Source organism: Bradyrhizobium sp. GCM10028915 (assembly GCF_042666195.1).
Classification (GTDB): Bacteria; Pseudomonadota; Alphaproteobacteria; order Rhizobiales; family Xanthobacteraceae; genus Bradyrhizobium; species Bradyrhizobium canariense_D.
Window position 1 is genome coordinate 1,175 of the sequence record NZ_JBHTFN010000034.1, and the last position, 57,671, is coordinate 58,845.

Sequence of the window (57,671 nt, forward strand, 5' to 3'; positions counted from 1 at the left end):
GGACCATGCCTGCCGATTAAATCACTAACCGCTTCGATGTCGAAGGGCTGGAAAAGTCGCTGAGCGACTCGGCGACGCGCGTCTCCACCATCTGGATCAGCACCCTTCTATTCGGCTTTACCTTCTTGTCACCGCCAGCACCGCCACGAACAAGCAGCTCTTGCTGGCCGACCCGGTCAGGCTTCCGGCGCTCGGCAAGGAAGTGCCGCTCGTTTCCTTCTTCGTGCTGTCGCCGATCTTTTCTGTGCTGTTGCACTTCTACGTAGTGATATAGACCCTGCTCTTGGGCCGCACAGCCCCGCGCGTATGATGACGCGCTGAACCACACTGTGAAGAAAGCCCGAGCAAAACGCGATTTTTCGTGAGCACCTTGCGAACACGGTTTTCGCCCAGATCTTTGCCGGGGCACCGCGCGAGCGCGAAGGATGGGTCGGCCGGGTATTGCGCGGCTTCTCCTGGTTACACTTGTCGGATCGCCACTTCTGGTTCTTCTCACTTCGACGCAGAAGGCGATTTCTGCCACGCCAACGAGGGACTTTTGCGACACTGATGTGACGCCAGCCCCTTTTGACTGCGAACGCCCAACCAAGCTTTCGGCAAAATAGGTCAAGATCGTTGACGGGTTGGCAAGGGAGTGGACGCAGTCCTAGGACCACTAAGCCTGACGTGTTGAAATCCGCCATTCACCGATGGTAGTCTTCTACTTTTACTACTCGCGCTATTTGCGCTGACGCCATCCTGATAGTCATTTTTTTGTGCTGGGGAGGACATTTATGCGAGGCTCTCGCGCAATCCTTTACGCCGAACGACTTAGCAAACTCACTTCTCAGCTCTTAGAGTTGGCAGATCTTCGAGATCTGGTCGAAGAAGCTGAGCGAAGCGCCCGGGGTGTGCCTCCATTACGCTTGACACATCCTCCGTCGCGCCGCGTTCGACGTCCTGAACGGGGCGCTTTGTCTGTTCGCCTCCGTCGCCACGCGCCACTAAGCGGGAATACAGGAGATCTCAGCCCCCCTGACAACGACAACCAAGTCGATTGGACTTTGCTGGAGCCATTCCCCGACGGGTGGTGGGCTTCCTCCTAAAAACCTCTCCAAGCGCTGACTCGACGAAGAGATCGATCCAATGCTGGCGGCCCACCCACCCTGAGGAGCAGACAGCTAGCCACCCTTGCACCCCGCGGGTGCCGATGCTGGCCCGGCCGCACCTGTTAATTCTGGATCATCCTCGCCAAACTCCCTTTCGACAACCTGCAACGGCGAGAGTGAGACAGGGAAGACGGTCAGCACGATCTATGCGGGCTTGAGGTGAGCAACTGCAAAAGCGAATGTCACTCGTCGGCGAGAACACCGGCATCAAGCTGAGGTCATTCCGGAAAGATTGGTTTCAACACCTCTGGAATTGCGATGACGAAGAACGACATCGCCGTGTTCGACGCGATGCGCCCTGATCCAAACGGACGGAGACAATGGGCCGGCCGACTGGGGACGCGAGGCAATAAAACGGGATGGCCTGGAGCTCGACCCAGGCTCGCTCGTTTACTGTCCCCACGAGCGGATCAATGGCGCCGGCTATGTTGACCTCGAACTGGTCGCAAATACCCACTGATGTTCGCGGTCTAAAGTCGTGACGAACCAGAGCCGACGCGCAAGCGATCCGGACGAACCAGCGATTCGACGGCTGCTAACCCGAGCGGTAAAACGCAGCCGTACAAAGCCGCCTGCGCCACCTGTGCCGTTCGGCACGGAAACAGATCCGAACCGTGAATTTTCCCGGGACGAACCAGAGGCCGTTTGGTTCTTCGTCTTCTTGCCGATCTTCGTGCTGCTCTATGCGGATCGTCGAGAAAATGCACGCGAGATAGCACAGGGCTAACGTATCGCAGGTGCTGCCAGCCGCCGGAGATGCGGCGGAGAAGTGTCTCGCCGACCCGTTCAACGCGAGCACCGCATTGGGGTGATCTTCGCACTAACGAAAACAGAAGCGGCACGCATCCCTGTGGACGAGAAATCCCCTCCAACAGCGGGAAGTCTGCCGCTACTCCGGGCGGTTCGTGCCGCTGCGATTGGCGCGTCACGCATGGGCTTAGAGGCTAGACGAGGCGTCCGACGGTGATCGTCGCCGGCGGGTCCAACAGGTCGAAATCTCTAGCTCGGCCGTTTTGCCAGCTCCCGGGCAATCAGAGCGCGCTCCTGTGAGTAAGCCTTTTGGACTTCGATCAGTGTATCCAAAATGGAAAGCCACGTGTGAGCTCGCGTCCTTCGCGCTTGAGCCGAGCGATCAGCTCTTTTCTTGGTGGGCGATGTGTTGCTCGCCTTTGAGAACGCGGCCCTCGGCCACCGTCAAGAGCTCAGACGCAGCAGCGGCCTCACTCGACTGCGATCAGGCTCATAACAAGCGAGAGGCCGGGAACCGCACCAGACTGAAGAGCATCTCCCGGGCCAACGCACTCAATCTGTTGCAGTTCCAGTGTTCTGCCCCAGTCGTCGAGCGTGAAGACATGACAGCGCATGGCGCGAATAAACTCGGTGCCAAGCCACCGCGGGCAGTAAGCTGGCACGCGGGCGCGGTCCTGTTGGAGGGCCGCGACTCGCACGCTGGCTCGCTCCGTGGGAAGGGGGCTTCCGTAGACTGCCAACGTTAGAGCTGCGACCTATCGACGGTGCCGCACTGCTCGGAGGCTTGGCATTTCAGTATGTGAATCAGGTGACGGAATGGCTGGCCAAAAAAGCGGCCTCAGGAGGGTTGTCCTGAGGCCGAGGATTACCTTTGCCTCGGACCTATACGCGAAACAAAGCCAGACGCTTGTGGTGCAACCGTTCGGGGGTCACCGGTTCCTGCATCAGCCCCAGCGTGAACTGGCCGCTGATTTGGTTATCAGCCCTGTGGCATGATCATTGCCGAATTGAACAGGAGTGGGATTTCAGTGCCCAGTCTAAGACAAGAGTGCTGCCGGGGGAACTGGCATTTCGAGCCCGGCAGCCTCTTCCTGCTCAAGATAAGCGCCTGGTTAGTTTTGCTTCCCATGCATGCAGGGGGTCACGAACTCCCGCTTGCGCGACCTTGTCCCTTTCCTCTTCCGCCCGCACTCGAAAAACCGCGTCCGGTAGCGAGCTGCTGGCACCTTTCCAATTTTTGTCTTGCGGGTTGCAAGGCGCGCCCTGCTGAGCCTGTACAGCGCCTCCGATCAAAGCCAGAGCAATGGGAAGCAAATAAAATCGGTTTAATCATTCTGCGCACTCCCTATCTGCAGTGGATCAAATCGCTACAAGAAAATAGTGGCACCTGCCTTGGCATCGCTCTTAATCGATGCGGGCAGAGGGACCCTCGATCGCCCCTTGGTTTGTAGCATGGCAATGCTGGCGTAAGCCGGCGGGCTTTGGGGTGTATCTTTTAAAAGCGAACTAAACCTCCACACCGCCCGCCCATACTGATGACTATCCGGGATTTTTGCTAATCACGGATATCAGGCCGCCGGGCAAGGTATTGTTTGCCCGGCGCCTTTGTTTCGCTTATCGGCTGAGGGGAGCACCTGCCCGCGTGAACCAGCGGAGCTTCAGGCGACTTTTCCACACCCACGACGCGCAGTAGCTCGCGACTGTGTCGACCTACTAGGAATCGATAATTTGCGAGCTACTTAGGATGCCGCTTGATAGTGGCATGCGCACTCGCCGATACACTAAATGGGCCGGCCATTATCCTTCCCGCTCTCCTGCTGAATGGCTGGCTGACGGGCATGTGACCTGCAACATCCAATGCTTGAACGGCTGTTGCGATCGCAAGGTGGACGTGCGGCTCGACACACTCCCGCAGGATCAGCCCGTGGTCGTGCGTCGGCGTGCGCCTGGTCTGCTCGGCATGCGGCGCCGCAGGATCTGTGCATATCGTCCCAAACTGGCATGACAGTCGCGGGCAAGTCAGGCCAAGCATGGGGCTGAGGTTTTGATTCCAGCGATGAAGCACGTCACCGAACGCCCTTTTGCCGATCCGGAAGTCGCCGCGCGTCAGCTCGTTCAGCTAGCTTCAAGGAGTGATGCGGTACAGGACGGCAGAATCCATATACTATCCCTTCCTCTACACGCTCAAGGCAAGCGGCGCGGAGCTCGGCGCCGGCATCAGGCACGCGGTTGAAAAGGGCTGGCTGGAGCTGCACGAGAGCGGTACCTACGTGCGGCTACTGGCGCCCGGGCAGGACCTGCTGACGCTCCGTTAGGAACCGGCGCCCGCTACTTGGTTTGTTGTCTCGCTCGCTCGTCCGAGCTGGCGGACCGGCCCCGGCCTATAACCTCCAGCCCCCTGAAGCCGGGGCCGTGTCTCCGTCGTCCGGGTCTGGCCTACTTACGGCCGCAGCGGCCTATGACTGGAGGGCGGTGCCCTGAAGAACCATGTTGACCCCGGACGCTTGCAGGACTGCGATGACGTCGCTTTTCCAGAAAGCTCGATCATGGCCTTGGATGCCGAGGACGAGCGTAGAAGCTTTGCGGATTGGGAAAACAATGGCGGCCATGCTCAACAAGGCAATTACCGTCAGAGCTGCCGACGGCAGGGTATTGGCGAGGGCTGCAGCCGCCAAGATCGGAGCCTTCGCTGACCTAGACAGGAAGGCCGAACGCGCTACCGCGGCGTAAGCTGATGCGTTCGCACAACGGGCATCGTTGCGCCATTGTCGTATTGTTCACTTGCGATCCGCTCGATCGTCGAGCGATGCCTCTTGAAGGTTTCGATAACGTCGTTTGGGCTGGATCCGTCTTCCGCAGCTCGATCCCGCAGGGCGGCTATATCTACTCTGCAATCGATGCGGTTGTCGCCCGCGAACATCGCAAAGACAACGCTTCATTGTTCGCGGCATCGAACTCGCCAGATGGATCAGAGGTAAGGTATCTCGGGAGTCCGTCGCTCAGTCTTCAATAAATGGCGGCTCAGCCGGGATGAAGCCTAACCCTCATCGCAGCGCTAAGCCCTTCAGCCGAAAGAACGGCCCCAGGCCAAGGTGGCTCGACCCAGGGCTGAGGCCGCTCCCGGCTACTGACCCGATAGCCTCATGCGTCTGAAACGCATGCAGAATAAAATCGACTGGTAGGCATCGTTCCTATCTGCCGGGTTCTTGACGCTTCCCTGCCTGTTTGCCCTTTTTACGTGCATTCAGGAACCAGCGGACTTAACCTGCATGTGGAACGGTCCGATTCAGGGGATTGGCCCATGGGCGTGGAGCGAATGCACTCCCCGAGGTACTGGCTTATGCGTGCGGAGAAGGCCGGCAACTGCCAGTTTCCTGAAACCAGACACGCTGCGCAAGGTCGCGGAAAACTACGAAGAGTTGGCCCGGAGGGCCGAGCAAGTCGTGACCCTCGCTGAGCTGGACGAGCGCAACTTAGAAGCTCGCCGGGTGGCGCAGGAATACGCCGACGACGAGCGCGCCGTCACGACTCAGCTTCGTCACCGGATTAACTGACCGCTTTAGGACCTGTTTCGCCTGTGGTACGTTAGGCCCCATCGCCGGCCACAATTTTAGGGTGTCGGTTGAGTGAGAGACGCCACCGCGCTCCCGCCTCAAGCCGGAGCGCCTCTCGTGCAAGAACCATTCAGCCCGGAAACTCAGGAATTCTTGGACCGCGCGCAACGCGCCATAGAAGACGCAATCTCCCTCCGCGAGGTGGGGATCAGATGGCCGTAGCAAAGCAGCAAAGGCTCCTGCTCGACTTGCATTTGCCCAGCCAATTCCCCCCCGATACAGACGATAAGACCTCGTAAGCGGGCGGCCTCTTGATTGTCGGTCCCGGTTGAGTTGGCCAAAAGTGCGGCCGGAACGATCGCACGGGCGGACGATTGCTCCCCTTTGAGTAGGAGTTGCGTCATGCGTCATGCGCCCTCGATCGTGCCGCTGGATCGGCTGGACCGGGACATCTACCTGGTCCTGGAAGACGTCGGCGCTCCCGCCGGCTGCTCCTGGCGTGAGACGACGAGCAGGACACCGACGTCGAGACAATCATCCGGGACCTGTTGTCTGGCCAGTACGCCTATCCCCCCCGATAGTCGCTTTCGATGCCGCCGAGGGCTGGGCTCGCGATGCCACCAGCGAAATTGCCGATGAGCTGGCCGGGCGCGTCAGGGGCCGCGAGACGAGATCACGCCGGCCTTGCAGGCCTTCATCGAGGCAAACGCGACCCGCCCGTTCGGTATCCAATGGCGCTGCCCCTGCGTGGAGCCCCTTGAGCATGGTGCGCCTGAACCCCGCCGAGCAGATCGAGCAGAGCTACGACCTCGCCATGATGGCAATTGCGGACTACCTGACAAAAGAGCACGACACGGCGACCATCATCCACTGGCTGATCCAGATCTTTGACCGCGACAGCCTGCGGGACGCCATCACGGAGGTCCTGGTCGACGCACGGGTGCATCCGAGGGCAAGATAGGATGCTCCGAAGGTTGATCCATGAACTGCGCCCCTGCGAAGACACTGGCTGGGTATGCGAAGCCCACCAGGACCGCTCTTGGGATGGTCCACACGCCTGCGGCTGCGGCGCGGCCGGCGACCCTTGCCCCCGCTGCAATGCCTCCTCGGAACCCTACCGACCTCGACCACCAGCGGGCTTTCGGTTCAGCTTGGGCGTATTGGCGGATTTGGCCGGTTCTTCCGGAAGAGATAGGCGGCGAGTCTCCCAGGTCACTTACGCCGGCGAGGGTGTGGTGAGCGTCTAGCGTCGCTCGCTCTTCCGCGCAGCTAATTGCTGGTCCAACTCCTTTCAAGCGAACGATCAGATTTTCCACTGTGCAATCGGAATGCCGCAATGACCGCACGCCTCGCGCGGCGAGCTCTTCGCCTGCGCCCTCGACTGCGGCGCCTGCAATGAAGTGCTGCCGCGGCGAGACGGCTGCGGATCGCCGCGCGTTGATGTCGGATTGCAACATGAGAACGCCCGGAGTGAAACGTTGGATCGGCGGCTGCGCGGCCGACCGCGATCATGCGCTTCATACAGCCTCGATGCGACATTTCTCACAATCCACCGATAGGTGGATATCATGCATCGCCGCAAATCCATAACGTTGCGGCAACATTCATCTGCGCTCGGACGTGGGCCGTTGCGCGTCCGTTCGCTGACACCGGCCTTCCAATGACCAACAGATCACGCCCTCGCATCCTGCTGATCGGCACCGGCGACACTAAGTCGGACGAGCTCCTGTTCATGCAGCGCTGCATTGCGGGCGCCGGCGGCGAGACCGTCTTGATGGACGTCAGCGTGCTCGGCGATCCCCCTTACAAGGCAGCACACGACAAGCACGCGGTTGCCGCCGCCGCCGACACGACGATCGCCGCCGTGATCGCGAGCGGCGACGAGAATTCGTCGATGACCTTGATGGCCCGCGGCGCCGCCCGGCTGACGCGGCAACTCTGCGACGACGGCCGGATCGACGCCATGATCGCGATCGGCGGCACCATGGGCACCGACCTCGCGCTCGACGTCGCGCTCGCCCTGCCGCTCGGCTTTCCCAAGCTGATCGTGTCGACCATCGCCTTTTCTGATCTGATTCCCCCCGAGCGCATCGCCGCCGATCTGATGATGATACTGTGGGCCGGCGGCCTCTACGGCCTCAACGGCACCTGCACGGCGGTGCTGTCGCAGGCCTGCGGCGCGATCGTCGGTGCGGCCCGCGGCGCCATCAGGCTGCGGCCCGAGGGCCCGATCTTAGCGCTGACCTCGCTCGGTAAGAGCTGCCTCAGCTACATGGTCGAGCTGAAGCCGCAGCTCGAGGCTCGCGGCTACGAGGTCGTGGTGTTCCACACCACCGGCATGGGCGGCCGTGCGATGGAATCGATCGCAGCGCAAGGCGGATTTGCCGCGGTGCTCGACCTCAGCCTTCAGGAGGTCGCCAACCAGGTGATGCGCTCGGTGGTAAACTCCGGCTCGGACCGTCTGATGAATGCCGGCCGGAACGGCATTCCGCAAATCGTCGCGCCCGGCGCTATCGACATGGTGGACTTTCCCGCCTGGCTGCCGGTGCCGACGGAACTCGCCGATCGTCCGCTCCATGCGCATAACCGCCTGCTTGCGTCCGCGACCTCCGGTGCCGTCGATCGCCGACGGATCGCGCGCGCCATTGCCGCGAAGCTTGCGCAGGCGACGGCGCCAGTAGCTTTCGTCCTTCCGTTCGGCGGCATCCAGCGATGGGATCAGGACCGCGAGGCGCTGTACGATCCCGAAGGCCTCAGCGCCTTCGTCAGGGAAATGCGTGCTGCGATCCGCCCGCCCGTCGAGCTTCACGTGATCAAGGACCACATCAATCACCCGGGCTTCGTCGCGAAGATCCTGGCGATCTTCGACCGCTGGGTGGCAGACGGCATCGTTCCAGCCGGCAAGGTTCCGGCGGAGCAGACATGAGCATATCCACGCCAAGGGCAATGGTCCTGGATTCGGCGGGGTGATCTCAAACGCCTTGTTCGAAACGCATGATGCGACGGAAGCCGCGCGGCGTTGCCAAGGGAGCACTGACCTGGCGCTGGCCATGCGCGGAGGACGCCGATCCGCTCTGGTCGGCGATGCAGCGCCGAGAATTGTCCGAGCGCGCATTGGCTGACTCGCAGCCGGGAGGTCGGCCGCTCGTCGGCGAGGACTGGTGGGATATGCAGACCTTCGTCCGTCGCGCGCGCGGCGCCGATCCGATGCTCATCATCCGCCCCGAAGCCGGGCGCGCCATCCGGATCGCGCGAGGAGCCGGCCGCAAGATCGCCATTCTCTCCAACCAGGCTCGACCTCTTTTGAGGCGCGGAGTTTTCGGCGCAAGCGGCCGCTGCTCGGGCGTTCGAGGTAATCGTCGACGCCACGCACACCGGCATCCTGAAGCCCGACCCCAGGCCTATGGCGGCGTGTGCGATGCCCTCGAGCTCGCGCCGCAGGCCTTCGTATTCGTCGACGACCAGGAACGTAACATCAAGGGTGCGATCGCCTGCGGGCTCTCGACCGTCTGGTTCGATGTTCGACATCCCCAGAACTCTTACCGGCAGGCCCTCCACATGCTCGGCCTTGCCTTTCGACAGCGGAGCCATCCATGCGCGAAATCAATTTTCTCATCGAGAACAATGCCCGCCGGATCTGGCATCCGATGGCGCATCCCAAAGACATGCAGGACCATCCGCCGCGGATCATCATGAAGGGCGAGGGCGTCCACGTCACCGACATCGAAGGCAAGACCGTGCTGGACGCGGTCGGGGGGCTCTGGAATGTGACGCTCGGTTACAGCTGCGATCCGATTAAGAAGGCGATCGCCGATCAGCTCAAGGAGTTGCCCTATTATTCCGGCTTTCGCGGCGTCTCGACGGGACCCGCGATCGAGCTCGCCTATGAGCTCACCGAATGGTTCAAGCCGGAGGGCATGGTGCGCGCGTTCTTCACCTCGGGTGGATCCGATTCCGTCGAGACCGCGTTGCGGCTCGCACGGCAATATTGGAAGATCAAGGGCCAGCGCGACCGCACCAAATTCCTGGCACTGAAGAAGGGTTATCACGGCACGCATTTCGGCGGCGCATCCGTCAACGGCAATGCCAATTTCCGCCGCAACTACGAGCCGCTGCTGCCGGGCGTCTACCACATCCCCTCGCCTTGGACTTACCGCAATCCCTTCAACGAGACCGACCCTGCGAAGCTCGCGCAGCTCTGCGCCAATGCGCTCTTCGACGAGATCGAATTCCAGGGCGCCGACACCATCGCCGCCTTCATCATGGAGCCGGTGCTCGGTGCCGGCGGCGTTATCGTGCCGCATTTGAGTTTCATGGGACTGGTGCGCGAGATCTGCGACCGCTACGGTATCCTCCTGATCTCGGACGAGGTCGTCACCGGCTTCGGCCGCACCGGGGCATGGAGCGGCGCGCGGCTCTGGAACGTCAAGCCGGACATGATGACAACCGCCAAGGCCGTCACATCGGGCTATTTCCCGCTGGGCGCCACGATGATCGGCGATAAAATCGCCGAGGCGTTCGAGAGTGACGAGACGAGCTTCGGCTCGATCGGCCACGGCTACACGTATTCCGGCCATCCCGTCGGTTGCGCGGCCGCCATCGCCGCGCTTGCCGAAACAAAGCGGCTTAAGCTCGACGCCAGGGCCGAAGCCTCCGGCGCCACCCTCAACGAGGCGCTCGCGGCTCTCAAGCAAACGCACGAGATCGTTGGCGACGTGCGTGGCAAGGGCTTGATGGCGGCGCTTGAGCTGGTCGCCGACCGCGGCAGCAAGAAGGCGCTCGACAAGAAGCGCGTCGGAAAGATCGCCGATGCCATCTACGATGCCGGCGTGATGATGCGCGTCTCCGGCAGCACTATTATCCTCTCTCCGCCGTTGATTATTACGGCCGAGGACGCCAGGACGATCGCTCACGCGATCGACCACGGCCTTGCGACTGGTTGATGAAGGCAGGCGTGGCCGCTAATTCGGCCGCGCCATCAACGCCACCACCGCGGAGCGCGTCTCCACGCCGAGCTTTTGAAAGATGTGGATGAGGTGCGTCTTTACGGTCGCCTGGCCGATCTTAAGGCACTCGCCGATCTCGCGATTGGTGCGGCCGCAGCACAACAGCCGCACCACGTCCATCTCGCGGCTGGTCAGCCCGTAGCGCTGCCCGTCCTCGGACGCGGCGGCGCGGCCGACCAGGTTGAACTGGAGGTACTGGTGCATCTTCTCGGCGATGGTCACGGCGCCCTCCGGGATCCTGGTCTTCCTGTCCCATACGACGCTGATCCCGGCGACAATCTGGTCGTCGCACCGGAAGAAGAAATCGAGCATGTCGACGATGCCGCATTGGCCGATGAGCGAGCGGTAGAGTGCTGTCTCGCCTGCTTGCTGGCCGGCCATCGTCTTACTCAGGCGCGCCACCGCAAGGTGACCCGCATGACTCGGATGCTGCGGGTCGAAGGCACTCATGCCGTCGAGGTACTGTAGATGAAACGGCTCCGGAATGCGCGACAGGAGGAAGCGCCGGAGGTTGTAGCCCTCGTCGACTTCGTAAAATGCCGTCGCCGAGCCCTCCAGCATGGAACGGGCAAAATGCATCGCTTCGTTCGTTGCGGTGTCCGAGCGGCCCATGAGCATCAGCATGGCCAAGCCTCCTCGATTCCACTCCATTTGGGACATCTGGTAGTTCCTCGCGCAGGCGACGCCCGCAGAGGCACTGCTTTTACTTAGGCAATTTCCGGGCCACCGGTTTAAGTTGCCGCCGAGCCGAGGCCCGAGCCGGTCTGCGCCTCCACCGATTGGCCGATTGACTGGACAGCGGCACCGGCACATTCGCCGCATCCGGTTCGATCCTCGCACCAATTGCCAGCCTGGACGACCAATTGATTGCCGAACGCACAAGCCGCATCACATCGTGACGCCCTGCATTGAGACAAAACAAAATGAATTCGCATCGCGCGACGTTGCACAATGCGGGCAGCATCGATCTACTCGACCTAACCGATGCTCTAATTCGCACGCCACGCGCGCGAGATGGTCCGCTCCGCATTTCAACACACGTACGGCTCACCGCTTGTCCTATTCCGGACATTTTGTTCTCAAGCATACATCTATGGCGCGACAACCAGGATGAGAACGCGGATCTCGGCCGTCCAGACATCAGCGGCACGACGACATCACGGAAGATGATGCCGATCGAGAGCTCAGGGCCTTCCGACGGCTAAGCAGAGAGCCGTACCGTGTTGCGAGCTCACGGCAGGGCGCTTGTGATCAGCGTCCCGGGGGCCGCGGACTTTTGCGCTCGATCGTGTGGTTGGAACGGCCCGCAATGTGGGCGCATGTCTAGACCCAGCTCGAACTTAATCCGGCCAACGCTTGGCATGGACGTTGCTATTGAGAGCTACGACACCAAGCGAGTGGGCGCGGCCAGATGAGCAATATCTTCCTTGGGCCATATCCGAGAGGTGCAACACCGCGCCCGAGCGGATCAACTTCTCAGCCCGATCATCGAGTTTAACGTCAACGGCTTGCCGGTTTCGCACGCGTCTGGCCCCACCGTGTTGCTGTCCTGGACTACTCCCGCCGCTCGCTAAGCACTCATGGAGGTTGAAATGATCACCCAACCCGGCGCATCCGTACGCAGCCAAACAACAGACGTCGATGCAATGTTGGCCGAACTGCGTTTGAACAATGATCCGCACGATATCGAAGTCGGCGGCATGTCTTTGCACATCCTGCCCGGGGTTTTGTCACCACGCCTAAGTCACGCACCGGACGCACTGATCTCAAAATGGCACATCGAGCCCGGCGCGGCGGTACTCGATCTTGGGTGCGGATCCGGTGTGCTGGGCCTTGCAGCACTCCGTGCCGGGGCAAGACGTCTAGTCGCTCTCGACATAAATCCGCAGGCCGTTCTCTCGACGAAGATAAACATCGAGCGATTAGGCTATGGGGATCGAGCAGAAGCAATCGAGAGTGACACCTATGCTGCGCTACAACCTGGAGCACAATTTGATACCATTATCTTTGCCGCCCCCTATTGGAACCGCAAGGCCAATGACGATCTGGAGCGTTCGTGTTTCGATCAAGATCACAAGGTGATGGCCGCCGCGGTCGGAGGGGCGCACGTCTGGTTAAGTCCGAAGGGTGCGATGTATGTGATTTTTTCCGATCAGGGAGACGTTGGACATGTCATGAACCTCATCGAGGAGAGCAAACTGCGCGTCAGAGACATGCATATTTTCCGACCGACCATTCCAGGCGGGCACGTACGCATTGTTTGGAAGCTATCCGCACGATGAAAATATATTCGCCAAGAAGCGCGCGGGACCCACATCAGCAATTGCCGGTGCAGCAAATCAGGTCAATTTGCATGTTCCCGACCGAGGTGAAATCACTTGGCCGCGTGGAGCGAGTGCGCATCTCGATCGCGACCGTCGAGAGAGCCGGTGCCGTGCTCCAGACAATAGCCTCCCAGAACACACCGGTTGGCTTTACCCCGGAGTGCTAGGTGAGCATTAATCCCGCCCGGGCTCGAGCGGTTCGGCCGGACGCGTCTTGGGGAACGGGCACAATTCGCCGCCCTGACAGTGAGATCTGACGCTGTGGGGGAGATAGCGTTGCGGGCTCGAATTGCGGAGCAGCGGCCGAAGGAGATTCAGCTAAACACCAGGCAGTGCGATTGTCGTATTCTTCACCGCAAACGATAAGGCATATATCGACAAAATAATCGAAGCCCTTTCCGTTCTCGCCAAAATCCCGTACGCGCGCCGGCTTGAAGTCGCTCGCAACCGCAGAGTGACCGGCTAAACGAAATTGACGTGATCGTCTACGTTCGACAAGGAAAGGCCAGCTCGAAGCCTATAAAGCGCACGAGGTTTACCAGCAATCGATCCGGCAGGTAAGCGGCTGCGAGAGCTACGTCTCACGGCCGACTACAGCATGTCTGCAGATGCGGAGCCAGTATGTTCGGCAGGCCCTCGCCACGGGCGTGGTTAGCTGACAGGCATATAGGGGTTTTTTTGGTGATATAACGCTCGCCTTCGCCGGTCCGAATTATGAACACCCATATATCGCGGAGCGACAGAGTCATGCAGTAGTGGAACTGCAGTGGATTGAGCCCGTCACAGCCATGCGAGGCCTCTCGCAACGGAGGCACCTCACGTTCCTGGATAGCGCATGAGCGACCCGGTACTCGGGCAGCCTCTTATGTGATGTGCGATCACTTCTGCGCTTATATGATCGCGGACGGGAAAGCTATTTGCAACGGAGAGACCATTGTGGGTGATCCGAGGGTGGCATTTCGCGCTCTGCTAGTGACAGCGCTCTGGGACAGGGCGATCATGGCTCTTGCCCATCGCCAATCAAGCGACATACGGCGTGCAGTTCCATCCGGAGTCGATACTCGCATCACAAGGGGACGCACTATTCGCAAACTTCCTGCGGCTTGCAGAGCTTTCTTAAACGCGGCCGTATAGATCGGTTTCACAAATGCGCGGCTCGATAAGATACCGGTCAACGCGAAAAGAGCAGTACTGCGGAAATATGGGTCGAGTTCATTTGCGGCGGGCAGCACAGAGACCGCTAAGCCGCTTGAACCTATCAATACCTTTCAGGTGCTCGGATCAATAGAACTCTATCACGATTGATAATTTCCGGATGCCGCTATAGAATTCTCAGGAGAAGTGGCATCTGCTCGCCCGTCCTTCGGCGCTCTGCTTCTGCCGTGCCGATCTTGTAATTATTCGACGCGACGATCCCGTGGCACCGCCCATGATCAGAGTAGCGTGACCAGCTCATTCAGCCGCGGACCCTTAAATCGGGCGAGCGTCCGTAGAGTTCGCTCACGCGCGCCAGCGGTCTCGCTTCCCTCCGCTCTGGTTCAAAACGAGCGAAACGCCGTGGGCGGCACTTCGCGTAGAGCTTCTCCTGGCGCTCTCGCAGTCCATCTCTTGTACGTCCAGCGTCATGTCCAATCCTCGAGCGATAAGATCCGGGAAACGATGAATATCGGTGGGGGCGCGGAGGCCGAAAAGCAGACGGTCCTGCTCGCTTGCACGCTCGAATCTCGGTTCCAGAATTAACCTCGACCCAGGGCATCAATGTTAATTTGGGGTCTTGATTGCGGCGACGCATCGGAGCGTTACGTTCAGGCACCGGTCATTGCCCCGTCCGGGTTCACCCAATGCGAAGACGGCGCGCCATTCTATTCGGCGCGGCGGCTTCGTTGCCCGGCCACGCGCGTCCGTTTGATTTTGATGCGAGCGTCAAGAGATGGAGCGCTCGAACTCATCGATATGCGACGGCAAATCCCTGCTTCTGCGAAGCTAGCACCCTGACGTATCTTTTGGGCAGGCTAACAATCGCATATCTCAGTGACCCACCGAGCCCTGCTGACGGAGGCAGTTGCACGAGGCGTTCACGCGAAACAATGGCAAGTGTTGAGATCATCAGCAGAGGACCACTCGCGTGCGGTAAGGCTAACAAGTGGATCACATTGCAGAAGGCGATCGCCGGGTTGAGGCTTACCTGCAGCCGCGGAGCTGCCGATGCATCGCGTAAACGGCGCCTTCGCGGCTAGGGGCTGCCGCTGTCACAGGCGGCGGTCCCGCCCATGAGCGGACTAGTAAGCACGCCGTACTACTCGGGGCAGGACGGGCAGTCTCGGACAAAACCGGTTGGCAAGCGCGCGCACTGCGGCTTCGTCGGTCTCGAGCGCGATCTTCTGAGCGAGCATCACGTCGCCGGCTACGAGCGCTTGTTCAAGAACGAAACACCACCCGATCTTAGGCTACATGTTTCATCAAGCTCCAAAACTATGGTGCCCTGATGAATTCGATACCGTCGCCCGATGTGAGAGCCGGTGACTTCGAAATAACCATCGCATCAAATTGCGCACGCTGCTCTTGGAGATAACCAATTGCGCAGAAGGCGTCGCGCACGCGCGTCCGGCCGATTTTGCTCGATGAAGCTCCGATAAAGCGAACGCGGGGCGCGCAAACGCGCGCTACTTGCGACACCGCCGCGTCTAAGCAAAAACATTTGCCGCGCCGGCGAGTCTGGCTAGTCCCGACAAGGCGCGAACAGAGCAGCGTCTCACCTGCATTCGGATCAAATGCCCGTACGGGTTTAAGATCACCCGCCGCCGTCCGATTGACAGCGATAAACCGCGGCCTGTCAGCTTGTTGAAGCGCGGCTCGGCCTGGCCAGGCCCTTCAGGTCGCTTTGGTCAAAACAATGTCGGCTGCCGCCTGTATGGTCCATCACGATTTGGATAGCCATGGAAGAGAACTCCGCAAGCCCTAGCCCTGACGCAAAAGAACCTCGCGGCGCACCTTAGTGTTCCTGGTCGCGCAGAAATTCGCCGTGTTTTCCGTTGGGCGGCCCGCCTGCAATCGGCGAGGCTCCGGCGTGTCGACTTAGAGTGGGTCCGCCATCGAGCCTGGTCAGCTCACAAGGGGCGCCATGCGGATCGTGACGGGGCGACTTGCAAGCATTCGTGTGGTGATTTTACTCTGCTGTTGGCAGGCGACGGACGAAACAGAACTCGCGGCAGGTCCCGGGGCCTCACTCGGATAGCGCGCTGGTGGGGAGAGGAAGCCCGGGCCAATACTGTCCGTCCTTGGTCGGCCGAGGTCCGAATATCGCCTGACCAACTCTTATGACATCGGCACCTTCCTCGATTGCTATCTCGAAGTCACTTGTCATCCCCATTGAGAGGAGATCAAGTCGCGTCGATGTTCTATCGCGGAGTGCGTCTCGAAGCCCCCGCAGCAACTTGAAACATTCGCGAACCTTGTCCGCCTCTCCGCTCAGGACGGCGAGAGTCATCAAGCCGCGAGGGACAAGGGCTGGATAATCGGACAGCCGAAGAACAAAGTCCTCTACCTCGTGGGGCGGCAAACCGTATTTGCTCACCTCACCCGAGGTGTTGACTTGGACGAACACGTCGAGATGCCGGCCTTCGGCGCTCAGGCGGGCCTGGAGCGCTTCAGCCAATCTCAAGGTATCCAACGCATGAAACTCGTTCGCGAACTTGACCATGGATTTCACTTTGTTCGTCTGGAGGTGACCGATGACACTCCAGTTCAACGACAGGTCGGCCAAATCGCGGACCTTGCTCTCCGCCTCTTGGACCTTGTTCTCGCCGAACTCGCAAAGGCCGAGTTCGGATGCGATACGGATAACCGCGGCGGGTACGGTCTTGCTGACAGGCAAAACACGAACTTCTGAACGCCTGCGGCGAGCCCGCATACAAGCCCGATTTATGCGCTGCTCAAGCTCATCAAGATTGGAGCGCAATAACGAGCGCGGATCGTCCGTGAATCGGGCGCTATTCATCTGTGACATCGCGAATTCCTCGCTTCCACGTCCATGGTGTTTGACATGGCAAAGGCCGATAATTTCGGTAGCACATAAAGCAGAGTCGAGTCCGGCTAGTTCGTCAGAACCTCTCCCATCGACGCATAATCCAGGCCGTATCCCCTCATAGGGACGTCCTAATCCCAGACAAGGTGCTCCGGATCTCCCGATCCGCCATCGCCCAACTCGCCGCTCTGGCTCAGGGAGGCCAGCACGGAAACTTCTGTGCTGCTCGGGAGAGACAATTCACGCCCCTCCATTCACGAGTAAGGTTCATATTCGTTCAAATCGGGGCAGTTCTGGTTGAGCGCCTCACCATCAACGATGCAGAAATATGCGCTTGTCGGCAGGAAAACCCACTACAATGGCGTCGAGAGCGGCCTTTATTGGTGCAGCCGTCACACGCGGACAGCAATCGAGTATCTATCCGAGAGCCGCACTTTTTTCGGATGCAACATTTTCAGAAGCGCCGCTCCATACTGCACCGCATCGGCCTGCGCCATCACGCTCGTGCTGCAAATTGTCGGCAGGACTGGATGCGATCACCGAATTTCGATAGGTTTCTCCGTGGAAAGCAGTTCGGGGATGTAGGCCGACAAAACGTGACCCGCCAGATCCGCCAAGGATTTGGGCCAGCGGCGGTGTTTGACTTATACTTCCGACCCTTGAGATGGAGTGTGTAGTCAGTACGCTTTTGCGACGTCACCTGACCCGGGGCCTGCGTGTCCAGGGTCATCGCGATGTCGACTTCGCGCGTCGTGAGTGAATAGAGGCGCGGGAGGTAACAAGCTTGGTCTCAATGTGGAGTCGTGGATCCGAACGCCGCGACTGTCATCTGACTGCTGTGCGCAAGTTGGAGATGGTCGACGGTGCCGAAGATGCTGGGAGCTGAGACGGCTTGCTTTTCGAGCGGACTAGCGGCGAATTCCGCAGAAGCACCGGGCGCGCACTCCATTCACTACGGTCGCCTTTGGCGGCGCCGGGCTCAATCGGACCGGCCCACGTCCACACTGAGTCCGTTCAGGGACAAAACGGCGATGAGTCCGGCGCTGAGCGGCTTGAACTTTGCGCACCTAGCCCTTCATCGCTAAATCCATGTCCGACCCACATCCAGATGCTAAGGTTTGCGCTGCGTCGGCGGAACAAGGGTCGCGGAGTGCGCGACGCTCAAATCCCGGACCTGCACCGTCTCAAATCGCTGGGTTGGGCCCACGGCCTGAACAGGTGAATCGGTCGGCCGATCCGTGGATTATAACGAAAAGATAGTTTATCGGTTTGGTTCTGAATTGCGCTACGGAGTTGGTAGTCCCAGTAGGACGTTGTCAATCAGTCGGGTCGAACCAACGTAGGCTGCGACACAGAGCGCCGCCGGAAACCGCAGGGGACTCTCGGCGCGCTTGAGCGTATCACCGTCGACAAGTTCAAGATATTGCAGCCGATCCACTGTCTCAAGTTGCCGCTCGGCGATCGCAATCAGCTTCTCCACCTCGCGCACTCCTGCGCGGAATTCTTCCGCCGCGGCGAACAGTCCACGACTGATGGCAACGGCTCGCCGACGTTCTTCCTTGCTGAGATACCGATTGCGGCTGCTCATCGCGAGCCCGTCCGGTTCCCGAGCGGTTGGCACGGTGACGATCTTGATGGGAAGATTGAGATCTGTCGCCATGCGACGCACGACCGCGCATTGCTGAAAATCCTTTTGCCCGAAAAACACGACGTCCGGATGCACCATGTTGAACAGCTTGCACACGACGGTCGCCACGCCCCGAAAATGCCCAGGCCTGAAAGCCCCGCAGAGTGGCTTCGCCAGTTCGCCCGGCTCGACGAAGGTCTCGAATTGAGCCGGATAGACTTCCTGTGCACCCGGCGCGAACACAATCTCAACACCGGCATCGCGGCACAATTTTTCATCGCGCACGAAATCGCGAGGATAGCTGCTGAGATCCTCGTTTGGTCCGAACTGAGTCGGATTGACGAAAATGCTAACGACGGTGACATCGCATTGCGCTCGGCTCGCCTCGACCAGGGCCAGATGGCCATCGTGCAAATACCCCATTGTAGGCACTAACCCGACGCGTTTGCCCGCGCTGCAAGCCTTCGCTAGCTCACGACGAAGCTCAGCGACCGTGGTAATCGTCTGCATCGTTGCACCTTACATCAGGTTGGGTTGGGAGGAGCCCAGGTTGCGATAATGTCACTCAGGCTTTCAGGAAGCCGATAGCACTCCTGCGGCGCCGGGAACGCACCGGTGCGGACATCGGCAGCCCAGCGCGAGAGCGCCTCTTGTAACATCTGAAAACCATCTGCATAGGCGCGAACGAATTTGGGCCGATGACCTATGGTTAGCCCCAGCACGTCATGGAACACGAGCACTTGGCCCGAGCAGTCGGGCCCCGCGCCGATTCCGATGGTTGGTATCGATAGCGATTCGGTCGCTCGCTGGGCTAGCTCGGCCGGAATGCCTTCAAGCACCAACGCGAAGCATCCGGCCTCCTGCAGACGGTGAGCGTCATCGAGCAGCCGTAAAGCGTCATCGGCGTTCCGGCCCTGCACCTTGAATCCGCCCATGACATTGACGCTTTGCGGGGTGAGGCCGAGATGGCCCATGACAGGAATTTCGCAATCGACCAAGGCACGCACCATTTCCACGCGCTTGGCCCCGCCCTCGAGTTTCACGGCATCTGCGCCTCGCTGCAGGAACCCTCCAGCGTTACGTATCGTCTCCTCCGGACCAAGGTGAAAGCTAAGAAACGGCAGATCGGCCACGAGCAGAGCACGGGGCCTTGTGCGTGCAACAGCCTCCAGATGATGGTTCATCATTGCCATGCTGACCGGCAACGTGTTGTCGAATCCGAGACAGACATTGCCAACACTGTCGCCCACAAGAATGATGTCGACGACGGGGTCGGCGATGCCTGCCGTAACCGCATCATAGGCGGTGGTCATGGTGACACGCCGCCGCTCCTGCCTCCACCGCCGCAAGATTGGAATTGTGACCCGCTCAACTGACACTTCCGAACCGTGGCTCATTTTTGATACGTTCCATCAACTAGGCGAACGGTAATCCGATGTTGCGAGCGACGCGGCTGAGTACTACGCGCATCCTGGGACCATGCTTTCGTATGGAGGACAAGAGAAAACTGTCAACAGTGAAAGGAAGAAAGAAACATATGTCTCCAAGGTCGCGACCGAGTGCACAAACATTCCAATGGTCGCGCGACCACCAAGCAAGAATTTCCAAATTCAAATTGTCATGTGGAAGCACCTTGAGTCACGCCGCGCCTCAAGGCGCGCTGGGGCGGTCGGAGCCATTCCAGATGAGAGCGCACGGGACGACGCAGGGGGGCGCTGATCTAGTCGTGCCGAAGCGCTGCGATTAGCTTATGGTCTTCCAGTGGCGGAAAGGTGAAGCTGTGGTCAGTCGGGGTCCGGGTCAGTGGTCCCGCGGACTCAGGTCATGCTGTCGACACCGCCTTGACGCTTCACCAGGAGTTCGGCCGCTTCCGCGGTTGTTGGCTCACGCCATTGCACGCTGCCCGCGGCACAAATGATCTCTTGGTCGAGCCGCATCAGCGCTTGGCGAGCGATGTCGGCGATGTCAGAGCGCAGGGTGCTGGCCTGCTTGGTTGCCGCCACCCTGCAAAGCAGGTCGAGGTCCGACCAACCCGCAAATGAATGACCCGCGATCGCGTTCTTCTTCACGTAGCCGAGGCCATTCTCCATCTTCTCTACGTGCGCGCCCGATACGCAGCGCGGGCGCGAGGACGGAAGCCCCAATGCTTCGCGACGCAATGAGCTTGTTCTTAAATTGAACCGACCGACTCACTGCGTCATGGCGCACCACGAGCGCGCGTGGGTTACCGCACAAAAACGCCACCCATTCGTCGGCGCTGGCACCTAGCGGATGTTGTAGTAGACGTGCGCTCTGCATGGCACCCGCGACTAATGCACGCGAGACTTCTTCTGACTTGTGATTTTTTGCATTTGTCGGCGCCTGGATAATGGTCTGGTGCTGCAGGTCGGCTGCGGCGCGCAAGCGATGACATCGATTGTGCAAGAACCGACCCAGATGCGTGGCCGGCGCTGTTCGCATGGCCGCTCAAGGCCAGTCGTCGAACATTTTGAGGCTCTTGCCTATACTGAGATAGATCGGGACTTAGCGGCTGTCCTTCAGTGCGGACTAGGGCTTGCAACATACTATGCCCCACCAACCCTAAGCCTGTTGCAGCAAAAGCAACGGCCCGGTCAACCTGCGGCCGATCAAACCGCCTCCTCACCGCTCCGCCGATCGGTTGACCGCAGCCAACCATATTCACACTTGCTGTTTTCTATTTTCCTTCCACAGCCCTTACACGACGATCTACAATCGCTTCATCGCTGGGCAAGCGAGGACGATGGTGCGCAACTTCGAAGCGCTGGCCACGCCTGGCGAAGATGGGGTTGTGCTGTCGCTCGATTCGACCTCGATTAAAGCTCACCGGTGTGCCTCCGGCGGAAAAGGGGGAGCACAATCAAGCAATCGGCCGCTCGCGTGCAGGCCGTACGAGGAAACTCCATACGCTGAGCGATTCCTTTGCCGGCCGGTCGTCCTGCATCTGACGGCAGGCCAGGATGCCGGTATCGCAGCGGCTCCTGATGTGCTGGCGCTCGCGCCACCTATGAGTGCGCTCCTCGCCGACAAAGGGTACGACGGCGACAAGCTTCGCGGCGAAATCATTCGTCGCGGCGCGAAACCCGTAATCCCCAATAAATCTAACCGTGTTGCCATCCAGCGCTTCAACAAATGCGCCTACAAAGGCCGAAACGTCTCGAACACTGCTTTTGCAGGCTCAAGGACTCCCGGCGCATCGCCCCGCGGTGCGACAAGCTCGGCCGGAATTTCTTGGCCGCTGCGCATCTTGCCGCTCTCGTCGCATATTGGCTCAATTGAATTTGGATCCTAGTCTTCTTGAGCGCGGCGGCCCCTTGAATTTCTTCTGGGTCCGGAATTTGACGGCGGCTAGCCCAAGCGGAGCCCTTCAGTCGTCACCGCCAGGCTCGAGTGCATCAGGATGCCGCAAACCGTGTGCGAGCTCAGGTAGCCCGCCTTGTCCCCGGCCGCTGTTTATGCTCTTCGTGATTCGGATCGGTCGGAGTTCTATCTTTGATAGCTGAACTCGGTCGTATCATCGAGCACTAGAACCGGACCGCCGGCGGCAATCGTGCGCTCACGCGCCGATTGAAAGTGGCCCGCCAGAATGTCCGCTTCGCTGACCCGGTCATTAGAGAAGAAGCGATAAGCTGCCTTGGTATTCGCCCAATTGGCAGACGAGCGGAATACTTTGTCCGATGGCGCTTCCAATCTGCGTGAGCAGCGGAATCTGTCGCCGAGCCGCGCGTCCCTAAACTGGCATCCACTAGTCTCTCGATCAATCCAACATTCACCGCCTAAAAATCGCAAACGGCCTTTTGCCGATCGATCCCTCAATGTGAGCCCCATAGAGCACCCCCTCGCGCATCAGGTGCTCAGCAAGGAACACAAGTTATTCTTCAAGATTTTGCTGATCAGCGGATCAGCTCAAGCGGAGAAAGTTATGGGTAATTGAAAGCCGGTCAACCGCGCCAGTCGCGGCGCTCCGTGCCATGCCTGGCCCACCAAAATAGGCCCCGGGCCATAGGCCAAGGCCTTATCCACCTTTTTGAACGATAGATCAATATTTGAGAAGAATCGGGCCGCCAAACTGATAGTTGAGCCGTGCAGTCATAAGATCGAGATCCTGGCGGATGCGGTCGACCCCACCAGCGGGCTCGGTGAAGCCGACCATGGTTGGCCGCATGAACAGGTGTGCGTACTCGAATCCAATCGACCAATTCGGTGCGAAGCCGTACTCGAAACCGGCTGCCAACGCGGCGCCCCAAAGAACGTGCTTGCTTTCTCCACCTAAGTCGCCCGTCGTCCAGATGACCCGAAACGTATTGCTCGTCACCGCGGCGCCACCTTTGGCGTAAAGTAGTACGTTGTCGAAGGCATAACCGATCTGCCCCGTTACCAGGCCGAACGCATCAATCTTGGTCTGGTTGATATCCAAAAAAGCCACGCTGGGATTCCAACCAGTCAAATGAGCCCAGTTCCCCTGGCCTTCAACACCAAGCACGATCGGGCCCGTCTGCCATCGACAGCCGATCTGCCCGCCCACGCTTCCGCCGGTGGCATCATGGCAGCCCTCAGGCTTGCCACCATCGGAATCCCAGCAATTCGAACTTGAACCAAAGCCGCCGTTCATACCGACGTTGTAGCCGCTCCAGTCGTAGATTGCAGCCGCGACGGGCCGCGGGGCATTGGTGTAGAGAGGCTTGGCCGGCTGCGCAGCCAGATCCGCGCCGAATGCGGGCACCAACGCGCCAAGCCCCACAATGCTCACAGTCGCAAGCAACAAGTTCTTCAGTTCTACTCTCATCTCTTCAGTGCCCCGAGCCTCATGCGTCTTAACCACGTCCGCGCGAATTGCTGCAACTGCATCGCAACATTTGCGCTGAAAGAAATGCGTGAACCGAACGCTGCGTCAGGTTGCGGTGCAGATCATCTCCAACAGCGTCGCAATCCACCTTCGCGTGCGAGCATAGATTGCGGCCGCTGATTTCAGCGGAGTAAGCGCACGCAAGTCAGATCGTCGCAAGCCACACCGCAAGTGAGAAGAGTGAAGCGGTTTGCAAAACTCTTGCTCTTGTCCCGTGCCGCCACTAAAGACCCCGTTACGACCATGCTCGTGTTGCACTCACCGGCTCCGAGAGATCAGATGAAGTCTATTCGATTGAATCAATGTCCTGCAGATGCTGACCCGTTCGTCGCAGATGCCGCTGTGTCCCGCGGTCGACAGAGCATGCGAAACACGGGATGAAGGATGCGGCCCGAAGGATTTTGCTTATTGGTTGAGCGAGCCGTTCTCCACCCGAGGCTTCCTACCACACCGCCAATGCCCAGATCGCCGATAACGCTTGCCGACCGGTGGTGGCCAGCGGCCGCGGTGTGTTCATCTTCTGAGCTGAAGTTCTGAGTCGATAAAGGACAGCGAGCATGTTCGTTTCATTCTTCCCTCGACCAAAGTTGTTCTTTGCGTCGTCAATTCTTTGGACGGCGTTGGCGATGGCGTTTTGGTATGTATTTGCCGGCAATCTCTTTCCAGCCCCGGAGAAGCCGGTCGGGCTTGCGACGTTCTGGTCGGCCTCGGCGCTGTGGTTTGATCTCTATTTTGCGCTGGCCGTTACGGTGTTCGCGGCTGCATGGATGTTATTTGCCCCGCATCCCTGGGCGACGTGGTCCATTCTTGGTTCGGCGCTGATCCTGTTCACCTCTTACTTTCAGGTCCAGGTCTCGGTCGCGATCAACAGCTGGTATGGACCGTTCTATGACATGATCCAGGCTGCGCTTTCGAAGTCGGCGCCGGTCACGGTCGAGCAGTTCTACAGCGAGTTGTCGACCTTTGCCGGCATAGCGCTCGTGGCCGTCGTGGTCGGCGTGATGACGCGATTCTTCGTCAGCCACTACATCTTCCGCTGGCGCACGGCGATGAACGATTTTTATGTCGCCAACTGGCCGCGGCTGCGCACGATCGAAGGCGCCTCCCAGCGGATTCAGGAAGACACCATGCGCTTTGCCAGCACCATGGAAGGTCTAGGCGTCAATCTCATCAGCGCGGTGCTGACACTGTTGGCGTTCCTGCCGGTTCTGGTGAGGCTGTCCAGCAACGTCACGGAGCTGCCTCTGTTCGGCTCGATTGCCTATCCGCTGGTGTTCGCCGCGGTGATCTGGTCGATCCTGGGCACCGGCGTTCTCGCGCTTATCGGCATCCGCCTGCCCGGAATTGAATTTTTCAACCAGCGGGTCGAAGCGGCCTATCGCAAGGAGCTCGTGCTCGGCGAGGATGATACGGCGCGTGCCAATGCGCCGACATTGAGCGTGCTGTTTAGCGACATTCGCAGGAATTACTTCCGGCTCTATCTGAACTTCATGTACTTCAATATCGGCCGGATCGTCTATCTGCAGACTGACGTCATCTTTCCTTATCTGCTGCTTGCGCCCACAATCATCGCGGGCAGGATCACCCTCGGCGCGATGAACCAGATCCTCAACGCGTTCACGCAAGTACGAACCTCGTTTCAGTATCTCGTCAACTCCTGGAGCACGATCGTCGAACTGATCTCGATCTATCAGCGGCTGCGGAGTTTTGAGGCAAAGATCCACGGTGGGCCACTGCCGTCGATCGAGACACAAAAGGAGCCAGCCTCATGATTGGCGTAGCTGCAGGAGTTGACGAAACCCGGCCCTTGAGCCCGCCCCCACACTGCGGTCATCGCGTCCTTGATCGTAGCCCCATATCCTCGCTTGTGCTCTCGCGGTGCCTCGACCGGCCTCGGTCCAACTGTTGCGCGTGCCCGAATTGCACGCACCGCATACTTGCGATGCCAGCCGGTCGTGGCGCATATCGCATCGAGATGCGCCTCTTTTCCGCCCGGGTGGCCGACCGGCAACGATCCCGTTCGGCCGACACCACCTGCCGCCGCGCGCCCATGCTGATCTTTCCCGCCATAGACGCCACCGGACCAATTCGATGGCAGCGACCCAATCACCGGCGAGAAGTTGTCCAGTAACAATCCGGATGAGGCAATGCGCCTCAGTTCGTCTCCAAGGACGCTTCGGGAGCCGCAGCATGCGAAGCGTCTCCGAATTCCGTTCACCGCGTCTTTCGCAACATCGGCGTAAGTGGCGGTGAGCACCCGTGCTGTATCTCTCCAATAATCTTGAACCCGTGGCGTTGGTAAAACGGAATGTTTTCAGGATTCGAACTTTCGAGGTAGGCAGCGAGGCCCTGCTCATCACAGCGTTGAAGAGCGTACTTCATCAGCAATGTGCCAAGCCCTTGTCCGGCCCAGTTCGGATCGACAGCGATCAGGGGCAAATACCAATGTGGCTCGGAGGGATGATGTTCGGCCATTCCCTGGCGCAGGTGTGCCATATGTTCGCTGATTTCAGGGCGCAGGGACAGCGCCATGATTGCGTCCAGCGCATCCTCATCCTGCTGCACGCCCGGAGGCAGCCACAGGGCCGCCGCGCGAGTCTCTCCCGTGACGTATGCTGTGCCATGCTCGAATGCTCGTCCGCCACAGGCCTTGATGAACTGAGTCATGCTGCCAAGATATTGCCCAGGGTCCGGCCAACTCCAACGCATCAAAGGATCGGCGGCAAAGCCGAGGACAATCGTCCAGACGATTCTTGCCCGAATACTTGCGTTCGCCGAGGTGACGCCCGGCTCTCTTGTCATGATGCACCGCTTTTCGATCGCAGGGTTGAAGGTTGGAGCACAGGACCGATACCTTGGACGTGAGCGGAATGGATGTGCCCCGAACATTCATCCCCTTTAGTTTCCGCCTCCGGCTCTCATCCCGCCTCAGAAGGCCGCCTTCGACGGCGGCTTCGGACGAAGGTTCTCGCTGCGAGCCCCTGACCCTTGGGCCTGCCGAGCACTTGTGCTTTTCGCCATGAGAGCGTCATCTGGATCCTGCCCTTTCCGAAAGGAAGGGCTCATTTTACCGGCGTCGACAAGCCTGGCAGCCTTCCGAAGGAAGCGAGGAGGACGATTAGTGTTACAAGGTGATCTTGTTTCGCCAAACGCTGCGAGTTGCATTCGCTCGACGAGTCTAAGCACCGCAGTCTAATTTGGAACCTGCCAACCCAGGTAGGTGCTTGGGATTGACTGCCCCAAGGATTGCCAACGACTTCCCCTTCAGCCTTGCCGCAGCGATCGCACCCGTGACGTCGCCCGCGCGGATCGAGTTGCCGCCTCCGTCGGCCGGCGTCGTCTGGGTCAACGATCATCACCGGCTCGACCCCGCCTCGCCCTGAGGCGGCCTCGCCGCCACCGGCCGCGAATGTGGCACCCAGACCTTCGACGACCACCTCGAGACCAAGAGCGTGATGATCGCCACGCACGAGCAGCCGTTCGACTGGTATCGCGACACGGCCAACCAGAAGCGGCTGAACTAACAGAACGACAAGCGGCAGACGTTCGAAGAAGGCGGGCCGCATCAATGGAGAGAGTCAACGTCGACATCCGTGAACGCAGGCGCTCGTCTTGCTCGACTGCCGGTCGGGCCATTCTATCGCCGCATCATACTGCTGATCGGCATAGGAACGTTTTTCGACGGTTTCGACATCTACATTGCCAATACCGTGCTGAGCCTGATGCTGAAGACGAGCTTTTCGACCCTAGCCCAGAATGCGGTCTTCATCTCCGCGACCTTCGTCGGCATGACGCTGGAAGGTTTGGTACCGGGTTTCTCGGTGACCGCTATAGAGTCCGCGTCGCGCATAATCTTGCCAGCAGCCAGGCGCAGCGCTCGATCTGCGCCAGGTCCAAGTCGGGCAATGCGCAGGGTTCGAAACCGATATACTTCCAGCCGCCGGCGAGCGTGGCCTTCGCCGTTCGCCGATCCAGCACGATGTCCAGATAGACGTCCGTGCACCGGCTCAGGGCGGTGTCGCTCACGCTCGCTCCGTCGGGCGACGGCGTTGCGTCGGATCGGAGCGACGGCAGCGGGCGCACGCCGCCGCGTCCCGCAAGTTCAGCCCGGCGCACGCTGGCCTGCCCCCGCAGCGTCGCTGCGGTAGCGGCTGGTCGAGGTCTGGTAGTACTGCGCGCGGATGGCCGCCATGGCCTCGATCAACGCTCCCCACGGCGCGGGAAAGCATTCTTCCGCCATCAGGTGGTGCAGCATGCGCGTATGGCCGGCCAGCTCGTCCTTGAGGAACTCCACCACAGGCATAGCCGGGTAGCGCTGCAGCAGCAGGATCGCCGCGTTGTCGGCCTCGCCGGCCGAGCTGTCCTTGTCGCGTCCATGCAGATCGTTCTGCAGACGCCCTATCGCGGAGATGAGCCGCAGGACCTGGCGAAACGCCGGACGCGCGCGCAAGGTCTCCATGTCCAGCCCCCACAGCAAAGACAGGCAACAGAACACATTCGCGTAGGCGATCGAATCGATGCCGTTGTGCAGGTACTCGGCGTAGGACCAGCGTTCCGCCCCTGCCGCCCGCACGTGTCCGGCGCGCAGCGCCGCGCAGTAGCGCCGGGTATCGTCGAGAAGCTGAGCATAGTCGCGACGATCGTAGGCGAGTGCGGCCAGCGAGGTGCGCAGCACAGCGCAGCCCTCGAATCCGGGGAGCGCGCACGGCACGCCCTGCCCCAGCGCCTGCTCCACAGCGGCGAGCTGCTCCGGCGCGATCAGGCCAACGTCGTTGCAATCGTCGAGCCAGAACAGCAGCGCCAGTTCGCGATAGAACGCCACGATCAGCGTTTCGTCTTGCGGATCGCGGCCGGTGCGGGCGCTGGTGTCGAGCAGGCTCGGATGGATGCGCTGCAGGATGTACTGGCCGCCCCTGACCGCTTCCATGGCATGCTCGTCGGCGAACCCGTTCAGGGAATGCCCCCACTCCAGCACCTGCTGCAGCGCGCGTTCGGTCTGGATCATGGCGCCGCTCCTCCTGCTCTCTCGGCCAGGGCGCGCCGCCCCCAATGAAGCGCCAGCCACAACCCAGCAAGTTCGGCCACACGCACGACCCGCGTGGGGCAATACAGTTCCTTACCGATCCACAGCGGCGTCTGCGGCAATGCGTGCGCCGCATGGCGGGCGAGCATCCACTCCAGCGCATGCGCCACCGCCTCCGCGATGCGCCGGCGCCCTGTCGGCTCTTCGCTCCCGTCCATCACATGCAACGCGAACAGCGCATAGGCGGTTTCCTCGAATGTGGACGCGCGACCGGCGCCCCAGCCGCCGTCGTCGCGCTGCGCCTGCAGTAGCGCCGCCAGCGCGCGCTCGTCGCGCCACTGGGGGTTGCCTTGCGCCAGCGCAGCGATGGCATGCGCGGTGGGATACAGCCATGAAACGTGCCATTTTTCGTTGTCCCATAGACCGTGCGGGTTGCGATTGGCCTCGACATAGGCGCTGGTGCCGGCGGCGGGCTTTCCCAACAATCGCAACGCATGCAAGGCATGGATGTTGGTCGACACCGAGGCATTGCGCTCGCCGGGGAAGGTGACGAACAGCTCGCCGATTTCGAAATGGCGCAAGGCATCGACCGCAGGCTCGCGGCCTGCCAGGCGCAGGACACACAACGCAATGGCGGTGTCGTCCGCATCGGCTGCGAAGTGCAAGGCCGGGCCGAGACCGCGCACGCCCAGGCGGGCATCGAGCTGCGCGACGATCGCGCGCACCGCCTCAGTGAGCGCGGGATGCGCGAACAACCCGGCCAGATGCAGGGTGTACAGCGACCAGCATGGTTCGAACACATTGATCGGCCAGACGTTGGGAACAACACCTTCGATGCCGCTGCGCGTCGCCTTCGATGCCGCCTTTAGATACGCGTCCGCGCGCCCGACCTGCGGCGTGCTCCCCTGTGTCAGGACGTGCGCACGCCACGCGGCGGTCGCCGCCGGACTGATGCCGATGCTGCCGTCGTCGTCCGGGCATGCGGTGGTCGGCGAGGTCCCCCAGGCTTCCCAGGAGTGCAGCAACGGATGGCCGCTCGGCAACGTCGCCACCGCCGCCAGCTTGGCCAGGCACGCTTGCCGCAACGGCAACAGCGCCGGGTGGCGCGGGAACGCCACGCCGCCCAGCAAGGATGCGGCCTCGCAGCAAAATTGCGGCAGGATCAGCTCCGCGCCGATCGGCGCGTCTTCCGGCACCGCATGCGCGTAGGGATCGGGCTGGCGTTCGAGGAACCGTGTTGCAGCCTGGACTGCGTCGGCAGCGGCGCGAAGAGGATCGGCACGCTGCAATGCCAGCAACGCCGCCCACGTGGGCGCATGGCGGAACAGCGGGAAGTCCGCGCTTCCCCATCCGCCATCGGCCTGTTGCTGCGAGATGAGCCACGCGTAGGCGTCCTGCCGACCGGTGACGTTGCCGTGGAATTGCAGAGCTCGCGCGGTGTCGTAGACGGACGGACCGACGCTGCCGCCGTCGCTCATCTCGCTCAGCAGGTGGCGCAATTCGGAAAGGATATGTTCGGACTGCGCGTTCACGCGGGATCTTCCTTCTGCAGACGGTTGACGAGAACCAGGATCGGGCAGACGCCGCGCACGTCGCCGCAGGTCCGTCGCGGCCCGGCCGATGGGCAGCGCCGGACGGCCGCACTGCTCTGGCGCGGCGACTTGCCACCGACGCTGGCGCCGGTCCGCCGCATAGGCTTGGCCGCAGCGCGCCGCGGCCGTGCAGGGCAACCGCTGCGATCGGCGCCGCGGACTCGGACACGGTGCAGCATGCACGCTACCGCCGGCCGATCGCAGCGGCACAGGGGCGACTTCATGCGCACGGGCGCGCTCATGCGCATGGCGCGTGCTTGAACAGGTGCGCGTTGGCCCGCTGCAGCATCTGCCCCAACCGTTCCGCACGCGGCCCCAGCGGGACGATGGCCTCTCCGGCGTCGCGTAGTAGATCGAACGCGAACTGGCGCGCAGCCTGCAACCCCATGATCGACGCGCAGGTCGGCTTCTGCGCCGCCGCGTCCTTGCCGGGGGTCTTGCCGAGCGTCGCGGTATCCGCTGTCGCATCGAGAATGTCATCGACCACCTGCAACGCCAGGCCGAAACAGGCGCTGTAGCGATCGAGCGCACAGTACAGCGCAGTGTGCGCGGCATCCTCCGCGATGGCGCATAGCGCGCCCATGCGAACGGACGCGCGCACTAGCGCTCCGCTCTTCATCCGGTGCATCGCGACGATCCTGTCCAGCTCGACGTGCTTTCCGACCAGCGACAGATCGATGGCCTGCCCGCCTGCGGCACCCTCGGCGGACACCGCCCGCGCCAGTTCGCGCACGAGCGCGATAGGATTGTCGCCCGGCGCATCCAGGCTCGCCAGGGTCAGGAAGGCGTGCGCCTGCAGCGCGTCGCCGACCAGGATCCCGGTGGCTTCGCCGAACTTGACGTGCACGGTCGGAAGGCCGCGGCGAAGCACGTCATTGTCCATCGCGGGCAGGTCGTCGTGGACCAGGGTACAGGCGTGCATCATCTCGATGGCGGCGCCGACGTCGTCGAGCATGTGCGCCGGCGTGTCGGCCAGTGCGCCGGCGGCCAGACAGAGCAAGGCGCGGGTGCGCTTCCCGCCATGCAAGGTGGCGTAGCGCATCGCCGCCATCAGCTCGGTCTCACCGTTGTCTTCGGCGCAGAGAAGGCGCGCGAGCGCTTGTTCGACCCGCTTTGCACCGTCGTGCATCCAGATCTCCGGCAGCAGCCTGTCGGAAGCGCCGCGCGTCTGCGCGCCCAATCCGCCGAGCCCGGAAACGCCAGTTCGGTCGTCGTGTAGCGTGGAACCGGTCTGCATGCTGTTCATGTCCTTGTACCTGCAGGAAACGGCCACGGCGAGCGGCGGGCCGCCGCGGTGTTGCCGGTGTCGCTGCCTCGCCATACGGGCGCAAGCGATGCCAGCTCATGAGAATCCGATGCGGATTTTCATGGACGGATGTGCGGTCGGGTAATAGCGCCGGCCTTTTTCGGCGCTGCTCAACAACCGCGGCCGCACCCCGGCCTTGTGCATGGTCAGCGCCAAGGCGATGCAGAACTGCACCAGTTCGAGCCATACCAGGTGGTAGCCGATGCAGACGTGTGGGCCGGTACCGAACTGCAGCATGTCCACCGGCCGGATCGGCTCCGTGCGTTGCAGCCACCGCGCCAGGCGGAACTGATCAGGCGCCTCGTGCAGCAGCGCCGAGGTCGAGAAATGCAGCAGCGGGATGCACAGATGGGTGCCCGCGGGAATGCGCCGTTGGCCGAGTTGCAATTCCTGCAGCGCCCGCCGCGGCAGGAGCGTGGTCGTCGGATGCACGCGCAGCGTCTCGCGGAACAGGGCCTCGGCGACTGGACACTGCGCCAGGTCCGCGTGCCGGGTCGGCACCGCGCCCACGCGTTGCGCCTCCTCGACCAGGGCGTCCCACAGCACAGGCTGCCGCGCCAGCTCGATCACCATCCAGGCCATCGTCGAGGCGGTGGTGTCGTGACCGGCAAGCAGCAGCAATCGGATATTGGCGACCAGGACGTCATCAGAGAGCGCATCGTCGCTGCGATCGAAGGCGCTCACCATGTCGTTGATCAACCCGGTGCGCGCGGCATGCGCGCGCGCGTCGCGGACGAACTGGCGCAACTGCGCGTCGATCCAGTCGCGGGCGGCGCGGCCGCGCCGCAAGGGCAGACCGGGCAGGTCGACCGGGGGCGCGACGATCAACTGCAGCAGTTGCCGGTACTTGCGATGCCATCCCGGCAAGTCCTGCGCGGGGATACCCATGAGGCTGAAGATGAGCTTGAGCATCAGGTCGCCGGTTTCGCGCAGGATGGTTACGTCGCCGCGGTCACGCCACGCCTGCACCCGCGCCCAGATGACGGGCGCGAACAGGTCGCCGATGCCGGCCTGAGTCAGCCCTTTGGGCAGGAACGCCGCCTTGATCGCATCGCGCGCCTGCCGGTGCGCGCCGCCGTCCTGGGCGACCAACGTTCCGCCAAGTAACTCGGGCGCGATCTCTTCGATCAGCGCCGAGGACACGTCCTTGTGCCGGAGCAGTGCGAACGCATCCGGATCCACGCACGTCATCAGGTGTCCGGCAGGGCCGAAATCCAGCCAGAAGTGGCTGCCCAGCATCCGTTCCGCGCGCCCCAGCAGGCGCGGCAGGTCGCAGACGATGGCGGGAAGATGCCCGACCAGGGGGAAAGCGCCGGGCACGACCGGGATGTCGTACCGCAGCCGGTGCCGACGAGCCAGGGGGTTGAGCAGCATGTCCATCAGCAGCGCGGCGCCGCAGGCGCTTCGGCGGTGTTGCCGGCAGGCCGCGCGGCGCGGCTGTTGCCACCGTCGGCGTACGTCGGCACATGCGCCAGCATGCCGCCGTCAATGCACACGACCTGGCCGGTGATGAACGCAGCATCCTCCGAAAGCAGGAACGCCACCAGCGCGGCCACGTCCTCGGGACGGCCGACGCGCGGCAGGAGCTGGTGCCGGCGCAGATGCCGCTGCATGCGCTCGTCCAGCTTGGCGAGGAGACGCTCGGTCATGATGAGACCCGGCGCAACCGCGTTGCAGCGGATCTGCGCATGACCGTACTGGGTGGCGAGCGAGGCCGATAGCATGTTCATCGCCGCCTTCGACGCGGCGTAGGACGTCTGCGCGGTGTCACCGCTGAGCCCCTGGCACGACGACATGTTGACGATGGCGCCGCCGCCGCGGGCGATCATCCGTGGGATGGCCTGCCGGCAGCAGAGCAGGCTACCGCGCAGATTGGTCGCCATGGTCTGATCCCAGACCGCCAGGTCCAAGTCGAGGATCGCTCGGTCGCGCGGGGTCAGATGCATGGCGCTCGCGTTGTTCACCAGCAGGTCGACCCCACCGAAGTGCCGCTCCGCCGTCTCGAACAGCGCTGCCACCGCCTGCGCATCGGCGATGTCCATCGCCAGCGCCAGCGCGTGGCCCGCTTCGGCCGCGATCTGCGCGGTGCAGGCGATGGCCGCCGAGCCATCAATGTCGGCCACCACCACTCTGCCGCCCTCGCGCGCGATGGCTAGGGCGCATGCCTTGCCGATGCCGGCGCCGGCGCCGGTCACCACGGCCACCTTGCCTTCAAACCGTCCGATCGTGTCCTCGTGGATTGCGTTGGTCTTTCGCGGCCTGCCGCTCGGCCTCGCCGGAGAAGGCGCGGGGTCGGCGGTGGCGCGCTCGTCATCGCCAGCGTCGCTTTCGATGACCCGAATGGCGGCGACCGGGCACTGGCTGGCCGCGAGCCGCACGGCGGCGTGCAGCACCTGCGGGACCGTCGCCACGCACACTTCGGCCACGCCGTCCGGTTCGCGCTGCCGAAAGGTGCCCGGCAGCGTCAGCACGCACTGCCCGGTGGTTCCGCACAGATCCTGGTCGACCACGACGCGCATCTCAGCCAGCGTGCTCATGCAGCCGCACCGGCAGCGCGCGGAATGTCCTAAGGAACGCGGAGGGCTCCCGGGTGGGCTGCTCGGCCAATGCCAGCGTGGGGAAGCGCGCCTGGATCCGCGGCAGGCTCTCGGCCAACTGCACCCGGGCCAGTTGCGCACCGAGGCAGAAGTGGATGCCGTGGCCGAAGCTCAGCATGATCTTCCCGTCGGTCGACATGCCAGGACTGGTGCCGTAGAACCGCGCGGGATCGAAGCGGTCGGGGTCGGCGAAGGCGTCCGGGTCGCGATTGCCGGCCGCGATCAGCACCCGCACGTCCGCGTTCTTCGGGATCACCACGCCGCCTAGTTCGATGTCGCGCTGGGCGATACGCGGAATGGAGCTGAACATGGCGGGCGCGTCGCAGCGCAGGACTTCTTCGACGAATGCCTTCACCCCCGCGGCGTCTCCCTGCAGCCAGTGCCGCTGTTCGGGATACGCCAGCATCGCCAGGACCGCATGGTCGATGGTCGCGGCAGTGGTGGCGAAGCCGCCCAGCAGCATGCCCCACAGCATGCTGATCAACTCCGCATCCGACAGCGTGTCGGCATCGTGCTCGTGTGCGCCGACCAGCATCGACACGATGTCGTGGCGGGGATCGGTGCGCTTGCCCTCTATGAGGTCGCCGAAGTAGGCCTGCACGCTGGCGCTGGCCGCGTCCGCCGCGGCGAGCTGGGGATCGCTGGCGTGCGGGCTTAGGCCTTCCAGAATGGCGCCGATGCCGGCGGCGAGCCCGAACATGTCGTCTCGGGGCATGCCGAACAGTTCGGCGAAGATTAGCATGGGCAAGGCCAGCGCGAATTCCCGATGCAGGTCCACCGCCTCCCCGCGCTCCAGCGCGGGCGCCATGCCGTCCAGGCGCGCTGCGACGATGCGCGCGATGCTCGGCCGCAGGTCGTCGATCTGGCGCATGGTGAAATCGCGCGAGATCAGCCGGCGCAGACGCGTATGCGTCGGTGGGTCCTTCATCGCCAGCGTGGACGCCAGCAGATTGAGCGACAGGCTGGTCGCCGCGCGCGGGAAATAGCGCGCCAGTTCGCCGGGCGCCGGTCCCCGAAACGCATACGCATCCCCCGTGGCCTTGAGCGCCCAGTAGATGTCGGCGTGGCGGCTCAACAGAAAGAGGCCCGACGCCGCGCGATGCACCGGATCGTGCTCGCGCAACCATCGCAGGAACGGATACGGGTCGTCGATGCACGCTGGCGAAGCCAGTTCGGCGAAGGCGTCCCGGCATGCTGCTGTGGTTTCTTGCACGTCCATCTTGCTTAACTGTTGGCTGGCTGATCTGAACGGCGCGCGCCAGGCGCGCCGGCAAATTGCGGAGAAGATCGCGATTCCCGGGGGCGTCCGCGCATCACCAGAGCACCGGCAGCTCTTCGAACCCGCCAGTGATGATCTCCTTGCGCAACTTCAGTTCTTCGGGCGCCACGGCCAGGCGCAGCGCGGGAAAGCGCTGGAAGATCGAACCGAACACCACTTTGAGTTCCAGCCTGGCCAGCGCCATGCCGAGGCAGTAGTGCGGACCGTAGGAGAACGCTAGGTGCGGATTTTCGTCGCGCCCGATGTCGAAGATTTCCGGATCGTCGAAATGGCGCGGATCGAACGACGTCGCCGGCAGTCCGACCAGCACCTTGCTCTCCGCGGGAATATGCACGCCCGCGATGGTCACGTCGGTCCTCGGATAGCGCATGATGCCGTCCCAGCCCACGCCCACCGGGTACATGCGCAGGATTTCCTCCACCGCCGTGTCCACCAGGGATGGATCGCCGACCAGGCGTTCGCGCTGTTGCGGATGGCGGAACATGGCCAGCAGGCCGAATTCGATCTGCGCGACGGTGCTCTCGTGCCCCGCCACCAGCATGCCCGCGGCCAGGCCGATCGCCTCTTCCTCGGTCGCCTTGCCGTGGTCGACCGCCGCGAGCAAATCCGTCAGCAGGTTGTCGCCCGGATCCTGGCGCTTGTCCCGCATCTTTCCGCGAATGTAGGCGCGCAGTTCTTCCCAGGCCAGGCGCGACGCGCTGCGCGGGCCGCTTTCATGCTGGTGCGTCATTACCTCGTCGGAGAGCCCGGCGAAAAACGCGTGATCGTCGTAGAGCACGCCCATCAACGCGCTGATGACCATGGCCGGAAGCGGAAAGGAGAGGTGGCGCCGCAGGTCGGCGGGCTGGGGCTGGGCCGCCAGCGTCTCGAGCAACTGCGCGGCGATCGCCTCGACCTGCTGCGCGAGCAGCTTCACCCTGCGGTCGCTGAAGGCCGGCGCCACGATCGTGCGTAACCGGGCATGCTCGCCCCCCTCGTGCGAGACCAGCCACCCCGGCGAACCGAGAATTACCGAATCCGGGGTGAATGCCGCCGGCGGCATTCCCGCGGGCCGGAACGCCGCGTCGGACAGCACCGCCTTGGCCTCGTCGTAGCCTGTCACCCACCAGCCTTCGTGCCCCGACGGGAAGCGCACGCGGTGGATCGGACCGTTGGCGCGTAGCGCCAACATCTTGGGCGAGGGCTCAATGTGATCGACGCGCCACATCGGCAGCGTCGGCAAGGGTTGTTCGGACATGGTGACACTTCAGTCTCTACGCGATGGAAGGGCGGAAGGTGACCGGCAGGCGCTGGGGGCTTCACGTGCGCTTGCGTCCACTTCTGTTCGTCGATGATAATCGGCGGGGAAGGCGGCCGGACCCTAGGGCCTCAAAGTGTCTTTAGCCAACTACCGAATCTTGTAGTGGCGTCCTAAACTAAACGCCTGGTGGCGCAAAAAACATGCGGAAAACTCTGTCTCCACGCGCTGCAATACGGAAACCTATTGCCGATGCGTATCCGCCTATGTTGGTTGGCTACATGCGCGTGTCGTCGGACTCCGAGCGCCAGAGCACGGACTCGCAGCGCGATGCGCTGCTCGCCGCCCGCGTTGATCTGGTGACCGGCCTGGGGTTCGCCACGACGACGAAGATGGCGCATTTCGCGAGACTTGATAGAGGGCCCGCGATTTTCGATGCAAACGTCAGCAAGACGATCGTTGATCCTTCGGGGGCCCTTGGGGAAGCTCGTTTACAAGAACAAGATCCCTTCTCGGCTCAACGAACTTCCATGCGAAAGGCGTGCTGAACTATAGCAACTACGTCGAGGAAGCAGCGGGGCTTGCACGGCGTCACAACACAACCCTTTCGGGACAATAAGCTCGCAAAGGAAGCAGGTCCTTCAGCCGTCCTGACGCGCAATGACAGCCGCTGCAAAGAGCCCGGGCTGGCGCTATTTCGTCGTAACGCGTACCGGCAGTGAGCTGAGGGCCCGCAATCCGCTGCTGTCGCGGTATACCGGCTCGCCCGTTGTCTCGATTGACGCGACGCTCGCCGCCAAGGCCGCCAGAACGGCTTCGCCTTCGAGCCGCGCGATCATCTGCCCCACGCAGCCGTGGATCCCGGTGCCGAAGCCGATATGCCCTGAAACGCGCCGGGTGATGTCGAACTGGTCGGGCCGTTCCCACCGCGTTTCGTCGCGATTTGCCGAACCAATCAGCAGTAACAGTTTCTCGTGCTTACCGATCGGCACCCCTGCGATCTCGGTTTCATGCGGTGTGGTCCGGAAGACGTAAGGTGCGGCGGAATCATAGCGCAGGCTCTCATCGAATGCCGCGCGCGCCAGCGAAGGATTGGCAGCCAGTACGGCCCACTGCTCCGGATGACGGGTCAAACTAAAGAGAGCCATGCCTATGGCACTGATTGTCGTATCCAGCCCCGCCGAGAGAAAGGACCGAACGAGCAGAGGCGCTTCGTCCTGGGTGATTTCGCCGCTATCGGCAGCCTCGTAGACCTGCGCGCCAAAACTGCCGGGAGCCAATGCCTCCCGTTGGCATTTTGCGGCGACCCAGGGCAAGACTTGAGGTGCCTGGGCCATGAGAGTTCGAAAGTAGTCGTTCTCGGGCCCCATGCCGGCAAAGACCATTGCGCCGTAGGTCAGAAAATTTTCGCGGCCTTCGTTGTCGATGCCCAGGGCGTCCGGAAATACGGTCACCGGAAATACTTCGGCAAGATCGCGGACTGCGTCGAACGATCTCTTTTCGATCAATTCATTGACCAGCGCGACAGCCTTGGCCTTGAAGCCGTTCTCTAGGCCCCGCATCGCCCCCGGCGACATGATCCGCGCCAGCACCTTTCGGGTGCGTGTATGTAGCGGCGGGTCAGCTTCAAGGACAATGCTCGGCGGACGCCACGGCTTCTCCTTGAAATAATTGACGATGCCGGCACCACCGGCATTACTGAAGTTCAGATGGTCCGCAAAGACCGCCTTGATCTCGGCAAAACGCGGCACGGCGAAGATGCCGTACTTCTCAAGGCGGACGATGGGCGCCTTCGCGCGAAGCGCGGCATAGGCCGGATAGGGGTCGATGCGAGTGTCCCAGGCGAACGGATCAAAATCGCTGCAGGCGTACTCCAGTGCCGATGCTGCCACCGCTTCCCTCCCACTGTCGTTTCGTGTAGTTAATTGACTATAGTCATTTATAATGAGAGTTGGCAAGCCCACGAATCGAAGGGCGTTTTTGCCATGTAGCTGCAGGAGACCCCGGGCGGAGATTCGGATGTCGGTCGAGAGATCAGGAAACCCTAAGGCGATGCGGCGCTTTCAGAAGCGCGCGCGCAAACAAGCTGACAAGCAAGCGTTGCAGGCTCGAATCCTTGAAACAGCGCGAAAGCAATTCGCGAGCGGCACACTCGAAACGGTTTCGATCCAGAAGATTGCCGATGCGCTCGGTTACTCGAAGGGCACGGTTCTCAAATACTTTCCGACCAAGATCCTGCTACTGATGGCAGTGAAGGAGAGGAATCTCGAGGAAATGGCGGATCGGCTCGAACAAGTCCGCGCGCTCCAATCGAGCGGCGAGGCCCGGCTGCGGCGCGTCATGCAGGCCTATATCGATTATTGGGTCGACAATCCCGATCATTTTCGATCGCTCTATTCGATGGCCGGCACAGTTGAGGACAGGCGTTTTCCCGACGGGGTTTATTTCGGGCAAACTGAGATCGCACGAAAGGGATACGGGCTCTTTGTGACCTCGATCGCGGAGTATCTTTCCGAATTGGGCGTGGAGGCGACGCCAGGGCTGACGGAGCGCCTAGCGACCGCCCTGCTATCGGCGGCGCATGGGGTGATCTCGTTGCCACTGGGAACACCAACGATGAAATGGCCGGACATTCGCGGCAACGGGCGATTGGTCCTCGGCAGTCTCATCGACGCTTGGTCGGTTAAGATCAAAGCCGCTCGGCGGACAAAGACCTGGCCGAGAATTTCCATTGGTGATTTTCGTTAGCTCGGCAGCACCGGCTTGATGGCAGCCGTACGAACACCCCGTAACGCTCGTGCGCCTGGACGCGCCGCTCACGCAGAAGTTCTTCCAGCTTTCCGCTCTCAATCAACCGCATCACAGCCTCGGAGCAACAAACCAGGCACAGGCGTGCAGGAGGAGCTCAGTTTGAGCGATGTAGGCCGGCGGGACTGTTACTGTCCCGAGCCTGAAGGCTGGCGCAAGGCATTTGGAGTAGGACGTGATTTAGAAGGAGCGGGCCGGCACCAATGAGGCGATCGGCACAGGACGCTCGGGGAAGAAAAGGCCGTAAAACGTCATCCTCTATGATGGCGAGATCGGGCTCCTCCGCGGCTTCATCGATGCGCGGCCGCGGTCAAGACTCATCGTGCGAGCCGTGGGGCTCTGCAACGTCGGCAGGCAATAGAGCACTCGCGCTGGGACGCCCGGCAGGCTTTTTCAGCGCCTCAGGTGGTCGCCATCGGACAGCCGGCCGTCAGCGATGTCCCGCTCCAGAGCGCTGACCAGGGCGAGCTAGCGCGGCCCCTCGGACGCGAGTTTCCGCGGCCGGCGCGTATCTGCAGGAAACCTGGCGCCGCAAACGGCCAGTACGTCATCACGCCGCAGATGAGCCCCGGCTTCGTGGAGGCACTCGCTGTCAGCAAATCCCACGGCATCGGTCCGGCGAGTTGCGCCAAGATGAATGCTCTCGGGCTGTACACTGCCTCGACCTCCGCAATCAGTCGCTCGACTCTGCAAGCCAATTCGGCAAGGCCGGCGCGTAATACTACTGGATATCGAGGGGCATTGATCACCGCGAGGTCCGCGCGAACCGGATCCGGAAGTCGGTTGGTGCGGAGAACACGTCCTCAACCGATCTTTAGCGCTTTCGACGCAATGGCCTCCGAGTTGGGCCCGCTGATCGAGAAGGTCTGGCGGCACTGGGAGGACAAGGACCGCGCAGGCCCGGACCGTCCGGCTGAAGGCTCAAGTCAACGATTTGGACATCATCACGCGCAGCAGGTCCAGGCCGATCGCGATTTCGAACCACCGCGAGCTCGAACACTTCTCGATCGCGCTGCTTGAAAACGAGATGCCTGCTCGACAGCCGGTTCGGCTTCTTGGAGAATCGTTGTCCTCGCCCACGGTGAGGGGCAGGCTGAGCCGCGACTCGGCCTGGCCGATTTGAGAGGCGCAGTTTCGAGCAGGATTTCGGGAGGGGAGCAAGCCCAGGTCGTGTGCAGTGCGGCAGAGTTCATAGTTCACATTAGTGGATCCCAAAATGGAAAGACTTGCGGTAGGATTGGGCTTTCCAAGGGGCGTACCCATGTTTGAACAAGCTACAACCGCTCTATTGCGAGCGGTACTTGACGAGGTCTGCGAAAAGCTACCCCGCGACGAGACGGGCGCTCGCACCCATGTCGCGTGCAAGATCCTCGAAGCCGCAAAGACCGGCGAAACGACACCGGACGAGCTGCGGCAGATTGGCCGGAAAGCCCTGACACAAGCGCCGAAGATGTGGCGTTGATCAGGCGAGGTGCGCAGTGAATTTGCAGGTCACGGTCTTAAAGATCCTGGTGAGTTACCCCGAGGGATTCGCCGTGATGGCGGACCTCAAGCGCGACATGGCCATCCTGGCGACCAGCGGCCCGGAATGGGCCGAGCGCACCAAGCGGATGGCGACGCGCGTACCCGGGCTCGACATTTTTTCGGACGGCCTCGTCGAGCGTCAAAACGGCGGCTGGAGGATTACTGTGAAGGGACGAGCCGTGCTCGAATCCATGGAGGCGCGCCGGACCGAACACGAACCGGTGGAGAAGGTGCCAGTGGAAACGGCCGGGCCACCAGTGCCATCCTTGCCGCTGCCGGCAGAGCGAGCGAAGCGCCGACGCGAACGGCGCCAGCGTCGCCGCGAAGCCCGCGAACGCGCGCGAGCGCATGCATCTTAAGTAGGCAGGGCGCGGCGGCAGCCCAACTTATTGGCCAAAAAGTAGATAGCTCCGGTCGATGCCGCGCCGATCCCGCGTCTCGTCGGCCCAGCCGGCAGCTCGGCGATAGCTGCCGATCGCCGCGGTCCGCTTCAGTGTCTTGACGACGACGGGCTGGTTCTCATCCGCGAAAAGGGAGACCCAAAGCGCATCCTCGGGACAATGAAAGCTCGCAAAACGAAGCATGTCGTCGTGACGGGCAATGACCGGAATTCCATAGGTGCCGAGTTTGCCGTCCATCGCCTTCCATACGCTGTCGTAATCGGCGAATGCGAAGGGTGTTCACGATGCCCGCGCTCGGCACCAGGGTGGCAAGGATCGAGGACGATTAGTTGAAGAACTCACGCCGCTGCGTACCTGGTCAGGAGTTCGGTGTCGGAGCCGAGCTGATTGGCCGGAAACAGCCTGATCTCCAGCCGGCCGCTCGTCGCTTCGCGGATACGGTCGATCGCCTCTTGGGCCCGGATATTCACGGGGTGGGTCGGATCCTGCCCGGTCGCAAACTTGTAAACGAACTCGGCTGCAGAAGCCGGACGAGTAAGAATCCCGCAGAGAGGTACGGCCGTGGCTGCCATCAATAGCGTACGGCGGCTCATCCTTCCGGGCTTCGAGACAATCATGTTTCCTCCTGATCCTGCATTGACGTTGGTGCCGACAGCATCAGCCTGCGCTGGCGTGCAGCTTTCGCGACTCTTGGTTCACCGGCTCTCGACCGCCGGCATGTAGGCAAGCCAAGCCATCGCTCGCCGCCGCAACATGCGACGGGCGTAGCTCCTCACAAGGGCTTGGTTGGATTGGCGCTTAGCGCCGGTGCACTAAAGCCACTGTTTGATCTGCCTTGCGACCTCTGCGGTGGAAATCCCGTAACGGTCGTGCAGTGTCGGAAGTGCGCCAGCGTCAAGGAATTCGTCCGGCAATGCGATCTGGCGGAAACGCGGATGAACGCCTGAACGCATCAGAACCGCGGCAATTGCCTCGCCAAGGCCGCCAATCGACGTGTGGTTCTCGGCAACGACGACAAGACGGCCCGATTTGCCGGCTTCACGCAAGATCGTCTCAATGTCGAGCGGCTTGATGGTTGGAACATGCAGCACCGCAATGTCGATGCTGTCGCCCTTCAAGGTTTGCGCCGCCTCGAGCGCACGCATGGTCATGATGCCGGATGAGATGACCAGGGCGTCCTTCCCGTCACGAATCAGCTTGGCCCTGCCGAGCTCGAATTTGTAATCATATTCGTCGAGCACGAGCGGCACCTCGCCGCGCAGCAGGCGGGTGTAGACAGGCCCGTGATGGACCGCGATGGCGGGCACCAGCTGCTCGATTTCGTGAGCATCGCAGGGATCGATGACCGTCATATTCGGCATCGCGCGAAACAGGGCGACATCTTCTGCGGCCTGATGGCTCGGGCCATAGCCCGAGGTCAGCCCCGGCAGCGCGCAGACGATCTTCACGTTGCGATCTTCCTCCGCGATCGTCTGGTGTATGAAGTCGTAAGCCCGTCGCGATGCGAACACGGCGTAAGTGGTCGCGAACGGCATGAAGCCTTCGGCGGCAAGGCCCGACGCTGCGCCGAACAGAAGCTGCTCGGCCATGCCCATCTGATAATAACGGTCCGGAAATTCCTTCGCGAAGATGTGCAGGTCGGTGTATTTGCCGAGATCGGCCGTCATGCCGACCACCTCAGGGCGGTTGCGGGCGAGCTCGACGAGCGCATGTCCAAAGGGCGCCGGTTTCGTCTTCTGTCCCTCAGAAGCGATCGATGCGATCATGGCGGAGGTGGTAAGGCGCGGCTTGCCCGGCTGCGGTGCTGATCTGATGGTCCTCATGCCTGCCTCCCCGCTTCCAGCGCCGCAAGCGCGAGCTGCCATTCGTGCTGCTCGACGCGGATGAAATGATTCTTCTCGCGCTGCTCCAGGAAAGGAACGCCCTTCCCCATCAGAGTGTCGGCGACGATCATCCGCGGCTTGGGCTCGGGATGGGACTTGGCGGCGTCGAACGCGGCAAGTACGGCATCGAGATCGTTGCCGTCGATCCGCTGCACGAACCAGCCGAAGGCCTGAAGCTTGTCGACCAGCGGCTCGAAGGCCATAACCTGCGTGGAAGGACCATCCGCCTGCTGATTGTTGACGTCGACGATGCCGATCAGATTGTCGAGCTTGTAGTGGCCTGCCGACTGGATCGCTTCCCAGACGGAGCCTTCGTCGAGTTCGCCATCGGAAAACAACGTGTATACCCGTGCCTCGGATTTTTTGCGCTTGAGTCCTAGGCTCATGCCGACGGCAATGCTCAGCCCAAGTCCGAGCGATCCGCCCGACATTTCCATTCCGGGCGTGTAGGAGGCAATGCCCGACATTGGCAGGCGGCTTTCGTCGCTGCCATAGGTTTCGAGTTCTTCCTCCGGGACAATTCCCGCTTCGATCAAAGCTGCGTAGAGTGCGATGGCATAATGTCCGTTGGAGAGCAGAAAGCGGTCCCGGCAGTCCCATGACGGATCTTCAGGCCGGTAACGCATGGCGTGGAAGTAGGCCACGGCGAGAACATCGGATATGTCCAGCGCCTGCGCGATATAACCCTGCCCCTGGACTTCGCCCATGCGCAACGCATTGCGGCGTATATTGTAGGCGCGGTCCGCCAGCTTGGTCACGTTGATAAGCATATTGGTGGGCGTTTCCATCGATCTGGACCTTATCTCGCTGGCTCAGTGGATAAGCATGCCGCCGTTGACGTCGATCACGGCACCCGTGACGTAGGCAGATAGATCGGAGGCTAGGAAGGTGTAGATACCGGCAACGTCTTCTGCCGTGCCGAGGCGATTGAGCGGAATGCCTTCCAGAATTTTCGCTCTCATTTCATCGTTCAGCTTGCCTGCCGTAATATCCGTGCCGATCAGGCCGGGCGTGACGCAGTTGACGCAAATCCGATCAGGGCCGAACTCCCGCGCCATCGCCTTGGCGAGGCCAAGGACCCCTGCTTTCGCAGCCGAGTAGTGTGGGCCGCCGAAAATGCCACCACCGCGCTGGGCCGAGACTGACGACATGCATGCGATCGACCCGGACTTTCGTGCGCGCATATGCGGGATCACCGCCTGCGACAGAAACAGGATACCCTTGAGATTGACGTCCTGAATTCGATCCCAATCGGCCGGCGAAATGTCCAGGAACTTGACCGGCCGGGTGATCCCGGCATTGTTGATCAGGATATCGATGCGTGCGAAGGTTTCGATTACGCGGGCGACTGCCTGTTCGCAGAACGATTTGTCGGCGACGTTGCACGCCAGTCCAATGTGGGACTTTCCAAGCGATGCCGCAGCGTCCGCCGCGGCGCCGGCGTCGATATCCAGAATGGCCACCCGAGCGCCCTCGGCGGCGAATCGCCGGGCGGTTGCGAGCCCGATCCCCCGCGGCGAGGCCGCGCCCGAAATGATTGCCGTCTTGCCGCTGAGCAGCATCAATTCCTCCCGCAAATTGTTCTTCCTTGCTGGATTCAGGAATGACCTGCGGAGGCCGTCCGTACAACAGTTGTCACGGATTGATGAATCTGGTTCACTTATCGGATGCTCTCGAAGATCCCGATATCCTCAATTCGTGCCTTTGAAGCCGCAGCCCGGACCGGATCGTTTCGCGATGCGGCGAATGAGCTTCATCTGACGCCGAGCGCCGTCAGTCACGCGATCCGGAAGCTGGAGGCCACGCTTCGGACCGTTCTGTTCGATCGCAGTGCGCGCTCTGTGCGGCTCACGCCTGCCGGCGAAAATCTGATGCGTCACACCGGGGCGGCGTTCGATCAGCTCCGCCGCGGTCTTGAGGAAGTCGCCGCGCGCGGACCGCAACTGGTGCGCGTCCACTCCGCCCCAAGCTTTGCTGCGCAATGGCTGGCACCACGGCTCGCACAGTTTCTTGCTGCGTACCCGAAGCTCGAGGTTCGATTGGCCGCAAGCACGGATTATGCGCGCTTCAGCAACGATGATTTCGATATCGATATCGTCTACGGTCCGCCGCGCGCGGAAGGCGTCGAGATTGTTCCTCTACCAGAGGAGACGGTCACGCCGCTCTGCTCTCCCCCGCTCGCAAAATCGATAAGGAAAGCCGCTGATCTGCTCGATCAGACGCTCATCCGCTCAGACGTGAAGCAAGTGCAGTGGCATCAATGGTTCGCCGCGAACGGATTGGAAGCCCCCGCGCTCCACGGCATGAGGTTCGATCGGAGCTTTCTTGCGATTGCGACCGCTGCGGAGGGATTGGGAGTGGCGTTGGAATCAACCCTCCTGGCCGAGCGTGAACTGGCCAATGGGCGATTGGTTGCCCCATTGGCGGGACGGGCGAACGATATCAGTTACGCCGGTCACCGTCTCATCTATCCGCGCGCCAGCCGACAAAGATCGGCCGTACGAGCGTTTGCAGACTGGCTGCTGGCGCAACTCGACGGCGAACACGCCCGCTCCTCGCGATGAACTGCAGGTCTGGCTGGAGCTTGGTTCAGCAAACCTCTGCTTGGCGCCGAACAGCAACCTTCGCCGCCGGGGCGTCCGCGCCTGCGGAGAACCTCAGATCATGCATTCCTCATTGGTCTGGCAGCGAGCTATCGCTGATGCTCGCCGATCCATCTCTACAAGGCGATCATCGATGTAGCGCCTGAGCGCCGCAGCCGCCTTCAACATATAGACACGCATTGAGATCACTTCCCACACGTCACGGCTCGCGCGCGCCTGCAAACCGTTGCAAGAGGCGCTCGACGCCAGCAGGCGCGAGCCGATCGCAAGCCCGCGGATTCTGCTCCCAGGAGGCGACGGCGAGCGCATCTTCTGCCCAAGCGATGCAACAGTGAAGCTCGCTTGCCAGATCGCGCGCCTCATCGACTGGTCGGCGACCCTGGATGCCCTGGCAGAGCTGGGGGGTCAGCAGGGGTGCTGGACCTCGATCCGGGACATGCGCTCGCCGAATTGATGCAGGCCTTCCTTCCGGACGTCCGCTGCTACGCGGCCGATGGATTTCACACTTTCGATGGGCTTCGAAACTGGATAGCCTCTCAACAACGAAGATGCTCAGCCCTTGATTCAACGAGGCGATCTTCCACGGCCCTCGGGCCGGCCTACCTACGTCATGGGGAGATGGTAGCTGACCCGCAAGGCCATCGCTGCTCGGGGGCTGGGATTTCAAAGCCGAGCGGTAGAGCGGTATGTGACGATTTCTTTCAATGACTCACACAGTTGGTCTATTCTGGACTTCAAAGTACGACCGGACAGGTAGACCAGAACGGCAATGGCAAGGCGCCGAAACATCATCGCAATTCCCTCGCTGGGCTCTCTCGACAAGACCGCAGGCCGGCTCGGACAACAACTCACGCAGGTACTTCGCGAGGCGATATCAAACGGGATGTTGAAGCCGGGCGAACGGCTGCCGTCCACTCGCGCCCTCGCTGCATCGCTCCAACTCGCGAGGGGTACGGTCATCGAGGCGTTTGGTCAGCTACATGCGGAAGGCTACCTCGAGGCGCGCGCCAGAGGCGGCACGATCGTCGCCAACGTCAACGGCGATAGCGAACTCGTGAGCCCAGCGCAGGCATTCATTGAGCCGCCGCGGATCGGCCCTGTGTTGGCGGAGAACGTCGCCCGTCTTGCAGAGGTCGCGCAAACTCTTCGACCCCAAGGGACGACGCCATTTGCAATCGCTCATCCGGCAGGCGCGGTCGCCCCGGATGACAAGTGGCGCCGCCTCGGTAATCGCGTCCGAGCGCTGCGCGTGGCTGCCCCGTCGGGATACATCGACCCGAAAGGATTGCTTGATTTGCGGCTCGCGATTACTGACTACGTTCGTAAGGCCCGTGGAGTGAAATGCGAGCCCGGCCAGGTCGTGATCACGGCAGGTACGCAGCAGGGTGTTTTTCTGGCTGCAACCGTTCTTCTTGCGGACGGAGACGCAGTTTGGGCGGAAGACCCCGCCTATCCCGGTATTGTCGCGGTTCTCGGAAACTTCAACGTCCAGACCTCTCGGATTCCCGTCGACGCGCAGGGCATCGACGTCCACGAAGGTCTCGTCCGATGCCCGAAGGCTCGGGTCGCGTTCGTTACGCCATCGCATCAATATCCGCTCGGCATGCCGATGAGCATGGCGAGACGCACGGCTCTGCTATCCTGGATCCGTCAAAACAATGCCTGGATTGTCGAGGACGATTACGACAGCGAACTTCGCTACGCGGGACATCCATTTCCGTCCCTGCAGGGACTCGATCCTACACGTGTCGTCTACCTCGGCACGATGAGCAAGGTGCTGTTTTCCTCCATGCGGATCGGATACGCCATCGTTCCCCTTCCGCTGGTGGATGCGTTTGCGGGCGCCCGTGCTCTTATTGACCGCCATTCTCCGACAGCCGATCAATATGTGCTCGCGCAATATATGCGCGAGGGCTATTTCGAAGCTCACATACGGCGCATCCGGGGCGCTTACGCAGAACGGCGCGCGGCTCTGATCTCCGCCATTAAGACAGAGCTGCCGTCTTGGACAGCGCTCCAACCAAGCGACCAAGGTATGCACCTGGTGCTTTGGCTTCCTGCCGGCCTCGACGACGTCAAGCTTGCCGAGCAAGCACACAAAGCCGGGCTGGTTGTGCGACCGATCTCGCCCATGTACCAAGATGCGCCTGCTCGGTTCGGTCTAATGCTCGGCTTCGGCGGCTTTTCCGTCGCGGAATTGCAGGCGGCCGCAGTCCGCCTGAAAGGTGTCCTTGAGGCATCGGTCCGCGCGAACAGAAATGCCAAACTGTCCAAGCGCCCACGGATGGAAACTGCCAGATAATATCTGGATGGCCGCGCTCAGGTCTCTTTCGCGGCAATCGGCGCTCGCCGCGAACTTGAACATTGGGTTGGGGTGCTCCGCAGCGCGCCGGGAAGAACGCGCACTGATCTCCAGTTTTTGACTCCAACCACAGCTTTCGCCAGGGCAGACGATCGTAGGGCAAATGAGATTCTTCCATTCTTGCGCAGGGCCGCCGATGGGTTTGGCCCCGCCATACCCGAGGATTACAAGTAGGTGCTGCGCCACGATTTCTGCGAGCATGTCGCTCCGTCGGATGAGTCAGGCCTGCTCCGCTTTGGCCACAGCGGCGGCCAGCATTGCATCGCCGATCACATCCTTGCCCTGGGCGTTGAGCGCGTTCCCTGCACCGAGAATGTCCCGGACCTCCTTATTCTGACTAAGCTTCGACTTGCCAACGAGCCGTGTGATCTCGATCTCAATTCCGACGATCATCTTGAGCATCATGTCGATGTAGTCCTTGGGGCTGTCAGTCATCTTCCAAGGATCGGCCTGCTTCGCCTCATGGATGCGCGTCAGCCGCGCGACCATGCCGCGAACGTAACGCTCATCGTCGCGGATCGTCACGCGTCCGTACACATGAGCCACCATATAGTTCCAGGACGGGACCTGCTTCTTGAACTCGACCTTGCTCGGATACCAGTTCGGCGCGATGTAGGCGTCCCCGGCGCGGAATACGATCAGCACCTCGTTCCCCGTGGCGATATCCTGCCAAATGGGATTTGCGCGAGCCACATGTGAATGAAGCACGCCCTGCTGCCCTTCCTTCGCGTGCAACTCGAAAGGTAGGTGATTTACGTCGAGCCCGCTCTTCCCGTTGGTAAAGAGGATGCCGAGAGGATTTTTGTTGATGAGATCGTGAAGCGCCTCGGGGCGCGACTCGGCGAAATGTGGGGGGACGTACATGCTAGCTCCCTGGCAATTGATGAATGCCGCGCACGCTGCTCGCAGCATCAACGGGATTTCGTTCAGACCTCGGTCAACTGGAATTCACTCTTGTCTGCGCCGCAATCGGGGCAGATCCACTCGTCGGGGACGTCTTCCCAGCGAGTGCCCGGCGGAATGCCCTCGTCCGGCCATCCCTCCCGCTCGTTGTAAACAACCCCGCAGAGCGCGCACATGCAAGTCTTGTAAACCGGTGCGCCGATCGCTGTTTCAGAGTGCAGGTGAGCGCTTTCATTGCTCATCTCGGGTCTCCTATGCTGTGGAGCATTCATGAGACGGATGTAGGCCAGAACTGGTTCATTCCATAGAGCCAGTCTGCGGCATTCTTGCTGTACCAGATTGACGTCCTCTGGTTTTGGTCAAGGCCGTGAACCCGGCAGTAGGAAGATCTCTCAGAGAAGAAGTGCATTCCTTCTTCGAGCAGCCGAAACTGGTCATCCGACTGTTGGACAGCCATGACCGCGAAGCCTTTGGTCCCTCAGCCACGCGCCGCCGCTTTCATCGGCGCAAAGGCCTGCGAGGCGTCGGCTGTGCATTCCATCACTTCCGATAAGAGCGCAAATGAGCCAGAACCGTCCAGCAGCCGGCCGGCGGCGTTACAAATGGCTTTGCAGCGAGCCACGCGGCCGCTGCAGTCCTGAGCTTTCTGCAATTGCACTCAGGCGTGAAACGGGTCTAGCCATCATGCACGAAGATTGGCGCCACACGCCTTGCCATCGGAGGTCCTTGCTTCACCGTGCAACGGGATCACGACCAGCGTCGATGCTGGTTCGACTTCGGCCGCGCTTTGGCCGTCCGGGCCGGCAGAACATGAAGGCACGCATCAACCGGCCGGGAGCAAGGCCCGCCACTGCAATCCAACGCGCTTGCCTCTGCTGCCTTTTGCTCTCGTGCTGCTGGATCTGGGTACGTGATGAGGACCGAGTTCGTGTCCACGGCCTAGAAATCGCCATCCTTCCTCGTGCTCGAAACGAGGAGTGCAGCCGGGAACGGGTGAGCGATGGCCGCAACGCCCTCCTGCCGGATCTTCAAACATCAGGCATCACCCGCCCGATCCTGAGCACCGTCAGGGTCGTCATCGAGAGCGGCCTCCCATTTCTTGCGGATTAGCGAGAAGGCGTGACATCGCTGGGATTGCCGCTAGTGTTTCGGCAAGCGCATCGCCGCGATGCTTAGATCTGCGCTAACTCGAACGATGTTGCTTCTTAACCATCGCACTGACCACCGGGCGCCTTTGGATAGTGCGGATGCCAACATGCTGAGTCGCGAAGCTGCGTGCGAGGTGGAGCGGTTTCTTAGATATCGCGATGGCCACAAGGAAACAGCACTGATTTCTTTGCCGGGCCTCGCCAACGAGATTGGCGTGGGCTCGGTCCAAGTCAACGACGAGGGTCACCGGCTCGGCCTTGGCAGTCTCAAGGCTTTGGGCGGCCCCTATGCCGTCATCCGGCTCGTCTTAGAAGCAGCAACTGCGCGCCTCGGCAGGGCTGTTGACATCTCGGAGCTTCACGCACCTGAGGTGAAGGCCGTAGCACGGGGGATGACGGTATCCTGCGCCAACGGACGGCAATCATGGCAGGTCCGTAGCGCACGGCGCTCAGCTAGTGGGGGCGAACTGCGCTATATTCATTCACTCGGGCGTCAGCAATCAGAGTAGCGCCAATCGTCTGACATGGCGCGCAGATGATCCGCGTCAGCGCCGACTCCGTTGCCGAAGCATCCTGAGTTGCCGCAGAGAACGGCTGGATCACGGTGTCTGACACGTCCCGGCCGGGCTACGAGCGTATTCCTGGTCTGGTAATGCAGGGATATACCGCGCTCCTGACTGAAGCACTACGACAGTTGCCCGAACCTCCGACCCACGTCTTCGTCCAGGCAGGAGTCGGTGGACTTGCCGCAGCCGTAGCCGGACATTTTTCGGTGTTGTTAGGTGATAATCGCCCGTTCTTCACGGTTGTCGATCCATCGCGCGCAGCGTGCCTGTTTGAAAGCGCTCGAACCTGGCATCGCGTCAAGGTAGCTCATGGGCAGCCGACAGTGATGGCGATGCTCGAGTGCTACGAACCTTCGCTCGTCGCTTGGCGCATCCTTTCGCGCGCAGCCGACGCTTTTATGATTGTCGATGACGAGGACGCCGTCGGGGTTATGAACCGTTTGGCCAATCCCCGGGACGGTGATCCGGCTATCGTTGCAGGCGAAAGTGGCGGGGTTGGTCTGGCAGGGTTGCTGAAAGTTGCTGCCGATTCGACCTTGCGCGCTTGATTAGTCTTGAACCTGACGCACGGGTCTTCCTCATCAATACCGAGGGCGCGACGGATCCTGGCGCTTACGAACAGCTCGTGGGTCAGTCTCTATCGCAAGTGGTCAGGAGAAGCTTGGAGGCCTAGACGCTCATGATCCGCGGCCCGTTCGGTGAACTCGTGACGGGGACGAAAGCCCAAGAGAAGGCCAAGAACGAAGGCATCCAGCGATTGATCCTACGATTGAAATCCGCCGCAGATTTCTGCTTCCAACGAGGCCCGTACGCACGTTTTCGGCACAAAAGGCATGGCTTTGCCGTCTTGCCGCAAGAACAAGCGCTATGATTTTGGCGCTTTGCAGTCCAAACGCGTTCGCCTCATCGAATGATACAACAGCTTCATTTTCTTCTTGATTCGGCACACCGGCTATGAGCCGTTTCACAATTGCGATACAGCTCTCCGGGTAATCTGTCGATATGCGTGGACTCCTGATCGTTCTCACGGCTTTCGCGATCATGTTGGCGGCACGCGGCCACCACCAAAGCGCGTTCATGCCGCGCCCGACGGCGCCCATGCCACCCGCCAATGTGCCCTAACGCCACGAGGTATCTGTGGGGTACGCGGTTGCCTGCGAGCGAACGCAGGGCAGATCGGGCCGGCAACAAGGGACTGCTAGGCTGATTTCGGCGCATTCTTCAGATAGACGACAGCGCGACGTCCCGCAGAGGTCAGCTCCCCCAGAGTCGTTTTTCCCGCCCGCACCGCTTGGATCAGTTGCTCAGCGACATATCGACGGCTCTCGTGGTCACCGCCATTCGGCAGTCCCGCACAGACCTGATCCAAGACCAGGCCCATATTCGCTTGAACCTCTCCCGTAAATTCGCTCACGCTCCATCTCTCCTTTCGAGGGATAATGCGATAAGGCTAGTGCCCTCTTTGCACTCGGTATAGCGCACATTTGTCGAGCGGTTAAAAGCCTCTCGCGTGCAGAAGTGAATTCATGGTTTGACGCGGCTTGGTATCCTCGCAATTCGCGCGGCGCTTGCGTTCGAAACGATCGCGCCGCGTTCGAATCGTCTCATTGCGAGGAGGACGGAATCGTCCCGTACGGCTCGGATTTCCGGGCTCTCGCCAACCGCATTTCCCTGAGCAAGCCTCACGCGGGCGCTATGGTCCTCACATGGGCGGCCATGGCCCTCTGGTTCGGCGCGGGCGGCCGTTGCGCCGCAGTTCACGCGAGACTGTCGAATCAGCCCGCCCCAGGCGACGTCCAATCTGTTGGATCGATTGGCCCTGCACCTTGAGAGGCGCGATCTCTTCGCGCTCTACCAATGAGAGCTATTGCCCCGAGACAGCTTTTGCCGAAGATCTGAACATCGCTGGTGGCATGTCGCCCGCCTTTCGGAATAATCTGCTTCCGCGGTAGGTCGAGGGGGCGATCGGCAACATCTTGCAGATCGGCTCAACCCCACGCGCCGCACGATCATCCTCGATGCGATTATGGCTTGGACCAGCGGTCGAACTCCGCCGTCGCAAAACTGGCGCTTGCCTTGCGCAGGATCTCGTTGGCTGGCGACGCTCGCGGTTCTTCCGGTCCGGAGCCTTGGTCTTCTCGGCCAGTTCGGTCGGAACGCCGGCCCGCTGCCCACTGTCGATCTCGACCTTCTTGACTCAGTCATGCAAGGTCTGCGCGTGCAGCCAATCTTGGCCGCAATGGAAGCCACCGTCGTCCAGCGCGACCTGTGCTCGTTGGCCTGATACAGAGCTATACGAACCCCTCGGGCTCGGGCCTCGGGTGAACATTTGTCGTCGTCTTTGCTTGTCATGGCTCCACCTTCTCAAGACTTGGAGCCTCCGCCAAACCCGCGGCGGCGGTTTAGATGGGCGCTCAATCCTGCAAGCGCTCAAACGCTGACGGCGCGATTTGAGTGAGTTGTGCTGTCAAGATGCTCTGGTCTACTCAGCTTCTGGCGGAGCGATCCGTTTGCAACCACGGAAGCACAAAACGAGGATGCCCGCCGGAACGCGGCGAACTGTCGCTCGATCTTGCTGGAAAAGTGCGCTCTGCCCCGAGACCAGCAGGAATTATCCGGCTCGTTTGAATAACAATGCCGAGATTGGCCAGAAAGGGAAGCGGAGCGGCGATTGCCGATCTCTATCCCTCGCCGCAGAGGTCGTTCATGGGCAGTCATGATCTTATCTCCAGCAGTTTCCTCGGGCTGACCGGAGCCGGATTTGCGCTACTCTGCTCGAGCCTGCTTGTCCTCGTCTTCACATGAAGTGAGCCCCCTCGTATGGCCCGTCTGGTCATTCAGTTCATCGACTGGACGGACTGCTTCCCTAGACTTTGAAACGCTGGCCCGGCTCCAGCAGGCCGTGATGAGTATCGTAGCCGCCCGGCCGAAATCTCGACGCGATAGCGGCCCCTGCCCGCAACCTTCGAAACAACCGTAAGCCCGTCACGCAACGCCGGTGAACTTACCTAGAGAACTGGTCTCCAGAAAGTCGTTGTCCCAACCGCCGGCTCTGAACGGCATGACAGTGTTGAAGGTCGGCCGCAGCCGAGACTAACCTGGGATCTGCACCGGCAGTGCGGAATAACCGTGCACAAAATTCGATCGAACTCGCTCCGGTTCGCCGACCACATTTACCTCCAAACATCGATTCAGCATCTCCTCCCACAGGATTTTCAGCTGCAGCTCGGCAAGGCGCCTACCCACGCAGCGATGAATCCCAAATCCGAAAGAGAGATGTTGCCGTACATTTTCCCGATCGATGATGAAGCTGTTGGCTCTCGCAATGACCTCGTCATCTCGGTTGCCAGAGATGTACCACATCACAACTTTGTCGCCTCGCCTGATTCGCTTGTGGCCTATCGTGAAATCGTCCACAGCGGTCCGGCGCATGTGTGCAATGGGGGTTTGGTATCGTATAATCTCGGATACCGCGCCGGACACCAGCGAAGCATCATCCCGGAGTTTTCGCATTTCGGATGGATTTTGGCTCATGAACAAGACGCCCCCGGTAATTGAGTTGCGCGTAGTATCGTTACCTCCAACAATCAGCAGTATGAGGTTGCCCAGGAACTCGCGGGGCTCCATGTTTCGGGTCGCCGGTGAATGCGCCATCATCGAGATCAGGTCACCGCGCGGCTCACAATTGACCCGTTCGCTCCAAAGCCGCGTAAAATAGTCCAGGCACTCTGACAGCACCACCTTTCGCTTTTCCCAGCTGTCGATCTGGTCGCCCATTTCTGGAGTCAAGGCAGCTACGTCCGACCAGTAGGTCAGCAACCACCGATCCTGAAATGGAAAATCGAACAGCGTGGCCAGCATTTGGGTCGTCAACTCGATCGAGACCCTGTCGACCCAGTTGAAGGTATCGTTGCGCGGCAAACCGTCCAAAATCTTCTGAACCCGCGAGCGGATCAAGCCTTCAAGATTTGCCAAGTTCTCCGATGCCGCTATCGGACTGATAGTCTTACGCTGCTGAGCATGGAGAGGAGGATTCATTTTGATAAAACTGGGGGTCCAATACTCCTCCGGCGGGTCGACTATTGTGACGCTTCGCTCTGATGAGAATGTTGTGTGATTTGAGTCCACGGCTATGATGTCGCGGTATTTTGTTATCGACCAATATGGTCCGTATGGGCTGTTTTCGCAATAATGGACGGGATCCTCCCTTCGCAGCCGCTCGAAATAAGGCCAAACGGTATCATCCTCGAAGCGCTTGGGCTCGCTTACATCAAGGCGACTCAGCGGGATATCAGTGCTCTCGCGGGCGGTTTCTGTCGATAACGCTGTCATGATTGTCTCGCTGACATTGGCCTGCAATTTTGCTGGATCAGCTGAGTGCGCTGTCTAGAGTTCGCGGGGAAGCTTGCTCGAACACGACGAGCTTGGGCGGTGCACTAACGATGTGTCACGCATGTTCATGGCTGGACTTCGCGCGAGCTCCGAAATCTGAAATCATGTTACGGACTTTGGTTCGGTCCCTGCCGACGAAGAATAATGGAAAGGCGAGCGAAGCTCCCCTATCAGGATTGGGAGGCGCGCGGACGTGCCCTTTGTGGTAGTCAACATCAAGCCGCAAGCACTCGCCGCTGTGGCACCCAGCCGCTTATCGTCATTTTCTCGAGCAGGCAGCCCCTTTGCCACTCGACCACTTACATTGCGCGAGGCGACGGACGTCCGAACTGGCAACAAAGTATCTTCCATGCGCTGGAATAGAAGAGAATTGGCACAGCTGAAACAGCTCCGGTCCGAGGGGACAAAGTGCCGCGCAGATCGCGGGTCATCTCGAGTGCAGTCGCAACACCGTCTGCGGCAGGCTGACTCGGTTGGGTCTCACTCGAGGTCACAAGCCACCAACAGCAAAACCCAAGATTAGATCGGTCCCCTAGCGAGGGCCGACGTTGATGGCTGCCCGCCGCGATCGCGTCCGAAAGAAGCTGCCGCAAAAGGCGCTAGAAACGCGGCCTCAGGAAATGAGCAAGCGGCATCTTTACGCCATCCTAGCTGAGGCGGTCAGGAATACCGTCTACAGCTATCGGCGGCGCCATCTCCCGGGTCTAGGCCGCCGTAGTCGGTTCATTCGGGCTATTTGGTTTCGCGCGATTTGTGCCTATCCGACGAACAGTGGCGTCCAGTAGAACGTTCGCGGCAGGAGGACTCGATCGTACATCAATTCATCCAATTTCAAGAGGCCGGATGCGCTGAATTGGAGAGAAGAGAGCGTTCTGCTTATTGAGCCTCGTTTTTCGGGTATGCGTTTTTGGGAAGCGCCCGGCGTCCTCGTTTGCGCCGGTGTTTGGAACTTTCGGCACAACGCCGCGCCCAACGAACTACACAAGCCCGGGTGAAGCCGCTTGATCCTCAACCACTTTCGATATCTGCGACCGACGTGTGGAGAGCTGGACTGGGACTGAACACTCGACAAATCATCGAGGTACGACGTGTCCGGGGGTGAGCCCGGTGGTGCTCCGACTGTGATCGGACCTTCTGGGTTTAGACGACGGCGCGAGTTTCCTCGCCGGCTTCGATAGGTTTGAGCTGACGGCGGAGATGAAACGGAAGAAGGTGAAGCGGTGAGTACCAGATAGCTCCACTATTCGATCGCTCGCCCGTTCTCCCGAAAGAACCTCGGATAGAATGGCCTGTGGTCGGGCGGCGCCATGCTTAGCGTTGGAGCGGCTTGACGAGCTGCCCTCGCGAGATATTGCCTGACGTCGCTTAAAAGGTCGGCTCCTGCGGTGCGCAGATACACGAAAACGGCTACCACCAACGTAGGTGCCTTGACGTCTGTGCAAAACCGGCGGCGCCTCTGAGGCGGCCGGCTGTTCAATTGCACCCATCCGTTCTCGCTCACCCACCCGGCTCATTTCCTCACGCCAGCTGCGCGAGAGCCGCCGATAGGAAACGTTTCGCTCGTAGCAATATTGCCGCCGAGTAACGGACGCACGAAAGGACTTCTTCCGCGAGGGATCCATGAAGATGCCCACCGACAATCCCTTCATTGGCGAATTTCACTACATACCGGGGCGGAGCCAAGCGGACCCATTATTCCTGGACCGATGGGGAATACGCCATGCAGAATCAACTACCAACCTTGTCAGTTGATGGAGAATACCGGACTGTATCAATGTTTTTCATTGAACCTCGCACGAGTCAAATCGTGGAGCAGTTCGAGCTCTAGCAGCTTAAACGGCCCTGGTGGGTGTCTCGTTGCCGAAGATCAAAGATTATCGAGGCGAACGAATTGGGGACCAGAACTTGTTCTCTGTGTCCGAGGGGAGCGGATTGTTATCCGACAGCGCGCTTCTTCGGCAGATCGGCCGTCACGCAAGCTCCCAATTGCCTAGCGACAGTCCCGATCGGCCTTGGCAAGCAAAGGAATGCAAGACAATTCGCTTGCGACGGAAAACTTCGTAAACATGGGATAACAATCCTTGCAGACCTCGATCTTAAGCACGTATTACGATGCTCGCCTTCCTTGGTACACCATCTATCCAACTGTAGCCCAGTTCTCCAAAGCAGTCGGCGGCGACGCCTGTGAGAGATGGCTGCAGCAGCTGCCGCTTGATCAATCGGTGTCGCTCTATTTCCACATTCCGTTCTGTCGATCGATTTGCTGGTATTGTGGCTTCGCTCGAAGCATCACTCGCCGGCATTCTCCTATCCTCGACTTTTTGGGGGTTCTTCGTGGGGAGATCGATTTGGTCGCGGCGCAGGTTGCGCAACCGCTGCCTGTGAGCGACGTCCACTTCGGCGGTGGAACGCCGACCCTCATCGAGCCAACGGAATTCCGGCGGTTGATGGAGCTTCTGCGCCGCCGCTTTGCGATTTCGAACACGGCCGCCATTGCTGTTGAGATCGACCCGCGCACGTTCACGCTCGCCACATGCGAAGGATTGGCGGCTGCCGGCGTGAACCGCGCGAGCCTCGGCGTCCAGAGCTTCGATCCAATTGTCCAAAAAGCCATCAACCGGGTCCAGAGTGAGGCACAAACAGAGCGCGTTGTCCAGTCGCTGCGGCAGCATGGAGTAATGCGCGTCAACTTCGACCTCATCTACGGGCTGCCAAATCAGACGGTGCAGTCCTGCGTTCAGACCGCGACA

44 protein-coding genes, 10 pseudogenes and 1 other annotated feature (1 of these 55 cut by a window edge) are annotated in these 57,671 nt (G+C 61.1%); of the genes and pseudogenes, 21 read left to right on the forward strand and 33 right to left on the reverse strand.

What is annotated here, in order from left to right; all coding sequences use genetic code 11:
- The first annotated feature begins 4,033 nt into the window (after window positions 1–4,033).
- Window positions 4,034–4,213, forward strand: coding sequence for a hypothetical protein (locus tag ACFQX9_RS16720; RefSeq protein WP_377789609.1), 180 nt, complete (start codon window positions 4,034–4,036; stop codon window positions 4,211–4,213).
- 141 nt (window positions 4,214–4,354) lie between these two features.
- Here ACFQX9_RS16720 and ACFQX9_RS16725 read toward each other — a convergent pair whose 3' ends face one another.
- Together ACFQX9_RS16725 and ACFQX9_RS16730 are read right to left on the reverse strand one after the other, a co-directional pair.
- Window positions 4,355–4,573: a hypothetical protein gene (locus tag ACFQX9_RS16725; RefSeq protein WP_377789611.1), complete on the reverse strand. Its 219-nt coding sequence runs from the start codon at window positions 4,571–4,573 to the stop codon at window positions 4,355–4,357.
- A 41-nt stretch (window positions 4,574–4,614) separates the two neighbouring features.
- Window positions 4,615–4,821: pseudogene (locus ACFQX9_RS16730) on the reverse strand (DUF1488 family protein); the annotation flags it as partial.
- Between the two features lie 421 nt (window positions 4,822–5,242).
- On the opposite strand from ACFQX9_RS16730, the gene ACFQX9_RS16735 reads away from it, so the two are divergent.
- From ACFQX9_RS16735 to ACFQX9_RS16760, 6 genes and pseudogenes are all read left to right on the forward strand, one after another.
- Window positions 5,243–5,452 (forward strand): hypothetical protein, encoded by a 210-nt coding sequence (locus tag ACFQX9_RS16735; RefSeq protein WP_377789613.1) that lies wholly within the window; start codon window positions 5,243–5,245, stop codon window positions 5,450–5,452.
- A 402-nt stretch (window positions 5,453–5,854) separates the two neighbouring features.
- Window positions 5,855–6,213: pseudogene (locus ACFQX9_RS16740) on the forward strand (hypothetical protein).
- Window positions 6,214–6,215: 2 nt separating this feature from the next.
- A complete protein-coding gene (locus tag ACFQX9_RS16745) occupies window positions 6,216–6,413 on the forward strand; it encodes a hypothetical protein (protein ID WP_377789615.1) in 198 nt (65 codons plus the stop codon).
- A gap of 699 nt (window positions 6,414–7,112) precedes the next feature.
- Window positions 7,113–8,378 carry a Tm-1-like ATP-binding domain-containing protein gene (locus ACFQX9_RS16750; protein ID WP_377789617.1) on the forward strand — a complete coding sequence of 422 codons (1,266 nt, stop codon included), beginning with the start codon at window positions 7,113–7,115 and terminating at the stop codon, window positions 8,376–8,378.
- Between the two features lie 68 nt (window positions 8,379–8,446).
- Entirely contained in the window at window positions 8,447–9,148 is a 702-nt protein-coding gene (locus ACFQX9_RS16755; protein WP_377789619.1) for an HAD-IA family hydrolase, read from the forward strand.
- Window positions 9,046–10,395 (forward strand): aminotransferase class III-fold pyridoxal phosphate-dependent enzyme, encoded by a 1,350-nt coding sequence (locus tag ACFQX9_RS16760; RefSeq protein ID WP_377789621.1) that lies wholly within the window; start codon window positions 9,046–9,048, stop codon window positions 10,393–10,395. Before ACFQX9_RS16755 ends, ACFQX9_RS16760 begins: the two co-directional genes overlap by 103 nt.
- A gap of 18 nt (window positions 10,396–10,413) precedes the next feature.
- Here ACFQX9_RS16760 and ACFQX9_RS16765 read toward each other — a convergent pair whose 3' ends face one another.
- Entirely contained in the window at window positions 10,414–11,082 is a 669-nt protein-coding gene (locus ACFQX9_RS16765) for a response regulator transcription factor (RefSeq protein WP_377789622.1), read from the reverse strand.
- A gap of 968 nt (window positions 11,083–12,050) precedes the next feature.
- On the opposite strand from ACFQX9_RS16765, the gene ACFQX9_RS16770 reads away from it, so the two are divergent.
- Both ACFQX9_RS16770 and ACFQX9_RS16775 read left to right on the forward strand, forming a co-directional pair.
- Window positions 12,051–12,740, forward strand: a complete 690-nt coding sequence (locus tag ACFQX9_RS16770; RefSeq protein ID WP_377789624.1) for a methyltransferase — start codon at window positions 12,051–12,053, stop codon at window positions 12,738–12,740.
- Window positions 12,741–13,806: 1,066 nt separating this feature from the next.
- A pseudogene (locus tag ACFQX9_RS16775) lies at window positions 13,807–13,902 on the forward strand (aminodeoxychorismate/anthranilate synthase component II); the annotation flags it as partial.
- A gap of 1,159 nt (window positions 13,903–15,061) precedes the next feature.
- Here the strand turns inward: ACFQX9_RS16775 and ACFQX9_RS16780 are convergent.
- The 5 genes and pseudogenes from ACFQX9_RS16780 to ACFQX9_RS16800 form a co-directional block, all read right to left on the reverse strand.
- Window positions 15,062–15,480, reverse strand: a pseudogene (locus ACFQX9_RS16780) (hypothetical protein).
- Between the two features lie 525 nt (window positions 15,481–16,005).
- Window positions 16,006–16,788, reverse strand: coding sequence for a YggS family pyridoxal phosphate-dependent enzyme (locus tag ACFQX9_RS16785; protein WP_377789626.1), 783 nt, complete (start codon window positions 16,786–16,788; stop codon window positions 16,006–16,008).
- 1,303 nt (window positions 16,789–18,091) lie between these two features.
- Window positions 18,092–18,943 (reverse strand): pantoate--beta-alanine ligase, encoded by an 852-nt coding sequence (panC, locus tag ACFQX9_RS16790; protein WP_377789628.1) that lies wholly within the window; start codon window positions 18,941–18,943, stop codon window positions 18,092–18,094.
- 14 nt (window positions 18,944–18,957) lie between these two features.
- The gene (gene panB, locus ACFQX9_RS16795; protein ID WP_377789630.1) at window positions 18,958–19,830 is read right to left on the reverse strand and encodes a 3-methyl-2-oxobutanoate hydroxymethyltransferase; all 873 of its coding nucleotides are present in this window, start codon (window positions 19,828–19,830) and stop codon (window positions 18,958–18,960) included.
- Between the two features lie 420 nt (window positions 19,831–20,250).
- Entirely contained in the window at window positions 20,251–20,592 is a 342-nt protein-coding gene (locus ACFQX9_RS16800) for a phosphoribosyl-dephospho-CoA transferase MdcG domain-containing protein (protein WP_377789631.1), read from the reverse strand.
- A 500-nt stretch (window positions 20,593–21,092) separates the two neighbouring features.
- Here ACFQX9_RS16800 and ACFQX9_RS16805 point away from each other — a divergent pair, with 500 nt between their 5' ends.
- On the forward strand, window positions 21,093–21,743 hold the full coding sequence (locus tag ACFQX9_RS16805) for a transposase (RefSeq protein WP_377789632.1): 651 nt from the start codon (window positions 21,093–21,095) through the stop codon (window positions 21,741–21,743).
- Between the two features lie 194 nt (window positions 21,744–21,937).
- On the opposite strand, the gene ACFQX9_RS16810 is transcribed toward ACFQX9_RS16805, so the two are convergent.
- Both ACFQX9_RS16810 and ACFQX9_RS16815 read right to left on the reverse strand, forming a co-directional pair.
- Window positions 21,938–22,279 carry a transposase DNA-binding-containing protein gene (locus ACFQX9_RS16810; protein ID WP_007605899.1) on the reverse strand — a complete coding sequence of 114 codons (342 nt, stop codon included), beginning with the start codon at window positions 22,277–22,279 and terminating at the stop codon, window positions 21,938–21,940.
- 211 nt (window positions 22,280–22,490) lie between these two features.
- Complete coding sequence (locus tag ACFQX9_RS16815; RefSeq protein WP_377789635.1) at window positions 22,491–23,237, reverse strand: outer membrane protein; 747 nt, start codon at window positions 23,235–23,237, stop codon at window positions 22,491–22,493.
- 617 nt (window positions 23,238–23,854) lie between these two features.
- On the opposite strand from ACFQX9_RS16815, the gene sbmA reads away from it, so the two are divergent.
- A complete protein-coding gene (sbmA, locus tag ACFQX9_RS16820) occupies window positions 23,855–25,069 on the forward strand; it encodes a peptide antibiotic transporter SbmA (RefSeq protein ID WP_377789637.1) in 1,215 nt (404 codons plus the stop codon).
- A gap of 442 nt (window positions 25,070–25,511) precedes the next feature.
- Here sbmA and ACFQX9_RS16825 read toward each other — a convergent pair whose 3' ends face one another.
- On the reverse strand, window positions 25,512–26,099 hold the full coding sequence (locus tag ACFQX9_RS16825) for an N-acetyltransferase (protein ID WP_094183269.1): 588 nt from the start codon (window positions 26,097–26,099) through the stop codon (window positions 25,512–25,514).
- A gap of 434 nt (window positions 26,100–26,533) precedes the next feature.
- On the opposite strand from ACFQX9_RS16825, the pseudogene ACFQX9_RS16830 reads away from it, so the two are divergent.
- Window positions 26,534–26,821 (forward strand): annotated as a pseudogene (locus ACFQX9_RS16830) (aldehyde dehydrogenase family protein); the annotation flags it as partial.
- 304 nt (window positions 26,822–27,125) lie between these two features.
- Here the strand turns inward: ACFQX9_RS16830 and ACFQX9_RS16835 are convergent.
- The 9 genes and pseudogenes from ACFQX9_RS16835 to ACFQX9_RS16875 form a co-directional block, all read right to left on the reverse strand.
- The gene (locus tag ACFQX9_RS16835; RefSeq protein WP_377789639.1) at window positions 27,126–27,323 is read right to left on the reverse strand and encodes a hypothetical protein; all 198 of its coding nucleotides are present in this window, start codon (window positions 27,321–27,323) and stop codon (window positions 27,126–27,128) included.
- Between the two features lie 76 nt (window positions 27,324–27,399).
- A complete protein-coding gene (locus tag ACFQX9_RS16840; protein ID WP_377789641.1) occupies window positions 27,400–28,302 on the reverse strand; it encodes a hypothetical protein in 903 nt (300 codons plus the stop codon).
- Entirely contained in the window at window positions 28,299–29,852 is a 1,554-nt protein-coding gene (locus ACFQX9_RS16845) for a hypothetical protein (RefSeq protein WP_377789643.1), read from the reverse strand. Before ACFQX9_RS16845 ends, ACFQX9_RS16840 begins: the two co-directional genes overlap by 4 nt.
- Before the next feature lie 298 nt (window positions 29,853–30,150).
- A complete protein-coding gene (locus ACFQX9_RS16850; protein ID WP_377789778.1) occupies window positions 30,151–31,149 on the reverse strand; it encodes a polyprenyl synthetase family protein in 999 nt (332 codons plus the stop codon).
- A gap of 105 nt (window positions 31,150–31,254) precedes the next feature.
- A complete protein-coding gene (locus ACFQX9_RS16855; protein ID WP_377789645.1) occupies window positions 31,255–32,598 on the reverse strand; it encodes a cytochrome P450 in 1,344 nt (447 codons plus the stop codon).
- Window positions 32,598–33,443 (reverse strand): SDR family oxidoreductase, encoded by an 846-nt coding sequence (locus ACFQX9_RS16860; RefSeq protein ID WP_035974728.1) that lies wholly within the window; start codon window positions 33,441–33,443, stop codon window positions 32,598–32,600. The genes ACFQX9_RS16855 and ACFQX9_RS16860 overlap by 1 nt, the downstream gene beginning before the upstream one ends.
- Window positions 33,430–33,737: pseudogene (locus ACFQX9_RS16865) on the reverse strand (ferredoxin). The gene ACFQX9_RS16860 and the pseudogene ACFQX9_RS16865 overlap by 14 nt, the downstream one beginning before the upstream one ends.
- Window position 33,738: 1 nt before the next feature.
- Complete coding sequence (locus ACFQX9_RS16870; RefSeq protein WP_377789647.1) at window positions 33,739–35,034, reverse strand: cytochrome P450; 1,296 nt, start codon at window positions 35,032–35,034, stop codon at window positions 33,739–33,741.
- 94 nt (window positions 35,035–35,128) lie between these two features.
- Window positions 35,129–36,331: a cytochrome P450 gene (locus tag ACFQX9_RS16875; RefSeq protein WP_377789649.1), complete on the reverse strand. Its 1,203-nt coding sequence runs from the start codon at window positions 36,329–36,331 to the stop codon at window positions 35,129–35,131.
- 266 nt (window positions 36,332–36,597) lie between these two features.
- Between ACFQX9_RS16875 and ACFQX9_RS16880 the strand changes: the two are divergent.
- Window positions 36,598–36,687: pseudogene (locus tag ACFQX9_RS16880) on the forward strand (recombinase family protein); the annotation flags it as partial.
- A gap of 336 nt (window positions 36,688–37,023) precedes the next feature.
- Here ACFQX9_RS16880 and ACFQX9_RS16885 read toward each other — a convergent pair.
- A complete protein-coding gene (locus tag ACFQX9_RS16885; RefSeq protein WP_377789651.1) occupies window positions 37,024–38,223 on the reverse strand; it encodes a cytochrome P450 in 1,200 nt (399 codons plus the stop codon).
- A 127-nt stretch (window positions 38,224–38,350) separates the two neighbouring features.
- On the opposite strand from ACFQX9_RS16885, the gene ACFQX9_RS16890 reads away from it, so the two are divergent.
- The 4 genes from ACFQX9_RS16890 (at window position 38,351) to ACFQX9_RS16905 (ending at window position 41,022) form a co-directional block, all read left to right on the forward strand.
- A complete protein-coding gene (locus tag ACFQX9_RS16890) occupies window positions 38,351–39,079 on the forward strand; it encodes a TetR/AcrR family transcriptional regulator (protein ID WP_377789653.1) in 729 nt (242 codons plus the stop codon).
- A 994-nt stretch (window positions 39,080–40,073) separates the two neighbouring features.
- Window positions 40,074–40,262 carry a hypothetical protein gene (locus ACFQX9_RS16895; RefSeq protein WP_338014005.1) on the forward strand — a complete coding sequence of 63 codons (189 nt, stop codon included), beginning with the start codon at window positions 40,074–40,076 and terminating at the stop codon, window positions 40,260–40,262.
- 138 nt (window positions 40,263–40,400) lie between these two features.
- Window positions 40,401–40,601, forward strand: a complete 201-nt coding sequence (locus ACFQX9_RS16900) for a hypothetical protein (RefSeq protein WP_377789780.1) — start codon at window positions 40,401–40,403, stop codon at window positions 40,599–40,601.
- 16 nt (window positions 40,602–40,617) lie between these two features.
- Entirely contained in the window at window positions 40,618–41,022 is a 405-nt protein-coding gene (locus ACFQX9_RS16905) for a hypothetical protein (protein WP_377789655.1), read from the forward strand.
- A 27-nt stretch (window positions 41,023–41,049) separates the two neighbouring features.
- On the opposite strand, the gene ACFQX9_RS16910 is transcribed toward ACFQX9_RS16905, so the two are convergent.
- The 5 genes and pseudogenes from ACFQX9_RS16910 to ACFQX9_RS16930 form a co-directional block, all read right to left on the reverse strand.
- A complete protein-coding gene (locus ACFQX9_RS16910; protein ID WP_377789782.1) occupies window positions 41,050–41,301 on the reverse strand; it encodes a 4Fe-4S ferredoxin in 252 nt (83 codons plus the stop codon).
- A pseudogene (locus ACFQX9_RS16915) lies at window positions 41,278–41,701 on the reverse strand (TRAP transporter substrate-binding protein); the annotation flags it as partial. The gene ACFQX9_RS16910 and the pseudogene ACFQX9_RS16915, both read right to left, overlap by 24 nt.
- A gap of 175 nt (window positions 41,702–41,876) precedes the next feature.
- A complete protein-coding gene (locus ACFQX9_RS16920) occupies window positions 41,877–42,887 on the reverse strand; it encodes a transketolase family protein (protein ID WP_377789657.1) in 1,011 nt (336 codons plus the stop codon).
- The gene (locus ACFQX9_RS16925) at window positions 42,884–43,735 is read right to left on the reverse strand and encodes a transketolase (RefSeq protein WP_377789659.1); all 852 of its coding nucleotides are present in this window, start codon (window positions 43,733–43,735) and stop codon (window positions 42,884–42,886) included. The genes ACFQX9_RS16920 and ACFQX9_RS16925 overlap by 4 nt, the downstream gene beginning before the upstream one ends.
- 24 nt (window positions 43,736–43,759) lie before the next feature.
- Window positions 43,760–44,509, reverse strand: a complete 750-nt coding sequence (locus ACFQX9_RS16930) for an SDR family NAD(P)-dependent oxidoreductase (protein ID WP_377789661.1) — start codon at window positions 44,507–44,509, stop codon at window positions 43,760–43,762.
- Between the two features lie 105 nt (window positions 44,510–44,614).
- On the opposite strand from ACFQX9_RS16930, the gene ACFQX9_RS16935 reads away from it, so the two are divergent.
- Window positions 44,615–45,511 carry a LysR substrate-binding domain-containing protein gene (locus ACFQX9_RS16935; protein ID WP_377789664.1) on the forward strand — a complete coding sequence of 299 codons (897 nt, stop codon included), beginning with the start codon at window positions 44,615–44,617 and terminating at the stop codon, window positions 45,509–45,511.
- A gap of 93 nt (window positions 45,512–45,604) precedes the next feature.
- On the opposite strand, the gene ACFQX9_RS16940 is transcribed toward ACFQX9_RS16935, so the two are convergent.
- On the reverse strand, window positions 45,605–45,913 hold the full coding sequence (locus ACFQX9_RS16940; protein WP_377789666.1) for a hypothetical protein: 309 nt from the start codon (window positions 45,911–45,913) through the stop codon (window positions 45,605–45,607).
- A 406-nt stretch (window positions 45,914–46,319) separates the two neighbouring features.
- Between ACFQX9_RS16940 and ACFQX9_RS16945 the strand changes: the two genes are divergently transcribed.
- Window positions 46,320–47,852, forward strand: a complete 1,533-nt coding sequence (locus ACFQX9_RS16945; protein ID WP_377789668.1) for a PLP-dependent aminotransferase family protein — start codon at window positions 46,320–46,322, stop codon at window positions 47,850–47,852.
- A gap of 279 nt (window positions 47,853–48,131) precedes the next feature.
- On the opposite strand, the gene ACFQX9_RS16950 is transcribed toward ACFQX9_RS16945, so the two are convergent.
- Window positions 48,132–48,776, reverse strand: coding sequence for an FMN-binding negative transcriptional regulator (locus tag ACFQX9_RS16950; RefSeq protein ID WP_377789784.1), 645 nt, complete (start codon window positions 48,774–48,776; stop codon window positions 48,132–48,134).
- A 62-nt stretch (window positions 48,777–48,838) separates the two neighbouring features.
- Entirely contained in the window at window positions 48,839–48,991 is a 153-nt protein-coding gene (locus tag ACFQX9_RS16955; RefSeq protein ID WP_377789787.1) for a rubredoxin, read from the reverse strand.
- Between the two features lie 1,019 nt (window positions 48,992–50,010).
- Here ACFQX9_RS16955 and ACFQX9_RS16960 point away from each other — a divergent pair.
- Window positions 50,011–51,202: pseudogene (locus ACFQX9_RS16960) on the forward strand (diaminopropionate ammonia-lyase).
- A gap of 525 nt (window positions 51,203–51,727) precedes the next feature.
- On the opposite strand, the gene ACFQX9_RS16965 reads toward ACFQX9_RS16960, so the two are convergent.
- From ACFQX9_RS16965 to ACFQX9_RS16980, 4 genes and pseudogenes are all read right to left on the reverse strand, one after another.
- Complete coding sequence (locus tag ACFQX9_RS16965) at window positions 51,728–51,943, reverse strand: hypothetical protein (RefSeq protein ID WP_085348737.1); 216 nt, start codon at window positions 51,941–51,943, stop codon at window positions 51,728–51,730.
- A 288-nt stretch (window positions 51,944–52,231) separates the two neighbouring features.
- Entirely contained in the window at window positions 52,232–52,387 is a 156-nt protein-coding gene (locus ACFQX9_RS16970) for a helix-turn-helix domain-containing protein (RefSeq protein WP_377789670.1), read from the reverse strand.
- A 90-nt stretch (window positions 52,388–52,477) separates the two neighbouring features.
- Window positions 52,478–52,881, reverse strand: a pseudogene (locus ACFQX9_RS16975) (IS3 family transposase); the annotation flags it as partial.
- Window positions 52,487–52,599: a sequence feature (AL1L pseudoknot), on the reverse strand. It overlaps the preceding pseudogene by 113 nt.
- Before the next feature lie 741 nt (window positions 52,882–53,622).
- Entirely contained in the window at window positions 53,623–54,861 is a 1,239-nt protein-coding gene (locus tag ACFQX9_RS16980) for a cytochrome P450 (RefSeq protein ID WP_377789672.1), read from the reverse strand.
- A 2,141-nt stretch (window positions 54,862–57,002) separates the two neighbouring features.
- Between ACFQX9_RS16980 and hemN the strand changes: the two genes are divergently transcribed.
- On the forward strand, window positions 57,003–57,671 hold the beginning of the coding sequence (hemN, locus tag ACFQX9_RS16985) for an oxygen-independent coproporphyrinogen III oxidase (RefSeq protein ID WP_377789674.1). It continues 696 nt past the right edge of the window; 669 of the gene's 1,365 nt are visible here — the first part of the coding sequence; its start codon is at window positions 57,003–57,005; its stop codon lies off the right edge, out of view.

Excerpts from the sequence above, each read along its gene's own strand:
- ACFQX9_RS16720 (WP_377789609.1), top strand. The coding sequence starts at position 4,034 with ATGCGGTACAGGACGGCAGAATCCATATACTATCCCTTCCTCTACACG.
- ACFQX9_RS16745 (WP_377789615.1), top strand. The coding sequence starts at position 6,216 with ATGGTGCGCCTGAACCCCGCCGAGCAGATCGAGCAGAGCTACGACCTC.
- ACFQX9_RS16750 (WP_377789617.1), top strand. The coding sequence starts at position 7,113 with ATGACCAACAGATCACGCCCTCGCATCCTGCTGATCGGCACCGGCGAC.
- ACFQX9_RS16755 (WP_377789619.1), top strand. The coding sequence starts at position 8,447 with ATGATGCGACGGAAGCCGCGCGGCGTTGCCAAGGGAGCACTGACCTGG.
- ACFQX9_RS16760 (WP_377789621.1), top strand. The coding sequence starts at position 9,046 with ATGCGCGAAATCAATTTTCTCATCGAGAACAATGCCCGCCGGATCTGG.
- ACFQX9_RS16765 (WP_377789622.1), bottom strand. The coding sequence starts at position 11,082 with ATGCTGATGCTCATGGGCCGCTCGGACACCGCAACGAACGAAGCGATG.
- ACFQX9_RS16770 (WP_377789624.1), top strand. The coding sequence starts at position 12,051 with ATGATCACCCAACCCGGCGCATCCGTACGCAGCCAAACAACAGACGTC.
- ACFQX9_RS16785 (WP_377789626.1), bottom strand. The coding sequence starts at position 16,788 with ATGTCACAGATGAATAGCGCCCGATTCACGGACGATCCGCGCTCGTTA.
- panC (WP_377789628.1), bottom strand. The coding sequence starts at position 18,943 with ATGCAGACGATTACCACGGTCGCTGAGCTTCGTCGTGAGCTAGCGAAG.
- panB (WP_377789630.1), bottom strand. The coding sequence starts at position 19,830 with ATGAGCCACGGTTCGGAAGTGTCAGTTGAGCGGGTCACAATTCCAATC.
- ACFQX9_RS16810 (WP_007605899.1), bottom strand. The coding sequence starts at position 22,279 with ATGGGGCTCACATTGAGGGATCGATCGGCAAAAGGCCGTTTGCGATTT.
- ACFQX9_RS16815 (WP_377789635.1), bottom strand. The coding sequence starts at position 23,237 with ATGAGAGTAGAACTGAAGAACTTGTTGCTTGCGACTGTGAGCATTGTG.
- sbmA (WP_377789637.1), top strand. The coding sequence starts at position 23,855 with ATGTTCGTTTCATTCTTCCCTCGACCAAAGTTGTTCTTTGCGTCGTCA.
- ACFQX9_RS16825 (WP_094183269.1), bottom strand. The coding sequence starts at position 26,099 with ATGACAAGAGAGCCGGGCGTCACCTCGGCGAACGCAAGTATTCGGGCA.
- ACFQX9_RS16840 (WP_377789641.1), bottom strand. The coding sequence starts at position 28,302 with ATGATCCAGACCGAACGCGCGCTGCAGCAGGTGCTGGAGTGGGGGCAT.
- ACFQX9_RS16850 (WP_377789778.1), bottom strand. The coding sequence starts at position 31,149 with ATGCAGACCGGTTCCACGCTACACGACGACCGAACTGGCGTTTCCGGG.
- ACFQX9_RS16855 (WP_377789645.1), bottom strand. The coding sequence starts at position 32,598 with ATGGACATGCTGCTCAACCCCCTGGCTCGTCGGCACCGGCTGCGGTAC.
- ACFQX9_RS16870 (WP_377789647.1), bottom strand. The coding sequence starts at position 35,034 with ATGGACGTGCAAGAAACCACAGCAGCATGCCGGGACGCCTTCGCCGAA.
- ACFQX9_RS16875 (WP_377789649.1), bottom strand. The coding sequence starts at position 36,331 with ATGTCCGAACAACCCTTGCCGACGCTGCCGATGTGGCGCGTCGATCAC.
- ACFQX9_RS16890 (WP_377789653.1), top strand. The coding sequence starts at position 38,351 with ATGTCGGTCGAGAGATCAGGAAACCCTAAGGCGATGCGGCGCTTTCAG.
- ACFQX9_RS16900 (WP_377789780.1), top strand. The coding sequence starts at position 40,401 with ATGTTTGAACAAGCTACAACCGCTCTATTGCGAGCGGTACTTGACGAG.
- ACFQX9_RS16910 (WP_377789782.1), bottom strand. The coding sequence starts at position 41,301 with ATGGACGGCAAACTCGGCACCTATGGAATTCCGGTCATTGCCCGTCAC.
- ACFQX9_RS16920 (WP_377789657.1), bottom strand. The coding sequence starts at position 42,887 with ATGAGGACCATCAGATCAGCACCGCAGCCGGGCAAGCCGCGCCTTACC.
- ACFQX9_RS16925 (WP_377789659.1), bottom strand. The coding sequence starts at position 43,735 with ATGGAAACGCCCACCAATATGCTTATCAACGTGACCAAGCTGGCGGAC.
- ACFQX9_RS16930 (WP_377789661.1), bottom strand. The coding sequence starts at position 44,509 with ATGCTGCTCAGCGGCAAGACGGCAATCATTTCGGGCGCGGCCTCGCCG.
- ACFQX9_RS16935 (WP_377789664.1), top strand. The coding sequence starts at position 44,615 with ATGCTCTCGAAGATCCCGATATCCTCAATTCGTGCCTTTGAAGCCGCA.
- ACFQX9_RS16940 (WP_377789666.1), bottom strand. The coding sequence starts at position 45,913 with ATGAGGCGCGCGATCTGGCAAGCGAGCTTCACTGTTGCATCGCTTGGG.
- ACFQX9_RS16945 (WP_377789668.1), top strand. The coding sequence starts at position 46,320 with ATGGCAAGGCGCCGAAACATCATCGCAATTCCCTCGCTGGGCTCTCTC.
- ACFQX9_RS16950 (WP_377789784.1), bottom strand. The coding sequence starts at position 48,776 with ATGTACGTCCCCCCACATTTCGCCGAGTCGCGCCCCGAGGCGCTTCAC.
- ACFQX9_RS16955 (WP_377789787.1), bottom strand. The coding sequence starts at position 48,991 with ATGTGCGCGCTCTGCGGGGTTGTTTACAACGAGCGGGAGGGATGGCCG.
- ACFQX9_RS16980 (WP_377789672.1), bottom strand. The coding sequence starts at position 54,861 with ATGACAGCGTTATCGACAGAAACCGCCCGCGAGAGCACTGATATCCCG.